This is a genomic window from Streptomyces sp. NPDC048254 (assembly GCF_043201895.1).
GTDB lineage: Bacteria > Actinomycetota > Actinomycetes > Streptomycetales > Streptomycetaceae > Streptomyces.
Window position 1 is genome coordinate 1 of sequence record NZ_JBICZJ010000024.1, and the last position, 57,671, is coordinate 57,671.

Annotated in this window: 44 protein-coding genes and 4 pseudogenes (1 of these 48 running past the window's edge); 26 read left to right on the top strand and 22 right to left on the bottom strand. The window is 71.6% G+C overall.

Going from position 1 to position 57,671, the window contains the following annotated elements; translation table 11 throughout:
- Positions 1-320: 320 nt before the first annotated feature.
- The 5 genes from ACGFZQ_RS44275 to ACGFZQ_RS44295 form a co-directional block, all read right to left on the bottom strand.
- Positions 321-1,076, bottom strand: a complete 756-nt coding sequence (locus ACGFZQ_RS44275; protein WP_393845345.1) for an MIP/aquaporin family protein — start codon at positions 1,074-1,076, stop codon at positions 321-323.
- A gap of 67 nt (positions 1,077-1,143) precedes the next feature.
- The gene (locus ACGFZQ_RS44280; RefSeq protein ID WP_393845230.1) at positions 1,144-2,889 is read right to left on the bottom strand and encodes an ATP-binding cassette domain-containing protein; all 1,746 of its coding nucleotides are present in this window, start codon (positions 2,887-2,889) and stop codon (positions 1,144-1,146) included.
- Positions 2,886-4,655, bottom strand: a complete 1,770-nt coding sequence (locus tag ACGFZQ_RS44285) for an ABC transporter ATP-binding protein/permease (RefSeq protein WP_393845231.1) — start codon at positions 4,653-4,655, stop codon at positions 2,886-2,888. The genes ACGFZQ_RS44280 and ACGFZQ_RS44285 overlap by 4 nt, the downstream gene beginning before the upstream one ends.
- A gap of 2 nt (positions 4,656-4,657) precedes the next feature.
- Positions 4,658-5,935 (bottom strand): cytochrome d ubiquinol oxidase subunit II, encoded by a 1,278-nt coding sequence (locus tag ACGFZQ_RS44290; RefSeq protein ID WP_393845232.1) that lies wholly within the window; start codon positions 5,933-5,935, stop codon positions 4,658-4,660.
- A complete protein-coding gene (locus ACGFZQ_RS44295) occupies positions 5,928-7,292 on the bottom strand; it encodes a cytochrome ubiquinol oxidase subunit I (protein WP_393845233.1) in 1,365 nt (454 codons plus the stop codon). Before ACGFZQ_RS44295 ends, ACGFZQ_RS44290 begins: the two co-directional genes overlap by 8 nt.
- Before the next feature lie 290 nt (positions 7,293-7,582).
- On the opposite strand from ACGFZQ_RS44295, the gene ACGFZQ_RS44300 reads away from it, so the two are divergent.
- Positions 7,583-9,256, top strand: a complete 1,674-nt coding sequence (locus tag ACGFZQ_RS44300; RefSeq protein WP_393845234.1) for an MFS transporter — start codon at positions 7,583-7,585, stop codon at positions 9,254-9,256.
- Positions 9,257-9,259: 3 nt separating this feature from the next.
- Here the strand turns inward: ACGFZQ_RS44300 and ACGFZQ_RS44305 are convergent, their stop codons facing one another.
- A complete protein-coding gene (locus ACGFZQ_RS44305) occupies positions 9,260-9,661 on the bottom strand; it encodes an SsgA family sporulation/cell division regulator (protein ID WP_225102584.1) in 402 nt (133 codons plus the stop codon).
- 70 nt (positions 9,662-9,731) lie between these two features.
- Positions 9,732-9,962 (bottom strand): helix-turn-helix transcriptional regulator, encoded by a 231-nt coding sequence (locus tag ACGFZQ_RS44310; RefSeq protein ID WP_393845235.1) that lies wholly within the window; start codon positions 9,960-9,962, stop codon positions 9,732-9,734.
- A gap of 338 nt (positions 9,963-10,300) precedes the next feature.
- On the opposite strand from ACGFZQ_RS44310, the pseudogene ACGFZQ_RS44315 reads away from it, so the two are divergent.
- Positions 10,301-10,813, top strand: a pseudogene (locus tag ACGFZQ_RS44315) (transcriptional regulator); the annotation flags it as partial.
- A gap of 13 nt (positions 10,814-10,826) precedes the next feature.
- Here ACGFZQ_RS44315 and ACGFZQ_RS44320 read toward each other — a convergent pair.
- The 7 genes from ACGFZQ_RS44320 to ACGFZQ_RS44350 form a co-directional block, all read right to left on the bottom strand.
- Positions 10,827-11,801: a helix-turn-helix domain-containing protein gene (locus ACGFZQ_RS44320; RefSeq protein WP_393845236.1), complete on the bottom strand. Its 975-nt coding sequence runs from the start codon at positions 11,799-11,801 to the stop codon at positions 10,827-10,829.
- A 161-nt stretch (positions 11,802-11,962) separates the two neighbouring features.
- Positions 11,963-12,778 (bottom strand): carbohydrate ABC transporter permease, encoded by an 816-nt coding sequence (locus ACGFZQ_RS44325; protein WP_393845237.1) that lies wholly within the window; start codon positions 12,776-12,778, stop codon positions 11,963-11,965.
- Between the two features lie 11 nt (positions 12,779-12,789).
- Entirely contained in the window at positions 12,790-13,713 is a 924-nt protein-coding gene (locus ACGFZQ_RS44330) for a carbohydrate ABC transporter permease (protein WP_393845238.1), read from the bottom strand.
- Positions 13,685-14,938: an extracellular solute-binding protein gene (locus ACGFZQ_RS44335; RefSeq protein WP_393845239.1), complete on the bottom strand. Its 1,254-nt coding sequence runs from the start codon at positions 14,936-14,938 to the stop codon at positions 13,685-13,687. The genes ACGFZQ_RS44330 and ACGFZQ_RS44335 overlap by 29 nt, the downstream gene beginning before the upstream one ends.
- Positions 14,939-15,105: 167 nt before the next feature.
- Entirely contained in the window at positions 15,106-15,834 is a 729-nt protein-coding gene (locus ACGFZQ_RS44340) for an alpha/beta hydrolase (protein ID WP_393845240.1), read from the bottom strand.
- A 113-nt stretch (positions 15,835-15,947) separates the two neighbouring features.
- Complete coding sequence (locus tag ACGFZQ_RS44345; RefSeq protein ID WP_393845241.1) at positions 15,948-18,710, bottom strand: ATP-binding protein; 2,763 nt, start codon at positions 18,708-18,710, stop codon at positions 15,948-15,950.
- A gap of 178 nt (positions 18,711-18,888) precedes the next feature.
- Complete coding sequence (locus ACGFZQ_RS44350) at positions 18,889-21,732, bottom strand: ATP-binding protein (RefSeq protein WP_393845242.1); 2,844 nt, start codon at positions 21,730-21,732, stop codon at positions 18,889-18,891.
- Positions 21,733-22,050: 318 nt separating this feature from the next.
- On the opposite strand from ACGFZQ_RS44350, the gene ACGFZQ_RS44355 reads away from it, so the two are divergent.
- Together ACGFZQ_RS44355 and ACGFZQ_RS44360 are read left to right on the top strand one after the other, a co-directional pair.
- Entirely contained in the window at positions 22,051-23,856 is a 1,806-nt protein-coding gene (locus tag ACGFZQ_RS44355) for a transposase (RefSeq protein ID WP_393845243.1), read from the top strand.
- A gap of 134 nt (positions 23,857-23,990) precedes the next feature.
- The gene (locus tag ACGFZQ_RS44360; RefSeq protein ID WP_393845244.1) at positions 23,991-24,827 is read left to right on the top strand and encodes an alpha/beta fold hydrolase; all 837 of its coding nucleotides are present in this window, start codon (positions 23,991-23,993) and stop codon (positions 24,825-24,827) included.
- A gap of 209 nt (positions 24,828-25,036) precedes the next feature.
- On the opposite strand, the gene ACGFZQ_RS44365 is transcribed toward ACGFZQ_RS44360, so the two are convergent.
- Positions 25,037-25,498 (bottom strand): hypothetical protein, encoded by a 462-nt coding sequence (locus ACGFZQ_RS44365; RefSeq protein ID WP_393845245.1) that lies wholly within the window; start codon positions 25,496-25,498, stop codon positions 25,037-25,039.
- A gap of 617 nt (positions 25,499-26,115) precedes the next feature.
- Between ACGFZQ_RS44365 and bioB the strand changes: the two genes are divergently transcribed.
- The 3 genes from bioB to bioD are packed head-to-tail and all read left to right on the top strand — an operon-like array spanning position 26,116 to position 29,298.
- Complete coding sequence (gene bioB / locus ACGFZQ_RS44370) at positions 26,116-27,306, top strand: biotin synthase BioB (protein WP_393845246.1); 1,191 nt, start codon at positions 26,116-26,118, stop codon at positions 27,304-27,306.
- Entirely contained in the window at positions 27,299-28,579 is a 1,281-nt protein-coding gene (locus ACGFZQ_RS44375) for an adenosylmethionine--8-amino-7-oxononanoate transaminase (protein WP_393845247.1), read from the top strand. The genes bioB and ACGFZQ_RS44375 overlap by 8 nt, the downstream gene beginning before the upstream one ends.
- Before the next feature lie 2 nt (positions 28,580-28,581).
- A complete protein-coding gene (gene bioD, locus ACGFZQ_RS44380) occupies positions 28,582-29,298 on the top strand; it encodes a dethiobiotin synthase (protein WP_393845248.1) in 717 nt (238 codons plus the stop codon).
- A 73-nt stretch (positions 29,299-29,371) separates the two neighbouring features.
- On the opposite strand, the gene ACGFZQ_RS44385 is transcribed toward bioD, so the two are convergent.
- Positions 29,372-31,552, bottom strand: coding sequence for a LuxR C-terminal-related transcriptional regulator (locus ACGFZQ_RS44385; RefSeq protein ID WP_393845249.1), 2,181 nt, complete (start codon positions 31,550-31,552; stop codon positions 29,372-29,374).
- A 116-nt stretch (positions 31,553-31,668) separates the two neighbouring features.
- On the opposite strand from ACGFZQ_RS44385, the gene ACGFZQ_RS44390 reads away from it, so the two are divergent.
- Together ACGFZQ_RS44390 and ACGFZQ_RS44395 are read left to right on the top strand one after the other, a co-directional pair.
- Positions 31,669-32,355 carry an esterase/lipase family protein gene (locus tag ACGFZQ_RS44390; protein WP_393845250.1) on the top strand — a complete coding sequence of 229 codons (687 nt, stop codon included), beginning with the start codon at positions 31,669-31,671 and terminating at the stop codon, positions 32,353-32,355.
- 104 nt (positions 32,356-32,459) lie between these two features.
- Positions 32,460-33,143 carry a class I SAM-dependent methyltransferase gene (locus tag ACGFZQ_RS44395; RefSeq protein ID WP_393845251.1) on the top strand — a complete coding sequence of 228 codons (684 nt, stop codon included), beginning with the start codon at positions 32,460-32,462 and terminating at the stop codon, positions 33,141-33,143.
- 27 nt (positions 33,144-33,170) lie between these two features.
- On the opposite strand, the gene ACGFZQ_RS44400 is transcribed toward ACGFZQ_RS44395, so the two are convergent.
- Both ACGFZQ_RS44400 and ACGFZQ_RS44405 read right to left on the bottom strand, forming a co-directional pair.
- Positions 33,171-33,545 (bottom strand): fic family toxin-antitoxin system, toxin component, encoded by a 375-nt coding sequence (locus ACGFZQ_RS44400; protein ID WP_351698266.1) that lies wholly within the window; start codon positions 33,543-33,545, stop codon positions 33,171-33,173.
- Positions 33,546-33,549: 4 nt separating this feature from the next.
- Positions 33,550-33,801 (bottom strand): toxin-antitoxin system HicB family antitoxin, encoded by a 252-nt coding sequence (locus ACGFZQ_RS44405; RefSeq protein WP_351733821.1) that lies wholly within the window; start codon positions 33,799-33,801, stop codon positions 33,550-33,552.
- A 140-nt stretch (positions 33,802-33,941) separates the two neighbouring features.
- On the opposite strand from ACGFZQ_RS44405, the gene ACGFZQ_RS44410 reads away from it, so the two are divergent.
- From ACGFZQ_RS44410 to ACGFZQ_RS44445, 8 genes and pseudogenes are all read left to right on the top strand, one after another.
- Positions 33,942-34,784: an ABC transporter ATP-binding protein gene (locus ACGFZQ_RS44410; protein WP_393845252.1), complete on the top strand. Its 843-nt coding sequence runs from the start codon at positions 33,942-33,944 to the stop codon at positions 34,782-34,784.
- A gap of 4 nt (positions 34,785-34,788) precedes the next feature.
- Positions 34,789-37,356: an ABC transporter permease gene (locus ACGFZQ_RS44415; protein WP_393845253.1), complete on the top strand. Its 2,568-nt coding sequence runs from the start codon at positions 34,789-34,791 to the stop codon at positions 37,354-37,356.
- A 42-nt stretch (positions 37,357-37,398) separates the two neighbouring features.
- Positions 37,399-38,253, top strand: a complete 855-nt coding sequence (locus ACGFZQ_RS44420; protein ID WP_393845254.1) for a TIGR03621 family F420-dependent LLM class oxidoreductase — start codon at positions 37,399-37,401, stop codon at positions 38,251-38,253.
- A gap of 79 nt (positions 38,254-38,332) precedes the next feature.
- A complete protein-coding gene (locus tag ACGFZQ_RS44425; protein ID WP_393845255.1) occupies positions 38,333-38,752 on the top strand; it encodes a GNAT family N-acetyltransferase in 420 nt (139 codons plus the stop codon).
- 257 nt (positions 38,753-39,009) lie between these two features.
- Entirely contained in the window at positions 39,010-40,350 is a 1,341-nt protein-coding gene (locus ACGFZQ_RS44430) for a hemolysin family protein (RefSeq protein ID WP_393845256.1), read from the top strand.
- Positions 40,347-41,360, top strand: coding sequence for a hemolysin family protein (locus ACGFZQ_RS44435; RefSeq protein ID WP_351698252.1), 1,014 nt, complete (start codon positions 40,347-40,349; stop codon positions 41,358-41,360). Before ACGFZQ_RS44430 ends, ACGFZQ_RS44435 begins: the two co-directional genes overlap by 4 nt.
- A 60-nt stretch (positions 41,361-41,420) precedes the next feature.
- Positions 41,421-42,203, top strand: a complete 783-nt coding sequence (locus tag ACGFZQ_RS44440; RefSeq protein WP_393845257.1) for an SGNH/GDSL hydrolase family protein — start codon at positions 41,421-41,423, stop codon at positions 42,201-42,203.
- Between the two features lie 21 nt (positions 42,204-42,224).
- Positions 42,225-42,558, top strand: a pseudogene (locus ACGFZQ_RS44445) (DUF4326 domain-containing protein); the annotation flags it as partial.
- Positions 42,559-42,561: 3 nt separating this feature from the next.
- Here ACGFZQ_RS44445 and ACGFZQ_RS44450 read toward each other — a convergent pair.
- Complete coding sequence (locus tag ACGFZQ_RS44450) at positions 42,562-43,008, bottom strand: anthrone oxygenase family protein (RefSeq protein WP_393845258.1); 447 nt, start codon at positions 43,006-43,008, stop codon at positions 42,562-42,564.
- 90 nt (positions 43,009-43,098) lie between these two features.
- On the opposite strand from ACGFZQ_RS44450, the gene ACGFZQ_RS44455 reads away from it, so the two are divergent.
- From ACGFZQ_RS44455 to mug, 3 genes are all read left to right on the top strand, one after another.
- The gene (locus ACGFZQ_RS44455) at positions 43,099-43,677 is read left to right on the top strand and encodes a TetR/AcrR family transcriptional regulator (RefSeq protein WP_382530406.1); all 579 of its coding nucleotides are present in this window, start codon (positions 43,099-43,101) and stop codon (positions 43,675-43,677) included.
- Positions 43,678-43,872: 195 nt separating this feature from the next.
- Positions 43,873-45,318: an adenylosuccinate lyase gene (purB, locus tag ACGFZQ_RS44460; RefSeq protein ID WP_393845259.1), complete on the top strand. Its 1,446-nt coding sequence runs from the start codon at positions 43,873-43,875 to the stop codon at positions 45,316-45,318.
- Positions 45,319-45,383: 65 nt separating this feature from the next.
- Positions 45,384-45,872 carry a G/U mismatch-specific DNA glycosylase gene (gene mug, locus ACGFZQ_RS44465; protein ID WP_393845260.1) on the top strand — a complete coding sequence of 163 codons (489 nt, stop codon included), beginning with the start codon at positions 45,384-45,386 and terminating at the stop codon, positions 45,870-45,872.
- A 62-nt stretch (positions 45,873-45,934) separates the two neighbouring features.
- Here mug and ACGFZQ_RS44470 read toward each other — a convergent pair.
- A pseudogene (locus ACGFZQ_RS44470) lies at positions 45,935-46,379 on the bottom strand (ABC transporter permease); the annotation flags it as partial.
- Between the two features lie 156 nt (positions 46,380-46,535).
- Between ACGFZQ_RS44470 and ACGFZQ_RS44475 the strand changes: the two are divergent.
- A complete protein-coding gene (locus tag ACGFZQ_RS44475; RefSeq protein ID WP_393845261.1) occupies positions 46,536-47,693 on the top strand; it encodes an ROK family transcriptional regulator in 1,158 nt (385 codons plus the stop codon).
- Between the two features lie 74 nt (positions 47,694-47,767).
- On the opposite strand, the gene ACGFZQ_RS44480 is transcribed toward ACGFZQ_RS44475, so the two are convergent.
- Positions 47,768-48,529, bottom strand: a complete 762-nt coding sequence (locus ACGFZQ_RS44480; protein WP_393845262.1) for a GntR family transcriptional regulator — start codon at positions 48,527-48,529, stop codon at positions 47,768-47,770.
- 641 nt (positions 48,530-49,170) lie between these two features.
- Between ACGFZQ_RS44480 and ACGFZQ_RS44485 the strand changes: the two genes are divergently transcribed.
- Complete coding sequence (locus tag ACGFZQ_RS44485; protein ID WP_393845263.1) at positions 49,171-50,001, top strand: alpha/beta fold hydrolase; 831 nt, start codon at positions 49,171-49,173, stop codon at positions 49,999-50,001.
- A gap of 750 nt (positions 50,002-50,751) precedes the next feature.
- Here the strand turns inward: ACGFZQ_RS44485 and ACGFZQ_RS44490 are convergent.
- Positions 50,752-51,213: pseudogene (locus ACGFZQ_RS44490) on the bottom strand (EamA family transporter); the annotation flags it as partial.
- On the opposite strand from ACGFZQ_RS44490, the gene ACGFZQ_RS44495 reads away from it, so the two are divergent.
- The 4 genes from ACGFZQ_RS44495 to ACGFZQ_RS44510 all read left to right on the top strand — a co-directional run.
- On the top strand, positions 51,204-52,634 hold the full coding sequence (locus ACGFZQ_RS44495) for a PLP-dependent aminotransferase family protein (RefSeq protein ID WP_393845264.1): 1,431 nt from the start codon (positions 51,204-51,206) through the stop codon (positions 52,632-52,634). The pseudogene ACGFZQ_RS44490 and the gene ACGFZQ_RS44495 overlap by 10 nt on opposite strands.
- A gap of 106 nt (positions 52,635-52,740) precedes the next feature.
- Positions 52,741-54,321: an alkaline phosphatase D family protein gene (locus ACGFZQ_RS44500; RefSeq protein ID WP_393845265.1), complete on the top strand. Its 1,581-nt coding sequence runs from the start codon at positions 52,741-52,743 to the stop codon at positions 54,319-54,321.
- A 210-nt stretch (positions 54,322-54,531) separates the two neighbouring features.
- Positions 54,532-55,941 (top strand): SWIM zinc finger family protein, encoded by a 1,410-nt coding sequence (locus ACGFZQ_RS44505; RefSeq protein ID WP_393845266.1) that lies wholly within the window; start codon positions 54,532-54,534, stop codon positions 55,939-55,941.
- Positions 55,938-57,671 carry the 5' portion of a DUF6493 family protein gene (locus ACGFZQ_RS44510; protein WP_393845267.1) on the top strand. Its footprint extends 942 nt past the window's final position, so only the first 1,734 of its 2,676 coding nucleotides appear in the window; the start codon lies at positions 55,938-55,940; the stop codon falls past the right edge of the window. The genes ACGFZQ_RS44505 and ACGFZQ_RS44510 overlap by 4 nt, the downstream gene beginning before the upstream one ends.

Below are 57,671 nucleotides of genomic sequence, written 5' to 3' on the forward strand. Positions count from 1 at the left end.
ACAAGCGCGACTACATCTTCAACGGCACCCTGACCGTCACCGCGATCGTCATCTGGCTTCGCGACATCGTCCAAGAGCCATCAGAAGGGCCCTAGGGCTGGAACTTGTCGTCTGCTGCACCAAGGAATGCCGCTCAGTGCACTTTTCGTGCCTTGAAGCTGCTCGGGATGCGGATCATCGAAGCTGGACACAGCGGGTCCGGGAAATCGCCGAATTCGAGGCTGAATTCGAGAAGGCCGTACGGCCGCCCTTGGTCGAGGGACTCGCCACACCAAGGCTGCCGGATGCCGGTATGCGCAGCCCGGAAGGACCGCAGCTTGCTATCGCGCCCCGCGCAGAGCAGAGCCGTCGGCATGGGTGCCGCAGAGCCGGTGGGTGAGCACGGCGTGTCGGCGATGCGCTCTGTTCAGGACGGCGGCCGCGATCGCGACCCCCACCATTGGGGCCTGCAGGTAGACCCACAGGAAGCCGAGCCGCCCGGAGAGCACAGCAGGCCCGAACTGGCGTGCCGGGTTTTCCGATCCTCCGGTTGTGGTGCCCAGCAGGGCGATCGCCGCGCCGATCAGGAAGCCGACCAGCCAGGGAACCAGCAGCGCCAGTTTCGGGGACCGCAGGAAGAGCCCGACGAGGTAGATGATGACCCCCGTGCTGACGGCCTCGGCCAGGAACAGCCCGCTGGCGGACCAGCCGACGCCGGGCTGCAACGCGGCGTCCAGCACCGGCGGGTTACCGACCACCGGCCCCAACAGCGCGCGGGCGGCAAGGACTCCGAGTACGGACCCGACGAGTTGAGCGACGATATACGGAAGGACCGAAACTCCCGGGAAGACTCCGAGGCGCCACATGGCCAGGGAGACCGCTGGGCTGATGTGCCCTCCCGAGATCCGGCCCGGTCGACTGCGAATGAGCCCTACGAGAAGCAGGCCTACAGACAGTCCGGTGATCAGCAGTTTCAGGTGGATCTGCGGGATCGCGTCGGAGATCGGTGAGGGCCCGGCGATCCAGCGCACGATCGTGACCACACCGAAGAGGAGCACCGCCGTCAGGAGGCATTCAAGGGCACTGTGTCCTGCGATGACCGCCGGAGTGGGTGCGGTGGCCGTCTGGTTGGGTGCTGTTCGTCGGCTGGGTGGTGTGGCGGCTTCAGTCATGGGTCTTGGAATTGCCTGTGAGCGTACGGGGCCGGATCGGTGCGGTAGGGCGGGCCTCCGACTGGCCGTGGTCCTCCAGCGCACCGCCTGTATGGGGAGTGGGTGTCAGCCGCAGGATCTGGGTGGTGGCGAAGGGCAGCAGGTCGTCGTGTCGGTCCGGTAGTGCGATCACCAGGGTGCTGTGCGGCAGGGCGCGGCGCACGCCCGTCAGCATCCGCACGGCCGTACGGTCGTCGAGGCCGGCCGTCGGTTCGTCGAGCAGGAGGACCGCGGGCGTCCGCAGGACCGCTCTCGCGATCACCAGGCGGCGTCGCTGCCCCTGCGAGAGCGCACCGCCCAACGGGCCCGTCGGAGTGCCGAGGGGCAGCTGCTCCAAGGCGGCGGCCGCCAGCGCGGCCCGAAGCGTGTCGTCGTCCGCGCCCGGGGCGGCCCGCCGGAGGTTGTCGGCGACGGTCGCGTCGGCAATCCAGTCTTCGGCTTCGACGAGCGTGAGTGAATCGGCGATCGCATGGGCGGGCAGGGACTCGACAGGTACGTCACCGAGCAGCACAGATCGGGGGTTGGCGGAGGCGATGCGTCCTGCCAGGGTCCCTAGCAGGGTGCTTTTCCCGCTGCCGTTGGGCCCGGTGACCATGACGACGCTGCCGGGCTCGATCACCGCGGACCACCGGGTGCGGGCGTCGCCGATACCGACGGGCACGTGGCGTGCCACCAGGGCTCCCGCCGCGCCCGCGAGCGGCGCCCCCGGAGCGGATGTGGTCGGCAGCTCGTCCGGGAGGGCGCGGTTCGCAAGATCCGTCAGCCGCTGGGCGGCGTCGGTGGCCAGACCGTGGTCACGGAGCACCTGAGGGAGCGTCTCCATCAGCTCGTACGTGGCCGCGACCAGCAGCACTTCGCCGATGGCGTCGGCAGCCGGCTGCGTGAAGACGGGACCGGACAGTGCCAGGACCAGGACCGTCGTCTGACCGGCCACGGCCAGCAGCCGTAGCAGCAGCCGGGACCGGCGCATCACCGACGCAGCCGCGGCCTCGGCACGCCGGGCCCGGCCGACCGCATCCGCGACCTGATCACGGACCAGATCGACCGCGTCCAGGCAGCGCAGCTCCGGAAGCGCGGAGCGTGCGCTGAGCAGCGAGGTGCGTGCGGCGGCCCACGCTTGTGCGGCCGTCTGCTGATGGCTGCGGGTCCGCCGCTCGGCGGTCACTGCCGTGGCTGTGGAGAGCGCGAGCAGCAGCAGTTCGGTCGCACCTGACGGCGGACTCGCCACCATGAGCAGAGAGACGACGACGGCGGCGGTCAGGCCGATCCCGGCCAGCGGCGGGACGACCTGGCCGGGGATCCCGCCCACCGCGGCGACGTCGCTGGTGAGCCGAGCCATCAGGGCGCCGTCACGGTGGCCGCGCAGTTCGCGTGCCGGGACTGTGGTCGCGGCGCGGACCAGCCGTGAGCGCAACGAGACGGTCGCGTCGAGCAGGGTGCGATGGCTGACCAGACGCTCCGAATAGCGCAGACCGGTGCGGCCCAGGGCCAGAGCGCGGACCGTCCCCGAGGGGTACATCCACGACCAGGTGGTGTTCGCCTGTGCGGAGACCACCGCACAGGAGGTCAGGAACCAGCCGGACACCCCGAGCAGACCGGCGGCGCACAGTTCGGCGGTCCCCGCGAGCACCGCCGCCAACAGCAGGTCCCGGCGTGTCCGTTGGTCCGCCGCTGTCCACAGCAGCCTGAATGCGGTCACAGTGTCTCCCTGATCGGGGACACGCGCCCCTGGTCCAGCCGCACGATGTCGTCGGCGATGTCGAGCAGTGCCGGACTGTGCGTCGTGAGCAGCACGGTGCGGGTGCGCGCGAGCGTCCGGATCGCCCCGATGACGCGGGCCTCGCCCTCCGGGTCCAGATGGGCGGTGGGTTCGTCCAGGCACAACAGCGGCGTGTCGCGGAGCAGCGCCCGGACCAGCACCAGTTGTTGCATCTGTCCGGAGGACAGTCCCCAGCCGCGTTCGCCGACCCGGGTTGCCAGCCCCTGGGGGAGTGCTGCCAGCAGGTCCTCGAAGCCCAGTGCCACGAACGCCGCGGTCAGCTGTGCGTCGTCGGCGTCGCGCCGGGCCAGCAGCAGGTTGTCGCGCAGCGTGCCCGGGAGGAGGTAGGAGGGCTGTCCGGCCCATGCCGTCATGACCGGGGAAGCTTGCAGGGTCGCGGAACCGATGGTGTGCAGGCACCAGCCGCGGTCCGGTTCGCGCAGGCCCGCCGCCACGGAGAGCAGGGTTGTCTTTCCGGCGCCGCTGGGCCCGCCGAAGGCCACGATCGAACCGGGCCGAACGGTCAGCGTGACGTTGTCCAGGGCCGCGTGGTCGCGGCCCGTGTATCGGACCCCTACGTTCCCCAGGATGACACCGGCCGGGCCCGACAGCCCCGGTCGACGCGCAACGGGCACTCGGGCCGGGCGCCCCTCGGCCGGTGCGGCCGGAACCCGGTCGATGAGGTCCGCGATCAACTCGGCTGCCGCGGAAGCTTCCGCCCGGGCGTGATACCCGCGGGCCAGTTCCCGGGCGGGGGCGAAATACGCCGGGGTCAGGACGAGGACGAACAGCGCCGTGCCCAGGCTCATGGTGGAGGGGACCACCGGCAGGTCGAGGTAGCCGAGGAGGGCGAGTCCGCAGTACGTGGCGACGACGGCCATGGCCACGGTGATGAGAAGCTCGATCCACGCGGTCGAGAGGAACGCCACACGCAGTACGGTCTGGGTGCGCCTGGCCAGCTCCCGGTCGGCTGCCTCGGTGGCGCGTACCGCTTCTTCACCGGCTCCGAGGCCGACGAGCGTGGGCAGTCCGCGCAGCTGGTCCAGCAGGTCGGTGCTCAGCCTCCGGGTGGCGGTGAGCTGGGCGTGCACGGCGGCGCGGGTGCCCAGGCCGATCACCTTCAGGTTGAACGGCAGCAGTGGGGTGGCCAGCACCAGCATCAGTGCGACGGCCCAACTTGCCACCAGGACAGCGGTCAGGATGATGCCGCTTCCCAGCAGCATCGCCCGCCGGGCCGGGATGTACGTCGTCAGCCATGGGCTCAGCCGGCCCACCTCGCTGTCCAGCGCCTCACCGAGCGCGGCGTCGGACACCTCCGCGGGGGGCGTGCCCGTGGACGGGAGTGTGGCCAGGAGCAGGCGGGCGCGAAGGTGGCCCTGAACGGCCGCCGCCCCGTCGTCGGCGACTCGGTCCGCCGCGGCCAGCAGGACCGCGCGCAGCACCAAGCCGGCGGCGACCAGAGCCGCACCCGAGAGCACAGGAGCCAGGGCCACGCCCCCGTGCGGGGAGTGCAGTGCGGCCTCGGCCGTCCAACCCAGCCCCGCCGCCCACATCACATGGCCCACAGCCGCCAGCCCGCGCAGGGTGCCGGCTCGCCGGAACGCGGGTTCGCCGACCGCCGCCCATTGAGTCAGCAGTTCCGCCGCCCGCTGCTGGTCTTCGTCGTCCCGGCCGAGCCGGGCCAGTTGGTCGGGGACGTCGGTCACGGTCACTGTTCGCCCGCCTGGAGGTCGAATTCGCCGGCGGCAGACGAGCGGCGATCGGACCGGATCCACACGGCGAGCGCGGTCACGGCGAACAGTGCGACACCGACCCGGTCGATCCACACCCGCACCCCACCGAAGATGTCCTGTGAGACGGCGGCCACCGCGACGGCCAGGACGGTCAGGAGCACGCGCCGGGCGACAACGACCGCCCACGGACCCTCGCTCGCGGGTGGTGCCAACGGCGCGGACTGCTCGGCGGCATCCGCGGTGTCCGACGGGCCCGCCGCGTCCGGGTACGCCGGTGGCTGGGCGAACTTCCCGCGGAAGACCCACCACGCGTAGATGTTGTAGGTCAGGACGACCGGCATGCACCCGCCCACCCCGATGACCAGGAACAGCTGCGACCCGTGCGGGCTGGCGGCCGCGTGCACGGTCAGGTCGGGCGGTACGACCACGGGGGCGGTGGCGGCGACGAGCGCGAGCAGGCCCGCGGCCTCCGTTCCGGCCACGGCGGCGAACGGACGCCAGTCGGGCCGGCGGCCGAAGCCGTACCAGGCGATCGCCGCGCAGACCACGGCCACCACCACCGCGAGGCCGAACAGGGTCGCGCGGAGCGGCTGGTCGAAGGGCAGGTGCTGCGGGTCGGCGAGCGGGAGCCCGAATCCCAGGACCAGGCCGGCCACCGCTACCGCGAGGATCAGCGGTCGGCCCAGTCGGCCCGCTCGCTCGTGGGCGGTCCCCATGGTCTTGTCCTGCAGCCAGGCGGCGCCCGCCAGCAGATAGACGGCCACAAGCCCCAGGGCGCACAGCATGCTGTAGGGCGTCAGCCAGTCCCAGGTGCCCCCGGAGAACACCCCACCACGGTGGGGCAGTCCGGACAGGACGCCACCGGCCACGAGGCCCTGGCACACAGTGGCCACCAGCGACGAGATGCCGAAGACGAGGCCCCAGCCGCGCCGGTACCCGGAAGCGGCGCTCTGCAGCTCGATGGCCGTGCCCCGCAGCACGATGGCGAGCAGCATGACGATGAGCGGCACATAGACGCCGGGCAGCACGGTGGCATAAACCCCGGGCAGGCCCGCCCACAGCACCACACCCGCCAGGATGAGCCAACTCTCGTTGGCGTCCCAGGCGGTCGCGATCAGCTCGTTGTACTCCTCGCGCCGCTGGTCGCTGCGGTCGAACAGGCTCAGGATGCCGATGCCGAGGTCATAGCCGTCGAGCAGGACATAGGCGCCGAGTGCGAGCAGGACCAACGCGTATGACGCGAAATCAAGCATGGCTGGTCTCCGTGGGGTGGACGGCGGCGCTGGCGTCGGTCACCAGGTGCTCGGGGCCGGTGCGCACCGTGCGGACGATGTAGCGGATCCACAGCCCGAGCAGCAGCGCGTAGACGGCGACGAACCCGATGAGGCTGGCGATCGCCGCGCCGAGGGAGAGGTGGGAGACGGCGTCACTGGTCCGGATCAGGCCGTAGACGACCCAGGGCTGCCGGCCGGTCTCCGCGGTGATCCAGCCGCCGCTGATGGTCACGACACCGGCGGGGGCCATCCAGACCATCAGCCGGTGGAACCGCCGGGCCGTGAACAGCCTGCCGCGCAACCGCAACACCACTCCGGCGAAGGCCATGCCGAACATCGCCAGGGCGGTGAAGTACATCGCACGGAAGCCGTAGAAGGCGGACCACATGTTGGGGCGCTCGTCCTTCGGTGTCTGCAACAGTCCGGGGACATGCGCCTTTCCGGACAGGTCCTTACCGATGACGGCGCCCAGGTGCGGTATCTCGACATGGAATGTGTTCTCGCCCTTGTCCGTGTCGGGCACCACGAGCAGGTTGTAGCCGTTGTTGTCGGTCTTCCAGTTGCCTTCGAAGGCCTCCAGTTTGGCGGGCTGGTGTACACCCATGAACGCGGCGGTCGCGTCGCCCACGTACAGCTGTATGGGCATCAGGACGGCCAGCACTCCTAGGGCGATGGACAGGGTGCGGCGTGCGAAGGGCAGCGCGCGCTGCTTGACCAGGTACCAGGCGGCGATCCCGCCGATGAACCAACTGGCGCTGATCAGCACCGCGAGCAGGATGTGCGGGTACCGGTAGGAGAATGCCGGGTTGAACAGCACGTGCCACCAGTTGCTGGCCCGGAACTGACCGTCGACCTCGGTGAACCCTGCGGGGTCCTGCATCCAGCTGTTGGCGGACAGGATCCACGTCGTGGACAGCAGGGTGCCGACGACGAGCATCCAGCAGGCCAGCGCCATGGTCCGGGGGCGCACGCGGCCGTCGCCGTACAGCATGATGCCGATGAACCCGGCCTCCAGGAAGAAGGCCGTGATGACCTCCATTCCGATCGTGACACCGAGGATCGGACCGACCGCATGGGCGTATCTTCCCCAGTTGAGGCCGAACTCGAAAGTCATCACGGTACCGGCGACCACGCCGAGACCGAAGCCGACCGCGAATATCTTCTTCCAGAAACGGAATATCTGGAGGTACAGCGGATTCCCGGTCCTGAGGTGGGCCGTGTACATCACGGCCAGGAAGACCGAGAGTCCGACGGTCAGTGCGGGAAAACTCATGTGGAAGACGGCGGTGATGGCGAACTGCCATCGAGAGATCTCCACCACTGCGGGCGAGGCCACGGCGTTTCCTCTCGGTCGAACGAGTCCTGGGGGGCACCGTAGGGCCGGTTGACGGGCGTCCTTTGCCTCCCGGCGCATCTCTGGTGTTCTGGCAGCGCAATACGCACCATGCGGTGCGGCACGGTTCAATTCCGGCCCGAAAGCAGTGCGCTCATGGGTCATGGGCGGTGCGTTCTCGGTCAACCGGCTTTTGCCGGCCGCCCCTACGGTGTCCGTCGGCTGTGCCCGTACGGCGCCTGAGACATTGCCGGATGAAAGGTGTCCGCGTCCTCATTCCGGCATGGACTCCCATGAGCGCTGCACCGTCATCGAAAGACCGCCCAGGACCGGATTCGGCCTGGGCTCCGTTCGCCGCGCGTGTCTTTCGCGCACTGTGGATCGCGCAGCTGGTCTCCAACATCGGCAGCTGGATGCAGACGGTCGGCGCCCAGTGGTTGTTGATCGGCCACGGCGCGGCGCTGGTGACACTCGTCCAGACCGCCTCCGGCCTCCCCGTCGTACTGCTGGCGCTGCCCTCGGGTGTGCTGGCCGACCGTTACGACCGCCGTACGGTGCTGCTGGCCGCTCAGTTCGCGATGCTCGCCGTCTCTACCGGGCTGGCGGTGCTGGCCTTCGTGGGCGCCCTCACCCCGGTGTTGCTGCTGGGCCTCACCTTCCTCCTCGGATGCGGAACCGCCCTGATGGGCCCGGCCTGGCAGGCGATCCAGCCGGAGCTGGTGGAACGCCGCCGGCTGGCGCAGGCGGCTGCGCTCGGCGCCGTGAACATGAACCTGGCCCGCGCCCTCGGCCCGGCCCTTGGCGGCGCGGTGGTCGCGGCAGCGGGCGCAGGCTGGGTCTTCGCCTTCAACGCCGCCTCCTACCTCGGCATCGCGGCGGTTCTCCTGCTGTGGCGGCGGCCGTCGGCTCAGGCGCCCGCGGTCCAGGGCGAGAAGCTCCTGACGGCCCTGCACGCCGGCCGCCGCTATGTGTGGTCCGCGCCCGGCGTCCGCCGAGTCCTGCTGCGGACCGTGCTGTTCATCCCCGGCGGCGCCGCCCTGTGGTCACTGCTTCCCCTGGTCGCGAGCCGCCGGCTGGGCCTGGGCTCGGGGGGCTACGGGCTGCTGCTCGGCGCGGTCGGTGTCGGAGCAGTGGGCGGTGCCTTCGTGCAGCCCGCCGTCCGCCGCGCTCTCGGCGCCAACGGCATCCTCGCCGCTGGGGCCCTCGTCTTCGCCGGAGTGCTGGCGGTGCTCGCCACGGTCCGTATCCCCTGGCTCGCAGTGGTCGTGCTGCTGCCCGCCGGCCTGGCCTGGATCGGCGTGCTGTCCACCCTCAACGCGGCCCTCCAGACGCGGCTGCCCGGCTGGGTCAGAGCCCGGGCACTCGCCGTCTACCTCCTGGTCTTCCAGGGCGGGCAGTCGCTCACGGCACCGTTGTGGGGCGCGCTGGCCGGCACGCTGGGGCTGACCGTCTGCCTCTTGGCCGGCAGCGGTGTGCTGCTGGCCGGCGCGGTGAGTGTGCGCCGCTGGCCGCTGCACGGCACGGACGCTATCGACCCGACCCCGTCCGACCACTGGCCCGTACCACCCCTGGTGTTCGAGCCCGGACCGGCCGACGGCCCCGTGCTGGTCTCCGTCGCCTACCGGGTCGCCCCCGGCAGCAGGGCCGCCTTCACCGACTGCATGGGCCATGTGGCCCGCTCACGTCGGCGCACAGGGGCCCTCACCTGGGGTCTTTACCAGGACGGCAACGATGCGGACCGGTTCATCGAGAACTACCTGGTCGCCTCGTGGTCGGAGCATCTCGCCCAGCACCACAGCCGGCTCACGGCCACCGACCGTCGCTACGAGGAGCGGGCCCGCCGCCTGCTCGTCGAGGGCACAGCGCCGGAGGTGACCCATGCCTTCGATGCCGCCGCGGGCCCTGTGCTGCCCGAGACGGAGAAGTCGGCCGATGTGGCGTCCCGGGCGCTCGGGCCGGTTGACTGACTCTCAGTCCAGCCTGCCGGTGAGCTCGGCGAGGACGCGGTCCATGTCGATGTGGAGACCCTCCGTCCCCGGGGGCACGAGCGAGAAGGTCTGCTGCAGGAACGCGGCGACGGCTGACGCCTTGATGTCGACGAGCGCCGCGCCGACGGCGGACCTCAGGACGATGCGCACAGAATCCGGATGGCAACGGTGCCGGGGAAGCACGTGCACGTCCCCGGTGCCGGTGGGCCGGCGCAGGCCCTCCATGAGCAGCGAGCGAGCGAACACCCAGTCCACCGGTCTGGCCGCGGGTGCGCCGATGGAGAGTCGGACGGCGTAGGGGTCGGTCATGTCGTAGTGCAGCTCCGCGGGCAACGGAGTCGGCAGCTCCGCCGGGACACTGACGTGCACTGTCACCCTGCACATGATCGAGGGAAGAGGCTGTGTCATTTATTCCCCAACAACGGCTGCATGAGTGGATTTCCTGGGAAAGACCCTAAAATCCCGCCGCTGACGCAGCTTGTCGAAGAACGCATGAAAGGTGGCCCGAGAAAGAACGGAGCCGTTTCAGCGTCGATGAGCCGGGTGTCGCGCCATTCACAGGGGACACCCCGCACGCGGCCCGGAACACCCGGCTGAAATGCGCGGCACTGGTGACACCCCACCGGTGCGCCATCGCGGCGATCGTGGAGCCTTGCCTGTGGCCAGGGCCGGCGGGGCGGCCCATTGATCGCCCGTGGGGTTCATCGTGGCGAGCCGAAGTGGTGCTCGGCGTCCCTGGGCTCACCGGTCAGCGCTGCGGCGTGCAGCAGCAGGGTCATCCGGGTTGTGGCTGCGGCCTATGGCCGCGCGCACCACCGCTGGGCGGCTGTGGCGAGGCCGGCGATCGAGCGGGGGCCAGGAAGAGGTGCAGGGGCGTGCCGTCCTTTCCGAACAGCGAGGCGCGAAGACCGGATCGCGCCGTCGAAGTCGCCGGCCGCTGCGGCGGCGGTACCGGCTGCCCGCAGCAGGCGTGCCTGTGTGGCGCGGTTCTCCTCCAGGCCGGCCGCAGTCCAGGCCGGGTTCGCCGGGAGGCCGGCCGGCCTCCCGCGCGGGGCACTCAGGGGCCGCCGCAGAGCCTCGGCGCCGACGAAGATCCGGCGGCTGCCCAAGCACATCGCTCGTCGGCTCGACACGCTCCTGGAGGCTCTCGCCTGCACGGATCAGCCCGGTCAGTTCGACACCCCGGACGCTGAGGTCCTGCTTGGCATCGCCGAAGCGGTGCGCCACCGCCGACCGGTCTCGATCAGTACACAGACGCGCGGCCCCTGTCCGGCTCATTCGAGGCGCCCATTGAGCAGATCCGCGCCCGTCTTCCCGCCGGTGTCGCGAGCCTGGATGAGCACGAGCCCCGCGGCAGGCGGGGACCGGGCGACCGAGCGCCGGCGGCGCATCGAGCTGAGGGCGGAGCGGTTCGACTGGTTGCCTGGGGTACTCGCCTCACTCGGCCGGACGTTCGTCATCGAGCGGCCCGGTGAACGTCGTGGCCTCGTTGGCGCGTTCGCCGGTCGCCTCGCGTCCTACGCCCGCCAAGCCTGACGGCGAGGAACCATCACTCAGCCGTGCGCCGTTCGCCGGACAGGCCTTGAAGCTGCCAGTCGCGAGGCGCTATGCCATAAGCGGCACGGAAAACCCGGCTGAAATGGCTGGGGCTCACGAAACCCCAGCGTCGGGCGACGGTCGCCACCCCGAGTCCCAGAGCCGGGGACCGCAGAAGATCCCGGCGGCACCGCTCCAGCCGCTCGGTCCGGATCCATTCCCCGACGGTGGTTCCCTCCGACTGGAACAACTTGTGCAGGTAGCGCACTGAAATGAAGTGGGCGGCGGCGATCACGGTGGGCGACAGGTCCGGGTCGGAGAGGTTTTGCAGGATGTGGTCCTTCACTCGGACCATCATGGCCGCGGCGGTTTCGGGAGCCTGAGGCGCGAAGCGGCCGCTGCGCTCGTTGAGGAAAAGTGCCAGCAGGTCGAGCCCGGTGGCGACGACCTGACGGCCGACGAAGTCGTCGAAGCTCGCTGCTTCGAGCCCCATCCGCGCGAAATAGGCCGAGACCAGTGCGGCACTTCCGCCGCGATCCGAGAACGCTCTCGCAGTCAACGCCTGCAGGTCCTCGTCCCGCACGCGAAGCTCCTTCCGGGGGAACTGAAAGGAGGTGAAGCAGGCCTCGCCCTGCACTTTCTTTCTGAAAAATCGAGACGAATCAGAAATGGAGAAATCTCCGGGCTTGATCAGGCACTCCCTCCCGTCCTGCTCCTTGACGGCGCTGCCTGTGCGCTGAAGCGTGAGGATGAGGAATTCCTTCCCGTCCCGGGCTATCAGGCGCTTGCTGCGCGTCACCTCTTGCGGCCAGGCCTGGACGTCCGACACCTGAGTGGCACCCCATTGGCGGGTGACGATTCTTCCCGGCGACGGATCCTGCTCCAGGATATTGACATCGAGCGGTACGAACGCCTGAGACACCGCTTCATGCCAGCGCTCTATCCGGGCGCCTGCGGATAGCGCCGCGGTGGAAAGGACGACGGACATCTGGCCCCCTTGACATCCTGATCGACAGGTGGTTCGGATCCGGTCACCGGACAGCCCGACAGCGAAGATCCGGTGTGCCTTCCAGAACACCGTGCCAGCCGGCCTGGGCCGGCACATCGCGTGAATCCGCTAGATCCAGGGGTGCCGGACCGAGATGCCCGTCACTTGACGGCTCCGCTGGTGGCGCCGGCGGCGACGTAGCGCTGAGCGACGACGAGCAGTACGGCGGCTGGGACGGACGCCATGACTGTGGTGGCCATGACGGCGTTCCACTGGTTCGTGTGGGCACCGATGTACTGGTAGATGCCCAGGGTGATCGGCCGCACGGTCTGTGTCGTGGTCAGTGTGAGGGCGAAGAGGAAGTCGCTCCAGGTGAAGAGGAAGGTGAAGACGGCGGCAGTGATCAACCCGTTCGTGCTCACCGGGAGCACCACGGAGCGCAAGACACGCAGTCTGCCGGCCCCGTCCACGCGCGCTGCCTCGATGATCTCCCTGGGAATGCTCTGCATGGACGTACGCAGGATGATGATCGCGAAGGGGACCCCGGCCGTGGAGTCGGCGAGGATCAGGCCGAGGTAGGAGTTCAGGAGCCCCAGGTCGTTGTAGGCGCTGTAGAGCGCGTTGGCCACGACGATGCCCGGCACCATCTGTGTGATCAGGATGCCGAAGAGCACGAGGTTGGCTCCGCGGAGGCGGAACTGAGCCAGCGCGTAGGCCGCCGGCGCGGCGAGCCCCAGACTGAGGGCGACGCTGCCGAGGGCTACGACGAGGCTGGTGACGAGGTTGCGCCCCTGATCGCGCAGCGCGGTGACGTATCCACTGAGGTCCGGATGGAACGGGAACCAGTCTCCCCGCAGGGTGTTCCCCGCCGGCTGGAGCGAGGCGTTCACCATCCAGTAGACGGGAAACAGCATCAGCGCGAGCAGGGCGATCCCGACCACGGTGGACGGCCGGCCACGGCCCGGTGCGCGCTTCACGGGGTCACCTCTCAGATGTTCCGAGCGCGCCGGTTGGCGCGCAGGTAGACGACGGCGAAGACGAGAGAGATGACAATGAGCACGTTGCTCATCGCGGCACCGCGTCCGAACTCGAACTGCTGAAAAGACAGCTCGTAGGACTGGGTGGCGAGGGTCTCCGTGGCGCCCGCCGGTCCCCCGCCCGTCACCACGAGGATGATGTCCAGCACCTTGACCGTGTAGACCACGCCCAGCACCAGCACGACGCTCACCACGGGCCGCAGCAGCGGCCAGGTGACATGGCGGAACGACGCCAGCGGGCCGGCGCCGTCCAGCTTCGCCGCCTCGTACAGGTGCGTGGGGATGTCCTGCAGGCCGCCGTACAGGATCGCGGTGTTGAAGGGGATTCCGACCCAGATGTTGATGAGGACCACCGACACCAGCGCCTGTGAGGTGCCGGTGAGCCAGGGGACGCCGGACGACGAGAGATGGAGGCCGCGCAGTGCTGCGTTGACGACTCCCGTGTCGGGGTCGAGCATCCACCTCCACGTCGTTCCGGAGACGACCAGCGGCAGCAGCCACGGCAACAACAGGAGCGAGCGCAGAACTCCGCCGAGCGGGAAGCGGCGCTGGAAGAACAGGGCGAAGGCCAGGCCGAGTGCGAACTGCCCGACGATCGAGCCGGCGGTGAACAGGACCGTGGTCAGCAGGGTCTTGGAGAACGGGTCCGACGCAAGGATCTTCGAGTAGTTCTGCAGTCCCACGAACGGCGCGGCACCCGTGTAGAACGTCGTGGTCGTGTACTGCTGGAAGCTCATCACGATGTTCTTGGCGATCGGGTAGCCGAAGAACAGCAGCAGGTACGCCGCGGCGGGCACGATGTACATCCACTGGGCCAGCCGCTCCCAGAAGCGCGCCCGGGCCGGGTCAGTCACCGGTCGCGATCTGCTGGGCATGCCTGAGGGCTTCCTCCGGTGTCTGCTCGCCCGTCAGCGCGGACTGGATCGCGGTGTATATCCCGGTCGCCGCCTTGGGCCACTTGACGCCGAGCTGGCTGGTACGGGACCGGGCCGCTTCCACGCTCTTGACGAAGGCAGCCATCGACGGGACCTGCTCTGCGTACTCGGAGGCCACGGTGGAGCGGGAGGGCACGGTGAAGTGCTGCTTGGCCAGGGCGAGCATGCTGGAGGAGTCGTTCAGGCAGGCGAGGACCTGGGCGGCCTTCTCCTGCCGGGCCTTGGAAAGGCTCTGCGGGACCGTCCACACCTCACCGCCGAGCGGCGTGACCGGGGTCTGCCCAGTTTTGGGAACGGGGATGGGGGCCACTCCCCAGTGCAGGTTCTTGTCCTTGTCCAGGGCCGGGATCCGCCACGGGCCGTTGATCATCATGGCTGTCTTTCCGGCGGCGAACTGATCGTGGACGTCGGCCTGCGTCCAGTTCAGCACCGACTTGGACATGGATCCGCTCTTCACCAAGTCGACCCACAGCTGGAGCGCCTGCGCGGCCTGCGGAGTGTCCAGTTGCTTCTCGTCCCCGCCGTTGGACCACAGGAAGGGCAGGAACTGCCAGCTGCCCTCGAAAGTGGCGTTCGCGTCGACCGCCATGCCGTAGCGCCCGGGACGGGTCAGCTTGGCCGCTGCAGTCTTCAGTTCGTCCCAGGTCCTCGGTACGGCGACACCGGCCTTGGCGAGCATGTCCTTGTTGTAGAAGAGGGCGACCGTGCTGACGTAGGGCGCCAGACCGTACACCTTTCCCTTGTAGGTGCCCGCCGACAGGATGCCGTTGGCGAAGCCGCTGGAGTCGACGCCGTACTGGTTCAGCGGGGTCAGCGCGCCGGTCTGTGCGATCTGCTGCAGGTCGGGGTTGTCGAGCATCAACAGGTCGGGAAGGGTCCGCGACGACGCCTGCTGCAGGACCTTGGGGATGAGCGACGCCCCCGGAACGCTCGTCTGCTCGACCTTTACGCCGGCGGCCTTGCCGCAGGCGGTGAGTATTTCGCCCCATTGGCTGTGTTCGGGTTCGTCGGTGTAGTAGTCGAGCGCCGTGATGGACGTGACCTTGCTGGTGGCGGATCCGGAGCCGGTTCCGCCACCACAGCCGGTGGTGGTCAGTACCAGGGCGATGGCTCCGCTCAGGAGGGCGGCTGTCCGCCGCGCCGGCGGTCTGGCCGGTGAGATCATGCTGGTGCCTTTACCGAGGGACGTCTGTGGCCGGGATCGGTGGCGCAGGCGTGGGCGGATTCGGACTCCGGGGGGGGTGCGGTTGAGATGGCCCATACCGGCATCTTCCGTTCGAATGCATGCTATAGGGCTCTGCGTGAAGACGTGTGACCACCTCCCTCCCCTGCTCAGAAGGGCTGTCCAAGCTCTCCGCCGTCGCCGCGACCGGTGCCCTGTTCGGCGGCTTCCCGGATCATCGCCACCACGGCGTCGGGCTGCGACAGCACAAGGGCGTGCGAGCCGTCCAGCAGGTATTCGGTGGCCGCCATACGTTGTGCCATGAAGCGCTGAGCGGTGGGATTGAGCATCCGGTCGGCGGTCGCGATGGCGTACCAGGACGGCTTGGAGGCCCAGGCCGGCGGGCCCGATCTGCTGGTCAGCGCGCTGTGGGCGATCGGGCGTTGCGCCACGGACATCACATTCATCACGTGGGGCGGAAGGTCGGCGGCGTACACCTGCGGGAACCGTTCCTCACTGATGTAGAGCTCGCTGTCCGGGCCGCCGGGAAGCTGCGCCGGAAGGCCGGCGGTAAAGGTCGCGTCGGCCACCGGCATGGGGGGAAACCGGCTCGTGATGTCCAGGATGCACTCGCCGGCGTCGAGGCCGAACGCTGCGACGTAGCACAACGCCACGACGTTGTCGGCGTCGGCGGCGGCGTGCGTGATGACCGCGCCGCCGTAGCCGTGACCGACCAGCACGACAGGGACATCGATGTCGCGCACGACGTTTTTGATGTAGGCAGCGTCATGGCTCAGGCCGCGCAGTGGGTTCGCCGGGGCACGCACGGTCGAACCGGCAGCGTGAAGGAGGCTGATGACCCTCGCCCAGGATGAGGCATCGGTGAACGCCCCGTGCACGAGCACGATGGTCGGCGGTGGGGGGATAGATGGCATGGCGGTGCCCTCCGATTGAGTTCGCTGTCCCAGCCAAGTGGGTTCAGGCACGGAGAGGCATCGCGTGAACGTACCAATCATCCGCAGGTCCGCTCAGTGTCGGGCAAGGCCATGACCAGGTTGGCGAGCTGGACCCGGGAGTTCACCGCCAGCTTGCGGAAGGCGGAGGTCAGGTGTGTGTTGACCGTGTGCGGGGAGACGACGAGCAGGTCGGCGGCCGACCGGTTGGTGTGGCCCTCGGCGATCAGGCGCGCGATCTTCTTCTCCGAGGCCGTGAGGGCGCCCCATCCCTGGACGGGGCGTTGCTTGGTCACTGCCCTGCCGCTGCCGGCCCCTGCACCGTCCAGGTCACGCCGCAGGCGGGCCGCTGCGGCGTGAGCGCCTGACTCGGCGAACATGCCATGGGCCTGCGTCAGGGCGGCCACTGCCTGAGGTCTCCGGCCCGCTGTGAGGAGCGCCTGTCCGAGATCGGCGTAGGCGGCGGCCCGGACCAGCGGGCGCGGGCTTGGCTTGAGCAGTGCAACGGAGTGTTCGAGCAGGGCAAGATCGTTTTTCGCGAGTCCGAGGGCCTGGGCCGCGATGCCCGTGGCGGTCGGCACGGCGGGGTTGCGTTCGGCGTGGGTCTGGGCCTGTGCGGCCAGGTCCTCGGCGAGCTCGTGATCCGCGCCGCGTAGGGCCATGCGTATCGCGGAGTCGACCCAGTCGCGCAACAGCCGCCAGCGCATGAAGGAACCTTCCTTCTGCACCTGCCGGATCTTGTCGACGGCAAGCCCGATGTCCCCGTCGGCCTCGGCGTGGACGGCTTCCAGGAAGCGCACCGCGGCCGTGTTGCCCGGGTTCGGTTTGACCGCCAGTCTTTCCTGCGCGGCGGCCAGGTGCTCCCGCGCCGCTTCCCGGTCGCCGCGCAGCAAGGCGATCCGGGAGCGGATCACACGAGCGTTCACCTGCTGGACGGGTACCTGTACGTCGTCTTCCAGGCGCTCCATGGTCACGAAGTCGGCGTCGGCGTCGTCGAGCCGGCCGAGCCCCAGATCGTGCTGGCCCTGTGCCCACAGCATCATGGCCTGACGCATCGAGCGGGCACTGTCCGCTGCTTGCAGGAGCAGCCGTGCGCTGGACGCGAAGTCGTCCATGTGCAGGTGCGCGACGATCTCTTCGGGAAGGAAAGCGGAGTCGATGGTGCTGAGCGCGGCAAAGCGCTCCAGCGCGACGGCGTTCTCACCCGCGTTCTGCGCGATCTCGCCGAGCCCGGACAGGGCCAGGACGTGCGCCTCCCGGTCACCGGTCGCGGTGGCGGCACGCAGCGCCCTCTCGCCTGCCTCACGCGCCGCGACAAGATCATGTCCCCGGGACAGGGCCAGCGCCCGTAGGGCGGCCAGCCGGGCCTCGGCCTCCGGAGCGGCGCCTCCGACGGCGAGGGCCGATTCGCACCGGCGGCGCAGCTCCTCGGCGAGATCCAAGTTCCACAGCGCCCCGCCGAGGGCGGCCTGCAGTCGGCTGAACACCTCCAGCGACGGTCGGCAGGCCAGCAGCCGGTCTCCGGCCGACAGCGCCTCTCGACTCCTGCCGGCCCGAGTCAGGCAGAGGATCGCCTCCTCACCCACCTCGAACCTCAGCGACCGTGCGGACGGCACCAGTTCCAGGGCACGCGTCATCAGGTCGGCCGCGAGTCCCGGCGTCACCGGCAGCACATCCTCGGCGGCTCGCCGCAGCAGCGCCACGGCCTCCTCGTCTCCGGGCAGGGCGCCCCTGAGGATGTGCGGCACCGCGTCGATCGGCCGGCGGCCCGCGGAGACAAGGTGGCCGGCAGCCTCCCGGTGCAGGGCCTTCCGGGCTGACGGCGGGACGTCGACGTAGACGGCCTGGCGCAGCAGATCATGGCGGAAGACCAGCTGGTCGCCCTCGTCGCCCAGAAGTCCGGCGCGCATCGCCTCCTCCAGCGCCGAGATCAACGTGGCGGGCGGCTGGCCGCACAGCGCGGCGGCGTCGTAGAAGCCGAACCGACGCCCCAGCACGGCTCCCATCTGAAGGAAACGCAGGGTGCTGGGCTGCAGGGATCTGAGCCTGCCACGCACACCCACCACGAGCGTCGAGGGCACGAGATCACCCGCGGCCTCGGCGGTACCCAGTCCCGCGAGCATCTCGACCGCGAGAAACGGGTTGCCTCCGGCCCCGTCGAGCAGGTCCCGTACCCGCTCGTCAACGGCTGCCCCCAGGGTGTCGTCGGCCAGTTGGCGGATGGCCGCGCCGGACAGCGGCCTCAAGGGCACAGCGACCGCCGGAAGCCCGTCGGCCGCGGCCGCAAGGATCTCTTCCGTCGGCCCGGCGGGGTCCAGTCGCCCGGCCAGCATCCACAGAACCGGCGAGGTCCGCAGACGTGCCGGAAGCTGCTTCAGCGCAAACCGGCTGAGCGGGTCGGCCCAGTGCACGTCGTCCAGGCCGATCAACACCGGCGCACTGCCGGCTCTGGCTTCGATCGCCTCCGCGAGCCGCTCCACCAGCCAGATCCGCTGATCCTGATTCCGCGCGAGATCGGCGAAGGCGTCGCCGGACAGCAGCGGCTGGTCGCCGTGCAGGACGCAGGCCGCCAACGATGAGAGGGGCACAATGCGATGCAGTTCATCGGCCTTGCCGAGGCCGATGGAGAATCCCGCTGCCCTGGCCATGGTGACGGCCTCGGTGAGCAGCGTGGTCTTGCCGATGCCGGGTTCCCCCTGGATCAGGGCCAACCCGCCGCTTCCGGTGCGGGCCACCGAGGCGATCAGTGTGTGAAGTTCTTCGAGTTCGGCCTCTCGGCCGCGCAGACCGCTACGGGTCAGCAACCCGCCTGACCCCACCACGTACGCCCCTTCCGACCCGCACTCGCCTGCCGGAGCCGGGCTCAGCCCATGCCGACGAGTGACCGCACCCGTCCGCAGCAGATCCCTTCCCCGAGGTGGCGATTCTGCCAATGGACCGTGGACGCGCGCATCACACGAGTCCGGCCGATGGTGGGGGAGGACGTGGGATACGAACCAGTCACTCTATGTGTTCGCGGGCGACTGCCAGGCGGGCGAGTTCGACCCGGGAGGTGATGCCGAGCTTGGTGAACGCGTGCCGCAGGTGCGAACTCACGGTGTGCGGTGAGATCGCGAGACGCTCCGCGGCCTGCCGGTTCGTCAGGCCTTGAGCCACCAGCCGGATCACCGCGACCTCCGAGGCGGTCAGCTCCGGCCACACCGTGACGGACCCCTTGGACGTCGTACGGCGCCGGGGCGACCCCAAGGCCCGCAGGCGACGGCGGACGCGTGCGGCGTCCCGCTCGGCCCCGGCCTGGGTGTAGAGGTCGAGTGCCTGGTCGAGGTGGGGCACGGCGTAGACGACGCGCCGTGCGGCCAGCTTGCGCCCGGTGTCCTCGAGCGCTGAGGCCCGTGGAATCAGCCGGGGGATGCCCTCGTACAACTCGACGGAACGCAGGAGGAGAACGAGGTCGTTGTCGAGCAGTCCCCGGGCGTGCCCGGCTGCCGCTGCCAGGATCGGGAACTGCGGGTTGAGGGCCGCCCGGCGCTCCGCCACGGCGACCGCGGCCGCGGCACGTTCCACTGCGCCGGCCCGCAAGGCCATGCGGACGAAGACGGGTGCGTCGGCCGGATCGTCCGGGCTGGCCAGGGAGGGGCCGTCCAGGCCGAACGTCCCGAAGGATTCGTCGAGCAGGGTCATGGCCCGGCCAGGATCGTCTTCGGCGTCCGCCACCAGCGCCAGGAGCCAGGAGCCGACGTTGCGCACGAGGATGGCCGGGTCGTTCAGCATCCGCTTCACGTCGGCCGCGTACGCACTCGCCGCCTTCAGGTCGTTCGTGTGCAGGGCGACACGTACCAGCGTGTACAGGAGGGTGGCGTCGGCGAAGTTGCCCATGCCGAGTTCGTCGGCCATCGCGGACGCGGCCTCGGCCTCGGCCCGCGCATCCGCCAGCCGGCCCGCGTCCAGCAGCACCCGGGATCTGTTCATGATCCACGAGCCCATGGCCGCGGCCTGGCCCTGCCGCTGGGTCTCGCGCACACCGGCCTCGGACTCGGCGAGCGCCTCGACCGAACGGCCGGCCGCGTTCAGCAGGAACGCCGTCCACAGAGCCTCCGGCACCCACAGCGAATGGGCGAACCCGACTTCGGCCGCCAGGGCCGAAGCCCGGTCCGCGTACTCGAACGCGGCACTCCAGTCCATCCGGTAGAACCGCACGACCGAGTCGACGGCGACTGCGGTGGCCTCAGCGGCCTTGTCCTGGGCCTGCGCCGCGGCCTCCAGAGCATCGGACACGGCATGGGCGGTCACCTCGAAGTCGCCCACCATCGCCAACTCCATGGCCCGCAGCGCAAGCAACTGGGCCCGCAGCGAGGCCGGGATACCGGGAAGAGCAGCTCCGGCCTCGGCCTGCCGAGCCGCCTCCGTGAAGTCGTACTGGCCGGACACCCGCGCCAGGCCGAGCCGCACCCGCGCTTCGGCCTCCGGTTCCATGCTGCCGGGCAGAGCCGCGGCGGCAAGCCCCTGAGCCTCTTCCGGCTGTCCGGCCTGCCAGAGCAGCAGCATCATCTCGGCGATGATCGCCGGCCGCTCGGGGGCTTGCTCGGCGGTGAGTTCCAGCGCCTGGCGGCTGAGTTCCACCGCTGACGACGGCGCGGACGTCGAGAGTTCCGCCGCGGCGGCTCTCAGCAGCTGCACGGCCCTGCGGTCACCCGGCCCCGCACTGTCCAGGAGCAGGGCGGCCGCCTCGGTGACCGGTGCGCCGCGCGCCAGCAGGACGTCGGCGGCATGGCACCGCAGAGCCCGGCGTACGGACACGGGCAGACTGCCCTCGACGGCCTCGCGGATCAGGTCGTGGCGGAACAGCAACCGGTCGTCCCGTTCGACGAGCAGATGAGAGTCGAGGGCCTCCTCCAACGGTGCGATCAGCGTCGCCGTCGGCTTGTCGAGCAGCTCTGCCAGGAGGTCGACGGTGACCGTGCGGCCGATGGCGGACGCGGTCTGCACGATCTCCCGGGTCGGTTCGGAGAGCTGGTCGAGACGCTGTCGTACGGAGCTCTGGAAACGGTCGGGAAGGTGTCCGCCCGTCAGACGCGCCACGTCGTGCTCAACGATCACCGAGTGTTCGTCGCGCATGCCGCGGAGCAGTTCCACCAGGAGCAGGGGCACGCCCTCCGCCCGGCGGGCGACGCCCAGTGTCGCCGGATCCGGAGGGGCTCCCAGTACGTCCTCGGTGATCTGGGCGACCGCGGTGTCGGCCAGCGGTCCGAGCCGGAGCCGATGGGCACCGGCCCGGTCCAGCCGGTCCAACGTCGTGCGCACGCCGGGTGTCCTCGTGCCGCTGCGGACGGCAACCAGCCACAGGATCGCGTGGGAGGACAGGCGGGCCGAGAGCGTGCGCAGGGCGAGAAGTGTCACGTCGTCCAGCCACTGGATGTCGTCCAGGACGATGACCAGCGGTGTGTTGAGCGCCGCCTGTTCCAGCCGGTCCTGCAGCTCCTGCAACAGCCAGAACCGCTGCTCGGGCGCCGCCGCGAGGTCACGCAGCCTGTTCATGTCGAACAACGGCTCGGGGCCCGTCAGTAGACCGTCCAGCAGCGGGCCCAGCGGAACGAACTGGCCGTCGGGATCCGCGCCTCCGCGGAACACCCTCAGCCCACGGCGCACCGCGACGGCCTGCGCCTCCGACAGGAGACGGCTCTTGCCGCTGCCGGGCGCGCCTTCGATGCACACGATGCCGCCGCGCCCCTGAGTCAGCGCGTCGAACCGCGCGCCGATGAAGTCCAGCTCCTCTTCCCGGCCCCGTACAGGCGGCTGTACGCCACCGGGTCCGTCAGTGGGGAACGGCTGCTGAAAACGGTCCAAGCGGGGTCCCCGTACGAGTGCGTGGCTGGGAGGAGACGGAACGTGTGGAACCAGGCGAGTGCTGCCCAAGCGTGCCATGCCTCCTCGCCCGGGAAAGAGCACCGTCCGCCAGACGAGATGCCTCTCACCTGCATCTTGAGCCAGCCCCAGGGGGCCACCCTGGGGCTGGCCGGCATTACAGGCTCCTCTGTTTGCTTTGGGATCCGTAGTGATGTGTGGTCCGTTGACGTCGTGCCGTGTGTCCGGTCCCGGCGTCAGCCTCGTATATGGGTGCGTGGATCGAATGCGTGACCTTTTCGCAAAGGTGTCGTTGATCGGATGACAGCACCACGCATGGGAAAGGGGGAACTGGTGAGCCGGAAGCTGCCGCTCGGCGAGGGCGAGACGGCCCGCACCGCTTGTGCCCCTGGCCTACTGCGTACCGGGGTGGAGGAGAAGACCGGGGATGTCCTCACCGCGGCGGTGCTGGCCCGGCGGGTGGGCTGGGCCGCCGATCTGGTCTCCGGCATGGCCGCCGGGCTGCTGGCCGCGCACTGGGACGCCGCCGATGTGTCCCTGCTGGCCTCCGGGGTGGATGCCGGGGGCCGGGCGTTGCCGTCGAATGCGTGGATGGCGCTGCGCCGCCTGGGCTGGAGTGCCGCTCCGGCGGCGGGTGTGCGCGTCAACGACCGGATCGTGCGCATGGCCCAGGAACAGGCCGGGCGCACGCTGCGGTCGGCGAAGTGGCGGGCCGACCTGACCGCCGGGGTCCTCGCGACGTGGCCCGCCGAACCGGGCAGGCGCACCCCGGGCGAGTGGGACGCGGTCCGTGAGGCCGTGCCCGGCGGCCGGGATCTGCCGTCCAGCGTCATCACCTCCCGCACCCGTCAGATCGCCGCCTTCACCGAGAAGCACGGCCGGTTGCCTGTCGACGTGTTCGAGCTGGAGGCCGCACCCCGCATAGCGCGGATGCTGCTGCTGTCGGCGTGCGACGGGCAGCAGGCGACGATCGTGCGCGGGGATGATCCGGGCCGGGCGCTGCTGCGGCTGCAGCTGCCCTGCCGTCCCGACCCGCGCTCCTACCGGGACTGGGCGTGGGTGGCCTGTCCCGTCACACTGCCGCCGACGGTCCCGCCCGGCGCGGTGCTGCACCTGCCCACCCTGCGCCTGCACTCCGGCCGGGTGCGGGCCGATCTCGCGTACACCCACGCCGTGCCGAAGGACCGGCGCGCCGGGCACACCATCGCCCTCGGCGTGGACTGGGGGCTGAACACCCTGCTCAGCGCGGGCGCCGTGCGTCTGCACGACGACGGGCGCATCACCGCACTCGGGACGGGCGGGATGTTCCGGGCGGCCGGTGTGCTGGCCAAGCAGCACCGGCTGCGCCGCGAGAGCGAGCACCTGCACGCCAGGACCGGCCACTACCAGCGCCTCATCGGGGACAGCGACAGCCATTCCCTGGCCGGAAAACACGCCGTGCTGACCGAGGAAGCCCGGCACATCTCGGCCCGCCGCTCGAACCTCAACGACGCCCTGGCCGCCTCCGCCGCCCGCTGGGCGGTCGACCAGGCCCTCGCCGCCGGCGCGAGCGTCATCTACGTCGAGGACCTCCGCTCGCTGGAGGCCCGCGGCATGGGCCGCACCCACAACACCCGCCTCTCCCAAACCGTGCGCGGACAGATCGTGGAACGGATGCGACACCTGGCCGCCGAAACGGGCATCGCCGTCGTCACCGTCCCGGCCCGGGGCACATCCCGGCACTGCCCGCGCTGCCTCGTCCCGCTGCGCCACCGCAAGGCCCCCGACCGGCCCACCGCACCGGGCTGGAAATGGGCCCTCTGCCCGAACCCGGAGTGCGGCTGGCAGGGCGACCGGGAGCGAGCGCCGGGTCGGACCGGCGCTCACGGCGTGAGCCGGCGATGGACCGCAGGCGTGGAAGCACATCAGGCCCGGCTGACGGAGGCGTCTTGTCTGTCGGTGCATCACCAGTGGTCCGTCCGCGCCCGCGGGACGTGCCGGCGAGGGACGCCTTCGAAGAGCCTTGCGCCGCAGCGTGCCGGGACACGTTTCCGTCCTGGCGCTTCCAGGCAACGAGCGGTGCGCTCGCGGGCAACAGGGGGAGGAACGTTCGCCCTACTGTGCTGACATCCCGTGCCGCGCATGCCACGAATGCCCGGACGTCGGCAGCCGATGAGCCGATGCCGTCCGTGCAGCACCCTCCCTCATCGAGATGGAGTGTGGTCCTGCGCGCGCGCCACTCCGGACGAAGGAACGAGACCTTGCCGTACATCACTGTGGGTCAGGAAAACTCCACCACCATCGACCTCTACTACGAGGACCACGGCACCGGGCAGCCGGTCGTCCTCATCCACGGCTTCCCGCTCGACGGCCACTCCTGGGAGAGGCAGAGCGCCGTGCTGCTGGACGCGGGCTACCGAGTGATCACCTACGACCGCCGCGGGTTCGGACAGTCCAGCCAGCCGACGTCCGGGTACGACTACGACACCTTCGCGGCCGACCTGAACACCGTGCTGGAGACCCTCGACGTGCAGGACGCCGTACTGGTCGGCTTCTCGATGGGCACCGGAGAGGTCGCCCGCTACGTGTCCACCTACGGCTCCGCCCGGGTTTCCAAGGTCGCCTTCCTGGCCTCGCTGGAGCCCTGCCTGCTCAAGAGCGACGACAACCCGGACGGGGTCGCCCCGAAGGAGTTCTTCGACGGCATCGTCGCGGCCGTGAACGCGGACCGCTACGCGTACTACACGGACTTCTACAAGGACTTCTACAACCTGGACGAGAACCTCGGCACCAGGATCAGCGAGGAGGCCGTGCGCAACAGTTGGAACGTCGCCGCGGGTGGCGGCTTCTTCGCCGCCGCGGCGGCGCCGTCGACCTGGTACACCGACTTCCGGACCGACATCCCGGCCATCGACGTGCCGGCCCTGATCCTGCACGGCACGGGCGACCGGATCCTGCCCGTCGAGGGGACGGCGCGGCCCTTCCACAAGGCGCTGCCGTCCGCCGACTACGTGGAGATCGAGGGCGCCCCGCACGGCCTGCTGTGGACACACGCGGATGAGGTCAACACCGCGCTCCTCGCCTTCCTGGGGAAGTGACCTCGCCGCAGGCCCGCCCGACGGGCCTGCGGATCGAGGCTGCCGTCGGGATCGCTGGGTACGGGGATCCCGACGGCGCTCGCGCGTGATCGGGGACCGCTGAGGTTAGCCGTGTCGACTGTCCAGGAGGAGCCCCGGTGGGACTGGCGATAGTGACCAGGCGAGCCACCAGTGCCGAGGGCCATGGGCGGCGAGTGTCCAGTTGCGGGTCAGTAGAGCGTGTGGGAGCCGTCGGGCAGCCAGCCTTCGAGGTAACCGGCAAGAAGAGCGATGATCCCCTGAGGGGTTACCCGTCTGCGGTGTCGGTGCAAGTCGTCCAAGGTCCATCGGGTATGCCGGCTACCCCTTTCGCATGCCGTGCGCGCTTCCGCGTTGCTGATGCGGGAGATCAGGACGTGGGTCTGTGTCACCCGCTCGTATTCCCACGCCTGGTCCCTGCCGGAGGTGTGGACTCCACGCACGGCGGCGAGTCGCGGGCTGCCGACGCCGAACGCTTGCGCGAGATGGGTGCGGGCCTGGCGGGCGGGCTCGTCGTCCGTTCCGAGGTGGACGGACGGGACGGTCCGGTCGCCGCAGCACGCACCGCACAGCAGCAGCTGCCGATCGTCGCTCACGAGCAGCAGGAGCACGCGCCGGTCCTGCTGCGCGCCAGGGATGTGGCGGATGTTCACTCCTCCACCTTCCCTTCTTGCTACTTGAATAGCAAGTGCATGGCAGATGTGGCGCGCTGAAACGGTCACAGGAGCGAACCCAGGCGGCGTGGCGAGGTGCCTCCTGCATTGCGCTGCGGGAGGGGCGGGGAGACTCGGCTCGCGAGCGCAGGGCCGCTCCCGGCCTGAGCTTACGAACTGAGTCAGTGACGTTCGAAGGGGCGGCGCACTGCCTGATCTCGACGTTTGGAGAATCGGGATCCTCGTTTTGAGGGTCTGAGATAGGCCGATCCTGACCTGGGGATTCTCTGTTTTAGACACATCCCCGGTCGCAGGGCGGGGGATGCCGAGAGCTTCCAGAACAGCCCGCACCAAGTCACGCACGGCGCTTGAGGGACCAGCCTCTTCGGGGTGTTGTAGGAACCCTCCATACTGATCCACTGGCCCTTGCGTCTCACTCATGACTCTCACCGAATCGGTGGCGGGATGCGGACTGTGGGCCTCTGACCTGGTCTTCCGTGCTCTCTGTGGACCCTGCGTACTGGGGTGGTCATGTTACATACCCCACACGTCGAACTGACAGGGTTGTGCAAACTCTCCTTGGCCCGGAGCAGCCTCGTAGTACAGGATCGGCTCTCATGGACCTGCTGAACACGCTGGTGGACAAGGGGCTTCGGCGCGAGCTGCCGACCCGCGAGGAAGCGCTCGCCGTGCTGGCGACCTCCGACGACGACGTGCTCGATGTGGTGGCCGCGGCCGGCAAGGTGCGCCGGAAGTGGTTCGGCCGGCGCGTGAAACTCAACTACCTGGTCAACCTCAAGTCGGGCCTGTGTCCGGAGGACTGCTCCTACTGCTCGCAGCGCCTGGGGTCCTCGACCGGGATCCTCAAGTACAGCTGGCTGAAACCCGACGAGGCCTCCAAGGCGGCCGCCGCCGGTCTGGCCGGGGGCGCCAAGCGGGTCTGCCTGGTGGCGAGCGGACGCGGCCCGACCGACCGGGACGTCGACCGGGTCGCCGGCACCATCAAGGCGATCAAGGAGCAGAACGAGGGCGTCGAGGTGTGCGCCTGCCTCGGTCTGCTCTCCGACGGCCAGGCCGAGCGGCTGCGCGAGGCGGGCGCGGACGCCTACAACCACAACCTCAACACGTCCGAGGGGACGTACGGGGACATCACGACCACGCACACCTACGCCGATCGGGTGGACACCGTCAACAAGGCGCACGCCGCCGGTCTGTCGGCCTGCTCCGGTCTGATCGCCGGCATGGGCGAGAACGACGAGGACCTGGTCGACGTGGTCTTCTCACTGCGCGAGCTGGACCCGGACTCGGTGCCGGTCAACTTCCTGATCCCGGTCGAGGGCACCCCGCTGGCCAAGGAGTGGAACCTCACCCCGCAGCGCTGTCTGCGGATCCTGGCCATGGTGCGGTTCGTCTGCCCGGACGTCGAGGTCCGTATCGCGGGCGGCCGCGAGGTCCATCTGCGCACCATGCAGCCGCTCGCGCTGCACCTGGCCAACTCGATCTTCCTCGGCGACTACCTCACCACCGAGGGCCAGGCCGGCCAGTCCGACCTGGAGATGATCGCGGACGCCGGGTTCGTGGTGGAGGGCGCCGACGAGGTGACGCTGCCGCGGCACCGCTCGGAGGTCGCGGCCGGGGGCTGCGGGTCGCACGCGGAGGCCGGATGCGGGTCGCATGCCGAGGCCGGGTGCGGGTCGGGCGTCTGCGGCTCCCACGAGGACGCCGCCGCCCAGGCCAACGAGCCGCGCACCGATCTGGTCGCCGTCCGCCGCCGGGGCGCCGGAACGGACCTCGCGCCCAATGCCTGACCTGAGCGTCCCGGAGCTGCTGGAGCTGGACCGGCGGCACGTCTGGCATCCGTACGGACCGATGCCCGGCCGGGCCGAACCGCTCGTCGTGGAATCGGCGAGCGGGGTCCGGCTGCGGCTCGCGGACGGCTCGGGCGAGCTGGTCGACGGCATGTCGTCCTGGTGGTCGGCGATCCACGGCTACAACCACCCGGTACTCAACGAAGCCGCGCGCGACCAGCTCGGCCGGATGAGCCATGTGATGTTCGGCGGGCTCACCCACGAGCCCGCGGTACGCCTGGCGAAGCTCCTTGTCGACATGTCGCCGGACGGGCTCGAGCATGTCTTCCTCGCCGACTCCGGCTCGGTGTCGGTCGAGGTCGCGGTCAAGATGTGCCTGCAGTACTGGCGTTCCCTCGGCCGCCCCGCGAAACAGCGTCTGCTGACCTGGCGGGGCGGCTACCACGGTGACACCTGGCAGCCGATGTCGGTGTGCGACCCCGAGGGCGGGATGCACGAGCTGTGGTCCGGCGTGCTGCCCCGCCAGGTCTTCGCCGACGCGCCGCCGGCCGAGTACGACGAGTCGTACGCCGACGGCCTGCGGTCGCTGATCGAGCGCCACGCGCACGAACTGGCCGCGGTGATCGTCGAGCCGGTGGTGCAGGGCGCCGGCGGGATGCGGTTCCACTCCCCCGACTATCTGCGGGTGCTGCGCGAGGCCTGCGACACGCACGACGTGCTGCTGGTGTTCGACGAGATCGCGACCGGCTTCGGCCGCACCGGCGCACTGTTCGCGGCGGACCACGCGGCCGTCACCCCGGACGTGATGTGCGTGGGCAAGGCGCTGACCGGCGGCTATCTGACGATGGCGGCGACCCTGTGCACGCCCCGGGTGGCCGAGGGCATCTCGCGGGGCGAGGTGCCGGTGCTGGCCCACGGCCCGACGTTCATGGGCAATCCGCTGGCCGCCTCCGTGGCCTGCGCCTCGCTCGGACTGCTGCTGGGCCAGGACTGGCAGGCGGAGGTCAAGCGGATCGAGACGGGCCTGCGGGACGGCCTGGCGCCGGCCCGGGAGATCCCCGGCGTACGGGACGTCCGCGTCCTCGGCGCCATCGGGGTCGTCCAGCTCGACCACGACGTGGACATGAAGGCCGCCACGGCCGCCGCCGTGCGGGAGGGCGTGTGGCTGCGGCCGTTCCGCGATCTGGTCTACACGATGCCGCCGTACGTCACAGGCGACGCGGACGTGGCACGGATCACGCGCGCGGTGTGCGCCGCCGCGCGGGAAGGATGAACATGCCGATCCTGATGATCACGGGGACGGGTACCGAGGTCGGCAAGACGGTCACCACGGCCGCCGTCGCCGCCGCGGCGCTCGCGGCGGGCCGCTCGGTGGCGGTCCTGAAGGCCGCGCAGACCGGGGTACGACCGGACGAGCGCGGGGACGCCGACGAGGTCGCCCGGCTCGCGGGCCCGGTGACGACGGCCGAACTCGCCCGCTTCCCGGAGCCGTTGGCGCCCGGCACGGCGGCCCGGCGGGCCGGAATGGCCCCCGTGCGTCCGCAGGAGGTGGCGGAGGCCGCCGCCAAGCTGGCCGCCGAGCACGAACTGGTGCTGGTCGAGGGGGCGGGCGGATTGCTCGTGCGGTTCGACGCGGCGGGCGGCACGCTGGCGGACGCGGCCCGGCTGCTGAACGCGCCGGTGCTGGTGGTGGCGTCAGCCGGGCTCGGCACCCTCAACACCACCGAGCTGACGGCCCGTGAACTGCGGGCTCGTGAACTGGAGTTGCTGGGTGTGGTGATCGGCAGCTGGCCCGAGTCCCCGGATCTGGCGTCGCGTTGCAACGTCGCCGATCTTCCGGAGGTGGCCGGGGCGCCGCTGCTCGGTGCGCTGCCCGCCGGGGCCGGAGCGCTGACGCCCGCCGACTTCCGTGCGGCGGCGCCGGGTTGGCTGTCCGCGCGGCTGGACGGGAGCTGGGACGCGGAGGCGTTCCGGGAGCGGGAAGCTCCTTAGTGCCGGGGCAGGCCACGTCGGTCGGGTGCGGCTGCGCGACCAGCCACGATGGCGCCGCACCCGACCGACGGTCCTAGGGCGACTCGCCGAGCAGCCGTACCAGTTCGATCCGGGATCGGATCCCCAACCGGCTGAAGACCCCCCGCAGATGGTGGTCGATGGTGCGTGGACTGAGGTTGAGGCGGTCGGCTATCTCGCGGTTGGTGGCGCCCTCGGCGGCCATCCGGGCGACCATGAGCTGCTGGGCGGTGAGGACGGCGGCCGGGTCGGGCGCACCGGTGGTGGCAGGTGTCAACGCCGTGCCCAGGGCCCGGAGTTCGGCACGGGCCTGGGCGGCGCAGTGCGGGGCCCCGAAGGACTCGAAGGCCGCCAGCGCGCTGTGCAGCCGGTCCCGGGCCTCGGGGCGCTGCCGCAGCCGGCGCAGGGCTCCGGCGAACAGCAGCTCGGTACGGGCGCGTTCGAAGTCCCGGGTGCCCCGGGCGTGCAGGTCGAGGGCGGCCCGGTAGTGCTGGACGGCCTCGGCGCCGGGGGCGAGCAGGGCCCGGCAGCGGGCGCTGAGCGCGAGATCGTCGGTGCTGCGGACGGCGGTGGCCCAACGGTGGTAGTCGGCATGCGCGGCGCGCGCGACCCGGGTGTCTCCGGTGCGGACGGCGGCTTCGACGTAGTGCGGGGTGGCCAGGTGCCGGATGGCCCGGTGGCCGTGTCCGGGGCCGAACCCGGCGAGGGCGCGCAGCCGGGCGGCGGCAGCGGGGAAGCGGCCGTTGGTCAGGTCGAGGAAGGCGAGCGCCCACTGGGCGAGGGCGGCGGGCAGGCCGAGCCCGTGCGCCAGGGCGTGGGAGCGGACGGCGGCGGTGCGCTCGCGGCAGGCCTCCTCGTCGCCCCGGACGGCGGCGAACATGGCGAGTGCGGCCTGGAGATGGCAGGCCCCGTTGTCCTGCCCGGTGGCGTGGGCCTGGTCCAGGGCCTCCTGGACGGCGGCCTCGGCGGTCCGGGTGCGGCCGGTCCAGAAGTCGGCGTAGGCGCGGAACTCCATGGCCTGTGCGGCCGTCGCCGGGATGCCGTGGGCGCGGGCCGAGGCGGTGGCCCGGAGGGTGGCGGTGGCGGCGCGGGTGTGGTCGCCGAGCATCAGCGCGGCCATGCCGGAGTGGATCAGCAGACCGGGGTCGCCGCCGGGTCCGCAGCGGCCGGCGGTGCCCTTGAGGAGGATCCGGGCGTCGTCGTAGCGGCCCTCGACGGCGGCGGTGAGTCCGGCGAGGATGCCGGGCGGGGAGAGGCCCAGCCACCGGGCGAGGTCATGGGCCTCGCGGCAGCGTCTCAGGTCGCCGGTGTAGACGGCGGCCTCGGTGGCGAGGGCGAGGAGTCCGGCGGAGTCGACGGAACGTTCCTGCCGGACGGCGGCGGTGAGCAGGGCGTCGAAGGCCTCCGAGGCGTTGCCGGCTCGGAGGGCGAGGACGCCGTCGAGGGCGGAGTCGGCCGTACGGGCGGCGAGCCGTCTCGCCCGGTCGGGCTCTCCGGAGCGCCAGGCGTCGGCGGCGGCCAGGGCGAGCAGCCGGGCCTCCGCCACCGGGTCCGGGCAGAGGTCGGCGGCGCGTTCGGCGAGGGCGCGGGCGAGCGCGGGTCTGCCCTCGGTACGGGCCCGGTCGGCGGCGGTCCGCAGTTCCGCCGCGAGCCGGGCGCTGGGGCCGAGCGCGGCGGCGCCCCGGTGCCAGGAGCGGCGGGTCGCCTCGCCCTTGCCGCCCAGCACCCGGGCGAGCAGCTGGTGGGCCTCGCGCCGGTCGGCCGCTGAGGCCGTCCCGTACGCGGCGATCCGGGTCCAGGCGTCCCGGAAGAACACCCCGCCGGCACTGGCGTGGGCGACCCCGGCGGTCTCGGCGGCCTCCAGCGGGCGGGTGTCGAGCCGGCCGGCCGTGACCGCGCGCAGGAAGGCGTGGGTGGCGACCGGGTACTGGTCGGCCGCGGCGAGGAGCAGCAGCCGGCGGGTGTCGTCGGGCAGGGCGCGGATCTCCCGGCGCAGGGCATGGAGCAGCCGCGGGGCGAGTTCGGCCGGTTCGGCCGGCAGCGGGTCGAGTCCCGCCGTCTGCCGTTCGGTGAGGCGCGGCACGAGTTCGGCCACGGCGCGCTGATCTTCGTATACGACGCGTCGCACCCGGGCGCGTACACCCTCGGGGAGCGCCGAAGCCGGGCATGGCCCCGCGTCGGACGTCTGCGGTGGCGAAGTGCGGTCAAGAGGTGGGGGATTCACCGGTATCACCACACGAAAGACGTTACTGGCGAGTTAGTTGACTCGTAAAGACTGGCGACTTCACCGATGCGGCGCGCGTAGACCCGTCCCGACACTCCTGAACAACCCCACCCGTTTCAGGAGGCATCATGCAACGCGCCACGCGTCGCATCGCAACCGCTCTGACGGCGATAGCCGGATCGCTCCTTCTGTCACTCCCCCTGGCCACGACTCCCGCGCAGGCGGCGACCCACAACCCGGTCGTCTTCGTGCACGGCCTCAGCAGCGACTCCAGCAGCTGGGACACCTGGATCGCGGACTTCAAGGCCGACGGGTACACCTCGTCGGAGCTGTTCGCGTGGTCGTACGACTGGACGAAGTCGAACGTCACCACGGCTTCGCAGCTGTCGAGCTACATCCAGACCGTGCTCTCACAGACCGGCGCCTCGAAGGTGGACCTGGTCGTCCACTCCATGGGCGCGCTCAACAGCCGCTACTACCTGAAGAACCTCGGCGGGACCTCGTACGTGGACGACTTCGTGTCGGTCGCCGGCGTGAACCACGGGACGAGCGTCGCCTCGCTGTGCGGGTGGCTGTACACGTCCTGCAAGGAAATGACGACCGGCAGCTCCTTCCTGACCGCCCTGAACTCCGGTGACGAGACGCCCGGCAGCGTCTCGTACGCCGCGTACTGGTCGAACTGCGACGCGGCGATCGACCCGGACTCCTCGGCGCTGCTGAGCGGGGCGACCAACGTCGGCGTCGGCTGCATCTCGCACACCGACATGAACGACGACTCCGGCGTCTACCAGCAGGTGCGGGACTTCATCGCCTAGGGCCGGTCCGGGCGGCGGTTCTCCGCCCGATCGCGTGGCGAGGGGGTGGGGCGGGCCCGTACGGGGGACAATCACCGTAGACCTGCTTCCGTCTGGAGGTCGCCATGCGGCTGATGTCCGCCCGTGCCGGGACACCGGCACGGGATCCCGTCCACCACCCGCTGTTCGCCCGTTTCTACGCCCGCTGCAGTGTGGCCGCCGAGACCAGGCTCGGTATGGCGGCGACCCGGGAACGGCTGCTCTCCGGGCTGTCCGGCCGGGTGATCGAGATCGGCGCGGGCAACGGGCTCAATTTCGCGCGGTACCCCGGTTCGGTGGCGGAGGTCGTCGCGATCGAACCGGAGCGTTCCCTGCGGCAGTTGGCGGCGGAGGCCGCGGTCCGCGCCGAGGTCCCGGTGGACGTGGTGCCGGGCGCGGCGGAAGCGCTGCCGGTGAAGAGCGAGGCCTACGACGCGGCGGTGCTCTCGCTGGTGCTGTGCAGTGTGCGCGATGCGCGGCGGGCGCTGGCTGAAGTACTGCGGGTGCTGCGGCCGGGCGGTGAGCTGCGGTTCTTCGAGCACGGGCGGGGCGGCGGACCGGCGATGCTGTTCACCCAGCGGGCGCTGGACCGGACGGTGTGGCCGCTGCTGAGCGGCGGCTGCCATCTGTCCCGGGAGCCGGTCGCCGAGTTGCGTGCGGCCGGGTTCGAACTCGGGCCGTACCGGCGGGTGTTCATGCCGGAGAAAGGTCCGCGGCTGCCGTCCTCCTACTGTGTGCTGGGCGTCGCACGCAAGCCCTTGGAGTCCTGAGCGGAATCCTGCTGACCGGGATCCCGCTCACAGGCTCCAGCGGCGCAGCTCCTCCGCGATGTCGGACACGCTCGCCTCGCCGGTCTTCACCAACCGGGCCAGATCGCGGACCTGTTCGGGCGAGGTGGCGACCTTGAGGCCGCTGGCGACCAGATAGGCGTAGGCGACCGAGGACGCGAAGAGGGCGTTCGAACGCTCAAGGGCCGGGACATGGATGAGGAGTTGGAGCAGGGCGGCGGCGCGGGCCTGCGGGGTGTCGTAGACGGGCACGTCGAATATCTCGGCCTGGTGCCTGGCGACGGCCGCGATCAGCGCACCCCAGTCGGTGACCTGGGGGTCTCCAGGGGTCTTCTGCTCGGCGAGCATGAGGAGCCAGGCGAGGTCGATGGTCAGGTCGCTCAAGGGATCAGTGACGGCCTTCGGTCTTGTCGGACGTGTCGGGACCCTGCGCTTCGCCGAACTCCTCCGCGAAGACGGACTCGTACTGCTTCATGAAGTCGGCGGCGGCCTCGACGAACGTCCGGCCCGCTTCACCTGTGTCCTGCATGACCAGTTCCTCTATGTAGCGGTTGACGCTCATGCCGCGCGCGAGGGCGCGCTCACGGGCCACCCTGGCGGTGCCCTCGTCCACGCGCACGTTCAGCTGGGTCTTCGCCATACCTAGACGCTAGCGCGATTGCGCTAGCAGCGGCAAGCGCGCATCGGAACCGAAAAGTGATACCGCCTGTGGGGCGGGTCACACTACGCTCGACCCGGACAAAGAGGTCGGGTGACCGTCGGGTGATCGGGGAGGCAGTCTTGTCCACAGCAGCTGCGGAGGCGCCCGCCGCCGACGGGGTCGCGGCCCGCGCCCGCGGGGTCACCAAGGCGTACGGCGCGGGTGAGACGGCCGTGCTCGCACTGGACTCGGTGGACGTGGACATCGCACGCGGCCGCTTTACCGCGGTCATGGGCCCGTCGGGCTCCGGCAAGTCCACGTTGATGCACTGTCTGGCGGGGCTGGACACCGTGTCGGCCGGTCAGGTCTGGCTCGGCGGCACGGAGATAACGGGGCTGCGGGATCGCGAGCTGACGCGGCTGCGCCGGGACCGGATCGGGTTCATGTTCCAGTCGTTCAACCTGATCCCGACGCTCAACGCGGCCGAGAACATCACTCTGCCCATGGACATCGCGGGCAGGAAGCCCGACGGGAAGTGGCTGGACCAGGTCATCGACACGCTGGGGCTGCGGGACCGGCTCAGGCACCGGCCCGCGCAGCTGTCCGGCGGGCAGCAGCAGCGGGTGGCCTGCGCGCGGGCGCTTGCCTCCCGGCCGGAGCTGATCTTCGCCGACGAGCCGACCGGCAACCTGGACTCGCGGGCCGGCCTGGAGGTGCTGGGCTTTCTGCGGGACGCGGTCGACCAGCTCGGGCAGACGGTCGTCATGGTGACCCACGACCCGGGCGCCGCCGCCCACTCCGACCTGGTGCTCTTCCTCGCGGACGGCCGGATGGTGGACCGGATGGAAGGGCCGACGGCGAACGCCGTACTGGAACGCATGCGCCTGTTCCCCGGGGGCCGTGACACGAGCGGTTCCGACGCGCGGCCCGAGCCCCCCGGATCCGACGCGGGACGCGGGTCCGCGGCGCCCGAGGAGGACTGACCCGGTGCTCAAGGCAACCCTGCGGAGCTTTCTGGCCCACAAGGGACGGCTGCTGCTGTCCGCGCTGGCCATCGTCCTGTCCGTGGCGTTCGTCGCGGGCAGCCTGATCTTCTCCGACACCGTCACCCGCACCTTCGACCGGCTCTTCGCCTCCACCTCCGCCGATGTGACCGTGGAGCCGAAGGAGGACCTCAAGTCGTCGGTGCCGACCGGCGCCGTCCAGACCGTACCGGCCGCGCTGAAGGAACAGGTCGCCAAGGTCGACGGGGTCGCGGACACCCACGCGGACGTCTCCGTGCAGAACATCGTGGTGGTCGACAGCCACAACAAGTCGGTCGGCCCGACCACCGGCGCCCCGACCATCGCCACCGACTGGTACCTCACCCACCGCAGCCCCGTGAAGCTCACCTCGGGGCACGCCCCGCAGGGCGCGGGCCAGGCGCTGCTCGACGCGGACACCGCCGACAAGAAGCACGTGGCGATCGGCGACACCCTGACGGTGCAGGCCCAGCCCGGCACCTTCGAGGTGGAGATCGTCGGCATCGCCACCTTCACCACCACCAACCCCGGTGCGGCCCTGGTCTTCCTCGACCCGTCGGTCGCCGCGAAGGAACTGCTGGGCTCCGCCGACCGGGCCACCAGCATCTCGGTGGACGCGGCGCAGGGTGTCCCGGACGCCGAGCTGAAGCGCCGGGTCGGCGAGGCGATCGGGACCGGGACGTACGACCTGAAGACCGCCGACGAGCAGGCGAAGTCCTCCGCCGCGGACCTGGGCGGCTTCCTCGACGTCATCAAGTACGTGATGCTCGGGTTCGCCGGCATCGCCACGCTCGTGGGCGTCTTCCTGATCGTGAACACCTTCTCCATGCTGATCGCCCAGCGCACCCGGGAGCTGGGCCTGTTGCGCGCGCTGGGCGCCGACCGGCGTCAGGTACGGCGGTCCGTGCTCACCGAGGCGGTGCTGCTCGGGCTGGTCGGTTCGACGCTGGGTCTGGGCGCCGGTATCGGGCTGGCGCTCGGGCTGATCAAGCTGATGAGCGCGTTCGGGATGAACCTCAAGACCACCGAGATGGTCATCGGCTGGGGCACCCCGGTCGCCGCCTACGTCGTGGGGGTCGGCGTCACGTTCGTCGCCGCCTATCTGCCGGCCCGGCGCGCGGCCACGGTGTCGCCGATGGCGGCGCTCGCGGACGCCGAGATCGCCGGGGTGGGCAAGCCGCTGAAGACGCGGGCGATCGTGGGTGCGGTCGTCGGGGCGCTCGGTGCGGCGGCCCTCGCGGGCTGTGCGGCGGCCACGAAGACCGCCTCGGCCGCCTCGCTGCTGGGCCTCGGGGTGGTGCTGACGCTGCTCGCGACGGTCATCGCCGGTCCGCTGCTGGTACGCCCGGTGATCCGGGTCCTCGGCGCGGCCTTCCCCGCGCTCTTCGGCTCGGTGGGCCGGATGAGCCAGCGCAACGCCCTGCGCAACCCGCGCCGCACCGGCGCCACCGCCGCCGCGCTCATGGTGGGGCTCGCCCTGGTCGGCGGGATGTCGGTGGCCAGCGCCTCCATGTCCAGGTCCTTCGACCAGCAGATCGACAAGACGCTGGGCGCCGACTTCATCGTCCAGAACGGCAACTTCCTCCCGTTCACCCAGGAGGTCACCGACAAGGTGCGCGGCACCGAGGGCGTCGGTCTCGTCGTACGGCAGCGGTTCGCGCCGGTGGCGGTACGGCTGCCGGACGGCAAGCGGGTCACCACGACCGCCGCCGGGTACGACCAGCAGGTCGACGAGGTCGCCCATGTCGCCTACAAGGGCGGCGACACCGCGGCCGCGCTGGCCGACGGCGGTATCGGGATGGACGCCACCTTCGCCGCGGACCACAAGGTGCGCCTCGGCAGCGTGGTCCCGGTCGAGTTCCAGGGCGGGAAGAGCGCCGAGATGAAGGTGGGCGCCCTCACCGACCAGGACAGCGGCAGCGGCTTCGGCACCCAGGGCGGGCTGTTCTTCGGCATCGCCACCGTGGAGAAGTACGTCCCCGGCGGCCAGGACTCGTCGTTGTACGTGAACCACGCCCCGGGCACGAGTGTGGACCGGCTCCGCGCGAACCTGGAGAAGACCCTCGCACCGTTCCCGCAGGTGCAGGTCCGCGACCAGGCCGACTACAAGAAGCTGGTCCACGACCAGATCGCCGTGCTGCTCTACCTCGTCTACGCGCTGCTCGGCCTTGCGATCGTGATCGCCGTGCTCGGCGTGGTCAACACGCTCGCCCTGTCGGTCGTGGAGCGCACCCGGGAGATCGGGCTGCTGCGCGCGATCGGGCTGGGCCGGCGGCAGCTGCGCCGGATGATCCGGCTGGAGTCGGTGGTGATCGCGGTGTTCGGCGCGGTACTCGGGCTCGCGCTCGGCCTGGTGTGGGGCGTGTGCACCCAGCAGGTGCTGGCCCTCCAGGGCATGAAGGTGCTGGCGATCCCGTGGGGCACGATCGTCGCGGTGGTGATCGGCTCGGCGGTCGTGGGCATCGTGGCGGCGCTGCTGCCGGCGTTGCGTGCATCGCGCATGAATGTGCTGGCGGCCATCGCGCACGAGTGATGGAATCGTGGCGCTCACGTCCCGGACCGCTGAGGAGAGTTCATGTCGCGTCCGTTCCGCTTCGGGGTCAACCTGCTCACGCCCGCATCGGCCGCCGAGTGGCGCGCGAAGTGCCGGCGCGCCGAGGAACTCGGGTACGACGTCCTCCTCGTCCCCGACCATCTGGGGATGCCGGCGCCCTTCCCGGCGCTGGTCGCGGCGGCCGGGGCGACCGAACGGCCCCGCCTCGGCACCTTCGTGCTCAACGCGGGTTTCTGGAACCCGGTGCTGCTGGCCCGCGAGGTGGCGACGACCGCCGCACTGACCGGCGGCCGCCTCGAACTCGGCCTCGGCACCGGCTATGTGCAGACGGAGCACGAGCGCGCCGGACTGCCGTTCGGCTCACCGCGCGAGCGGGTGGACCATCTGCGGCGCACGGTCGAGGAGTTGCTCAAGTCGGACGAGTGCCGGGTGCCCCTGCTGATCGGCGGCAACGGCGACCGGATGCTGCGGCTGACCGCCGAACACGCGGACATCGCGGCCTTCGCCGGGGCCCGTCTTGCACCGGGAAACACGGAGGGCCGCCTGGAGCCGGTCCCCGCGGAGGAACTCGACGAACGGGTCGCCCGCTACGGGGAGTTGGCGGCGGCCCGCGCGGAACCCGCTGAACGGAACCTGCTCATCCAGATCGTGGCGGTCACCGACGACCCGCAGTCCGCACTCGGCCCGCTCCTGGAGCGCCGGCCCGAGCTGACCCCGGCCCAGGCCCTCGCCCTGCCCACGGTCCTCGTCGGCACCGTAGGGGAGGTCGTCGGGCGGGTGCGGGGGCTGCGCGAGCGGTACGGGTTCTCCTATCTGACCGTCCTGGAGCCGTACATGGAGGCCTTCGCGCCGGTGCTGGCGGAGCTGTCAGGGTGACCGCGGACCTCCGCCGGCGGGCTCGCGGATCATGGAAATCCGTTCGCCAGACCGACAAACCTGCTGTTTGGCTCACCCCATGAGCGAACTTCACATCCGCCACGCCACCCTCTCGGACATCGACACCGTGCTGCGCTTCTGGCGCGACGCCGCGGAGGGAACGAGCATCAGCGACGACCACGACGGAGTGACCCGGCTCCTCACCCGGGACCCCGAAGCCCTGCTCCTCGCCGAGCGCGACGGCCTCCTCACCGGAACCGTCATAGCCGGCTTCGACGGATGGCGCTGCTCCGCCTACCGACTCGCCGTACACCCCGACCACCGCCGGCAGGGCATCGCCACCGCCCTGCTGGAAGCCGCGGAACAGCGCTTCGCCACGCTGGGCGGACGACGCGTCGACGCCATGGTCCTGGAAGCCAACGAACAGGCACACCACGCCTGGGCCGCGGCCGGCTACCAGCGTGAGGACCACTGGCGGCGCTGGGTCAAGCGGCTGTAGGCACGGGCTGTAGGCACGGGCAGCGCTCCGGGGTGGTGGTGAGCAGCCGCCCGCAGGAGCAGTGGCGGCGGCGGATGAAGGCACTGGCGTAGTCCGCCGCGCGACACACTTTGCCGGTCCTTTACCATTGAGGGGCCGTTTCGTTCCCGATGAAAGGTGTGTGAGCGTCCGCCCATGGGCGAGCCTCCCAGTCCTCTGTCCCGGCAATACCGCGCGGTCCCGGCCGCCCTGTCCGATCATGGGACGGAGGTGACCCGATGACCGAAGTGCTCCTCCTGCTGGTGGCGATCCTGCTCTCGCTCGCCTGCGGTGCCTTCGTCGCGGCCGAGTTCTCGCTGACCACGGTGGGTCGCGGTGAACTGGAGCGGGCCGCGGCGCGCGGCGAGCGCGGGGCGGCGGGCGCCCTCAAGGCCGTACGGCAGCTGACGTTCCAGCTCTCGGGGGCGCAGCTCGGCATCACGGTCACCAATCTGGTGGTCGGCATGCTCGCCGAGCCGTCGATCGCCAAGCTGCTGGCCGGTCCGCTGGAGACGGTGGGCATCGCGCGGTCGGCGGCGAGCTCGCTCGCGCTGGTGATCGGCACCGCGCTGTCCACGGTGTTCCTGATGGTCGTCGGCGAGCTGGTGCCCAAGAACTGGGCGATCTCCTCGCCGCTGGCCGTGGCCAGGCGGGTGGGCAACGCCCAGCGCTGGTTCAGCGCGGCCTTCCGGCCGTTCATCACGCACCTGAACAACACCGCGAACCGGTTGGTACGACGGTTCGGTGTGGAGCCCGCCGAGGAGCTGGCCTCCGCGCGCGGGCCCCAGGAGCTGGCCGCGCTGGCCCGGTACTCCGCCAAGGCGGGTGCGCTGGAGCCGGACACCGCCGAGCTGTTCGTGCGCACCCTGAACCTCGCCGACCTCACCGCGGAGAACGTGATGACCCCACGCGTCCAGGTCGTCGCCCTGGAGGTACGGGCGACCTGCGAGGACGTGGCGAACGCGACCCGGGCGACCGGGCTGTCCCGCTTCCCGGTCTACCGCGACAGCCTGGACTCGGTCGTCGGCACCGCCCACATCAAGGACATCGTGGCCCTGCCCGTGGCCGAGCGGGCACGCGTCCGGGTGGCCCAGGTGATGCGCGAGCCGCTGCTGGTCCCCGAGTCCCTCACCGTCGACCGCCTCCTGGACCGCCTCGGCGGCCGGCGCACCATGGCCGTCGTCATCGACGAGTACGGCGGTACGGCCGGGGTCGCCACTCTGGAGGACATCGTCGAGGAGGTCGTCGGCGAGGTCCGCGACGAGCACGACCCGCACGAGACGCCCGACCTCGCCCCGGCCGGCGCCGACGAGCAGGGCCGCGTGCTCTACTCGGCGGACGGCGCGGCCCGTATGGACCAGCTCGCGCGCGTCGGCCTGAGGGCGCCCGAGGGGCCGTACGAGACGCTGGCCGGGCTGGTCGCGGCCGAATTGGGGCGGATACCCCGGACCGGGGACGGCGTCGAGGTCGCCGGGTGGCGGCTCGACGTGGTGGACGCGTCGGGACGGCGGGCGGCCCGGGTGCTGCTGCACGCGCCGCTCGCCGACGAGCAGGAGCAGAAGCGGGAGGGGCGCCGGTGACCGTCGTACAGCTGCTGATCGGTTTCGCGACGCTGGTCGTCAACGCCTTCTTCGTGGGCGCCGAGTTCGCGCTGATCTCCGTGCGCCGCTCCCAGATCGAGCCGCACGCCGAGGCGGGCGACCGGCGCGCCAAGAGCGTGCTGTGGGGTCTGGAGCACGTGTCCGCGCTCCTGGCCGCCGCCCAGCTCGGCATCACCCTGTGCACGCTGGTACTGGGTGTGGTCGCCGAGCCGGCCATCGCCCATCTGCTGGAGCCGGTGTTCCACGCGGTCGGCGTGCCCAAGGGCGCCGGCCATGCCGTGTCCTTCGTGATCGCGCTGGCCCTGGCGACCTATCTGCACATGCTGCTCGGCGAGATGGTGCCGAAGAACGTGGCGCTCGCCGAACCCGTGCGCAGCGCGCTGCTGCTCGGACCGCCCCTGGTGACGCTCTCCCGGGCGCTGCGTCCGGTGATCTTCACGGTGAACGCCTTCGCGAACGGGCTGCTCAAACTGTTGCGGGTGGAGACCAGGGACGAGGTCGCGGCGACCTTCACGGACACCGAACTCGCCGAGATCGTGAAGGACGCCAGTGAGGCAGGCCTGATCGACGACCGGGCCCAGGAACGGCTGCACGACGCCCTGGAGCTGGGCCGCCGGCCGGTGCGGGACGTGGTGGTACCGCTGGAACGCGTCGTCTACGCGCGCGTGGGCGTCACCCCGGAGGAGCTGGAGCGGCTGTCGGCGGAGTCGGGGTTCTCCCGGTTCCCGGTGGTCGACGAGGGGCGGCGGATCGTCGGCTATCTGCATGTCAAGGACGCGCTGGACGCCTCGCCCCGGGACGAGGCGTTCCGGCTGCGGGACATGCGGCCCATCGCGCGGGTGCGGGAGAACACCCCGCTGGACGACGTGCTGACCGCGATGCGCGGCAGCCGCACCCATCTGGCGGGCGTGCTCGGCGACGACGGACTGCTGGCAGGGCTGGTGACGATGGAGGACGTGCTGCGGGAGCTGTTCGGGCAGCACGCGTAGATCCGTACCGGGGAGTGACCGACCGACGGGTATGAGCCCCGGGATACCATTTCCGTCGCCATGCAGAAGAACCCTGTGCTTCCCGCACACTCCAGTCTGGTCGCGATCGGCGACTCGTTCACCGAGGGCATGTCCGACCTGAAGGCCGACGGCTCCTACCGGGGCTGGGCCGACGTCCTCGCCGGACGGATGGCCGCCCGCACGCCCGGCTTCCAGTACGCGAACCTGGCGGTGCGCGGGAAGCTGATCGGGCAGATCGTCGAGGAGCAGGTGGACGTGGCGGTCGCGATGCGGCCCGACGTGATCACGCTGGTCGGCGGCCTCAACGACACCCTGCGCCCCAAGTGCGACATGGTCCGGGTCCGGGACCTGCTGACCGAGGCGGTGGAGCGGCTGGCGCCGGCCTGTGAGCAGCTGGTGCTGATGCGCAGCCCCGGCCGCCAAGGTCCGGTCCTCGAACGGTTCCGGCCGCGCATGGAGGAGCTGTTCGCCTGCGTCGAGGACCTCGCCGGGCGGCACGGCGCCCTGGTGGTCGACCTGTACGGCGCCCCCTCGCTGGCCGACCCCCGGATGTGGGACGTGGACCGGCTGCACCTGACGGCCGAGGGGCACCGCCGGGTCGCCGAGGCGGTCTGGCAGACCCTCGGCTACGAGGCCGAGGACAGCGAGTGGCACACGCCGATGCCGGCCACACCGCCGCCGGGCTGGGTCGCGCGCCGGGTCGAGGACGCCCGCTTCACCAGGCAGTACCTGCTGCCGTGGATAGGCCGCCGCCTGACCGGCCGCTCCTCGGGCGACGGCCGCGCCCCGAAGCGGCCGGAGCTGCTGCCGTACGAGGCGTAGCGGAGGCATAGCGTGGGTCCCGTGTCCACGCGGGTGATCAATGTCAGGGGCCGGATCCACGAGTTCGGCCCCCGGCTGGAACACGCTCCCGAGGACGTCGTCTACGTCGGCCGCCGCTGGACCATGGGCGGCTGGGACCTGCCCCGGCACCCGCTCCGCAACCCCTTCGCCTACGACACCCCGAGGAAGAAGCGGGACGGCACCCGCGCCGAGGTGATGGCGATGTACCGGGCGTGCGTATCTGCTGGAGCGCCCCGAACTGCTGGAGCTGGTGGCCGGGCTGCGAGGGAAGACCCTGGCGTGCTGGTGCGCGCCCGAACTGTGCCACGCGGACGTCCTGGCGGACCTGGCCGAGGTCTCAGACGAGGGCGGCGGCCAGCAGAGCGAAGGCGGCGATGATGACGGCGACGCGGACGTAGTGGTAGCGGTCCCAGCGGCTCATCTGCTCCTTCCAGTCCTCGGGCCGGTTCTCGGGGGTCCACGTCTTGCCCCGGTTGTTGATCGGGACGAGCAGCAGGAGCGACATGATCACGCTGAGGACCAGCAACGCGCCGGCGGTGACGACGAGGCCGGCGCCGGGGTGGTGCCATCCGGCGACGGCCCAGACCGCGACGAGGACGAGCGAGCCGATGTACCAGAACGGCATCAGGGCGCCGAGCATCCGGCCCCCGTGGGCGCGGCCGAGTTGGCCACTGTCCTCGGGGAGGGCGTTGAGGATCCGGTTGATGACGAAGGCGACCGAGAACTCCACCCCCACCATCAGGCCGACGACCACGGTGGTGAAGACCTCGAGTGCGTTGAGCATGATGACCCTCCCGCTATCTAGCGCCGCTAGCTGATGAGGCAACGCTAGACCTTCTACTGCTCGATTGTCTAGCAGTGCTAGGATCGATGCATGTCGGTACAGGAACGCAAGGAGCGCGAACGGGCGGGCCGCGAGCGCCTCATCGTGGCGACGGCCCGCGAACTCGCCGAGCAGCAGGGCTGGGACGCGGTCACCACCCGCCGGCTCGCCGAGCGCATCGAATACAGCCAGCCCGTCCTCTACAGCCACTTTCGCGGCAAGCGCGAGATCATCGGCGCCGTCGCCCTCGAAGGCGCCGCCGAGATGGCCGCGGCACTGCGGGCCGCGACCTCCGCCGCGGACGGCCCGCGCACCCGGGTCACCGCCCTCGCCCGCGCCTACCTCGACTTCGCCGAGCGCAACCCGGCGGTCTACGACGCCATGTTCCAGCTCGACGGCGGCCTGGCGTTCGCGAAGGAGGACACCCCTGAGCCGCTGAAGGACGCCTTCGCCGCCCTGCTGGAGAGCCTCGCCGAGGTCGCCGGGGACGGCGTCCACCCGGGACTGTTCACCGAGGTGTTCTGGGCGGCCCTGCACGGACTGGCAACCCTGACCCGGGCGGGACGGCTGCCGCCGGGGGACGCCGAGCGGAGGGTGGAGCTGCTGGTGGACCGACTCGCCGTGGTCTGACACGCCGTCCCGGAAGCTGCGGTGCCCATTGATCACGACCCGATACGGGCCCCAGGGCCCGTGCCGCCGGGTAGGGGCCGGGCCGCCGGCGGGCCGGGCCGGAGGACACGACCTGGCCGTGACACGGCTCTCGTAGCTTCGCACGAGCGGACCTGTGGCGTTGGCCTGCAGGAACCGCCAGTAGAATCCGTACACGTGACTTCTGCCGCCCCCGCCAAGCCCCGCATCCCGAACGTCCTCGCCGGACGCTACGCCTCCGCCGAGCTCGCCACGCTCTGGTCGCCCGAGCAGAAGGTGAAGCTGGAGCGGCAGCTCTGGCTCGCCGTGCTACGGGCCCAGAAGGACCTCGGGATCGAGGTGCCGGACGCGGCGATCGCCGACTACGAGCGGGTCCTCGACACCGTCGACCTGGCCTCCATCGCCGAGCGCGAGAAGGTCACCCGGCACGACGTGAAGGCGCGGATCGAGGAGTTCAACGACCTCGCCGGGCACGAGCACGTGCACAAGGGCATGACCTCCCGCGACCTGACGGAGAACGTCGAGCAGCTGCAGATCCGGCTCTCGCTGGAGCTGGTGCGCGACCGCGCGGTGGCCGTCCTGGCGCGGCTGGGCAAGCTGGCCGGTGAGTACGCGGAGCTGGTCATGGCCGGCCGCTCGCACAACGTGGCCGCGCAGGCGACCACCCTCGGCAAGCGCTTCGCGACCGCCGCCGACGAGCTGCTGGTGGCGTACGGCCGGGTCGAGGAGCTGCTCGGCCGCTACCCGCTGCGGGGCATCAAGGGCCCGGTCGGTACGGCCCAGGACATGCTGGACCTGCTGGGCGGGGACGCGGCGAAGCTGGCCGAGCTGGAGAACCGGATCGCACGGCACCTGGGCTTCTCGCAGGCGTTCACGTCGGTCGGCCAGGTGTACCCGCGGTCGCTGGACTACGAGGTCGTGACCGCGCTGGTGCAGCTGGCGGCCGCGCCGTCGTCGCTGGCCAAGACGATCCGGCTGATGGCCGGGCACGAGCTGGTCACCGAGGGCTTCAAGCCGGGCCAGGTCGGTTCCTCGGCGATGCCGCACAAGATGAACACGCGGTCCTGCGAGCGCGTCAACGGCCTGATGGTGATCCTGCGCGGCTACGCCTCGATGACCGGCGAGCTGGCGGGCGACCAGTGGAACGAGGGCGACGTGTCCTGCTCGGTGGTGCGCCGGGTGGCCCTGCCGGACGCGTTCTTCGCGCTGGACGGTCTGCTGGAGACCTTCCTGACGGTCCTCGACGAGTTCGGCGCGTTCCCCGCCGTCATCGCCCGCGAGCTGGACCGCTACCTGCCGTTCCTCGCCACCACCAAGGTGCTGATGGGCGCGGTGCGGGCGGGCGTCGGGCGTGAGGTCGCGCACGAGGCGATCAAGGAGAACGCCGTCGCCACCGCGCTGGCGATGCGTGAGCAGGGCGCCGAGCGCAACGACCTGCTCGACAAGCTGGCCGCCGACGAGCGGCTGCCGCTCGACCGCGAGCGGCTGACGGCCCTGATGGCCGACAAGCTGTCCTTCACGGGCGCGGCCGCCGCACAGGTCGGTGCCGTCGTCGGCCGGATCGAGGAGATCGCCAAGCAGCACCCGGAGGCCGTCGGCTACACCCCTGGAGCGATCCTCTGACCAGCCGCTCCCCTCGCTTCACCGCGGCGGAGCTGGAGGCCGCCCGCGACCGTCTCGTCCCGGACGTGATCGCGGACGGCCTGCACGTGCTGTTCTGCGGCATCAACCCCGGCCTGATGACGGCCGCCACGGGCCACCACTTCGCCCGTCCCGGCAACCGTTTCTGGCCGGTGCTGCACCTGTCCGGGTTCACCCCGAGGCTGCTGAAGCCCGCGGAACAGGGCGAGTTGCTGTCGTACGGGCTCGGCATCACGAACGTCGTGGCGCGGGCGACCGCGCGCGCCGACGAACTGACGGCGGCGGAGTACACCGAGGGCGGGCGGCTGCTGACGGCGAAGGTGGCCCGGGTGCGGCCGCGATGGCTGGCGGTGGTGGGCGTCACGGCCTACCGGGCCGCGTTCGGCGATCGCACGGCCCGGGTGGGCCCGCAGGAGCGGCTGATCGGGGACACCCGGGTGTGGGTGCTGCCGAACCCCAGCGGACTGAACGCGCACTGGACGGCGGCGACGATGGCGGAGGAGTTCGGGCGGCTGCGGGAGGCGGCCGAGGGCTAGCCGCTCACCGCTGGAAAGCCGGTTGCGGGCCGTCAGGCGTCCCGTCGGCGCACGCTCCGGGCTCAGGCGAGCAGTGCGCCCGCCGTCCACAGCACGGTCACGGCCAGTCCGGTCCAGGGGCCCAGGGCCCCGTCCGGGGCGCTGTGCAGGACGGCCTGACCGGCCCGGCCGGGCAGCAGGTCGGCGCCGGCGGCGGCCAGGTCGCCGATCACGAAGGACACGATCAGCAGGAACGGGATCAGGATGCCGAGCGTCGCGGTCCCGCTGCGCAGGACGGCCGCCAGTCCCGCCGCGAGCAGGGCCATCAGCGTCAGGTAGACGCCGCAGCCCAGGGCCCCCGCGCAGTCCTTCGGACCAGGTCGGCCCGTCAGCCCCGAGCAGGGATTTGCCCAGTACGAGGGTGACGAGGCCGGTGACCGGACCGACGGCGAGCACCGGCAGCGCGATCGCGGCGGCCTTTGCCGCGAACCAGCGCCGGCGGTCGGGCACGGCGGGCAGGGGCAGCCGGCGCAGCAACTCGCGGGTCCAGACGATGCCTTCGGGGTTCGTCGTGCCCCGCTGATCGCGGATCCTCGACAGGTAGGGGGCGCCAGGCACTCGCCGGGGTCGTCGCTACCGAAGTACGATCCGGCCAACACGCAGGGCTAGCTGGGAGGACGGACGTTGGCGGGACTGACCGGCGGTGATCCGTCGCTGCTGCGGAGGATCAATTCCGCGGTGGTGTTGCACGCGCTGCGTGCCACGGACTGCGCGACCCTGACCGAGATCACCCGGGTAACCGGACTGTCCCGGCCGACCGTCGAGGGGGTCGTCGAGGGGCTCATCGAGGCCGGTCTGGTCGTCGAGAAGGCGGCCGAGGAGGGTGCCACCCGGCGGCAGGGGCGGCCCGCGCGGCGGTTCCGGTTCCGGGCCGAGGCCGGGCATCTGCTCGGTCTGGAGATCGGCGCGCACCGCGTCGCCGCGCTGCTGGCCGATCTGGACGGCCAGGTGCTGGGGACGCAGGCCAAGGACGTGGACGAGACGGCCGACGCGGACGAGCGGCTGGAGCGGCTGCGCACCGCGGTCGCCGAACTGCTGCGCCGGGCCGGGGTGCCGCGCAGTTCGCTGCGGGCCGTCGGGGTCGGCACGCCGGGCATCGTCGAGGCGGACGGCCGGGTGCGGCTGGGCACCGCGCTGCCCCAGTGGACGGGACTGCGGCTCGGCGAGCGGCTGAGCCGGTCCTTCAAGTGCCCGGTGCTGGTGGAGAACGACGCCAACGCGGCGGCCGTGGCCGAGCACTGGAAGGGCGCGGCCACCGAGTCCGACGACGTGGTGATGGTGATGGCCGGGCTGAGTCCGGGCGCCGGTTCGCTGATCGGCGGACGGCTGCACCGGGGCTACGGCGGGGCGGCCGGGGAGATCGGCGCGCTGCATCTGCTGGGCCGGGAGGTGACCCCGGAGACGCTGCTGTCCACCACCGACGAACCGCTGCACCCGCTGGACGAGCAGGCGGTCGCCGAGGTGTTCGCGCTGGCCCGGAAGGGGGACACGCGGGCGCGGGCCGCGGTCGACCGGTTCATCCAGCGGCTGGTCCACGACGTGGCCGCGCTCGCGCTGGCCCTCGATCCGGAGCTGGTGGTGATAGGCGGCTGGGCGGCGGGGCTCGACGGTGTCCTGGAGCCGCTGCGCCGCGAACTCGCCCGCTACTGTCTGCGCCCGCCGAGGGTGGCGCTCTCCCTCCTCGGCGAGGCGGCGGTGGCGACCGGCGCGCTCCGGCTCGCCCTCGACCATGTGGAGGAGCAGCTGTTCGCGGTGGACGGGACGGTCACCGCGCGCCGCTGAACGGCCGTGCAGCCGCCGTGAAACGCGACGCGCCCCGGAGGAGTTCCGGGGCGCGTCCTGTTGCGGTTCGGTGGCTACGAGGCCTGCCGCTCGGGTCCGTGGTGGATCTCCACGCCGCCGGAGTCGCCGAAGGTCAGCCGGCAGGTGTCCGCGCGGTAGGTGGCGACGGAGAGCGCGGCGGTGCGGCCGGCGGCGAGGAAGCGGGTGGTGACGACGAGGACCGGGGCACCGGGGAGGCGGTCGAGCTCCTTGGCGTCGTCCGCGCGGGCCGAGCCGAGCTCCACGGAGCGGTCCTGACCCTCCAGCGCCAGGCGCTGCAGCTCCCGCAGCACGGCACGCGCGCGTGCCGATCCGGACGGCGCGTCGATCGCCGTCAGGTCCGGGACCGAGGACGCCGGGATGTAGAGCAGCTCGGCGGCGACGGGCTGGCCGTGGGAGACGCGGGAGCGGCGCACGATGTGCACCGGCTCCTCCGCGCCGGTCTCCAGGGCGGCCGCGACGGCGGCGGGCGGCACCGCGAGGGCGCAGTCGACCGGCTGCCAGCCGTCCTCGGCGGCGCCCGGCCAGGCGTGCTGGTCGGTACCGACGGCCACGCCCATGCGCGGGGGCGCCACCGTCGTACCGACACCGCGGCGGCGCTGGAGGCGACCCTCCAGTTCGAGCTGTTCGAGGGCCTGACGGAGGGTGGCGCGGGCCACGCCGAAGCGGGCGGCGAGGTCGCGCTCGTTGGGCAGGATCTCGCCGACCGAGAACTCCGAGTCGAGTGCCTCACTGAGCACGGTCTTGAGATGCCAGTACTTCGGTTCCGGCACCGATTCCAGCTGCGTGGTCCCCACCCTGTCCTCCGCAATCGCCGTGGTCCGGCGGCGTTTTAGCGCCCTTGTTTATTAAAGGTTGTTGTACTTATCTGCGACCATAAGGCGGCGCACACCCTTGGTCAAGACCAATCCTCGATCCCATGGGCAGCGCATAGTAAGCGGTGCCATACAGCGTTCACGGGGCGTTCGCACAGGGGCGTTTTCGTGACATTGCGGCAAAGCTCCCGTCGCACGACGGGAGCCGTGGGGCGGCCTGGGCCAGCGGGCCGCGAGGGGCCACTGCTTGCTCGTTCCACGGACGATGCGGACGGTCCGGATGGTCCGGACGGGACCGTCGGCGGCGTCGATCCCGGCCTCCTGCCCCGACACGTTTCCCCGTCTCCGGTCGGAATCGCCCCGTTCGCCGCGCGCTCGGCCCAGAATGATCCACGGACCGCTGCCGACCGGCGGCCCCGCGGGCCGTGGACATGCGGCTGCCGCCGCAGTCGACGCCCATGCGGCGCCTCGGGCATCCCGATGTCAATCCGGAGCCGTGCGGGGTGCGTTGGGTGACGCCGTCCGCCGCCGAGGCGCGACACACCGACCGGGGACTACCCGCCAGTAGCAATTGCTGACAAGCTGTCTACGACGTCAGTCGATGTCCCAGACGAGGAGCCTCCATGTCCGCCACCGTCTCGCTCGAAGTCCCGGCCGCGCAGGGCCGGCAGGACGTGACCGTCTCCTACGCGCGCGTGGGCCGCGGTGAGCCGCTGGTCCTGATCCACGGCATAGGGCATCACCGGCAGGCCTGGGACCCGGTGGTGGACATCCTCGCGACCGAGCGGGACGTGATCGCCGTGGACCTGCCCGGCTTCGGCGCCTCCCCCGGGCTTCCCGCGGGCCTCGCCTACGACCTGCCCACGACCAACGCCGTGCTCGCCGCCCTGTTCGAGGCGCTGGAGCTGGACCGGCCGCATGTGGCAGGCAACTCGCTCGGCGGACTGCTGGCCCTGGAGCTGGGCCGCGAGAAGCTCGTACGGTCCGTCACCGCCCTCTCCCCCGCCGGATTCTGGTCGCAGGCCGAGCGGCGCTACGCCTTCGGCGTGCTCCTCGCCATGCGGCGGATCGCGGAGCGGCTGCCGCTCCCGCTGGTCGAGCGGCTGTCCCGGACGGCCGCCGGGCGGACGGCCCTGACCAGCACCATCTACGCGCGCCCGGCGCGCCGTTCACCCGAGGCCGTGGTCGCCGAGACGCTCGCGCTCGCGCGGGCCACCGGGTTCGCCGATACCCTGCGGGCGGGCGCCGCCGTCCAGTTCACCGACGACGTGCCCGGCATCCCGGTCACCGTGGGCTGGGGCACCCGGGACATGCTGCTGGTGCGCCGTCAGGGGGTCCGGGCCAAGCAGATCATCCCCAAGGCCCGCCTGGTCCGGCTGCCCGGCTGCGGCCACTGCCCGATGAACGACGACCCGGCGCTGGTCGCACGGATCATCCTGGACGGCAGCCGCTGACCGTCGCCCGGCGCGGGGTGGCGTGTCGGCGGTCACCGGCCGACACCCCGCCCCGGACCGGTCTCCGGCAGCCACCGCCCGACGGCCGGCACGGCGCAGCGCACGGACACCCACCACCCGACGGCCGGCACGGCGCAGCGCACGGACACCCACCACCCGACGGCCGGCACGGCGCAGCGCACGGACACCCATCACACCGCGGACCGCACGCCACAGCACACCACCACCCACCACCCGACGGCCGGCACGACCCAGCACACCGACACCCACCACACCGCGGCCGATGCGCGGCAGGGCGCCGGAGCCCAGGGCGACCCCCGTGCCCACCAAGGCGCCGCCTACGGCCTGGGCAGGGCCGTAGGCGCCCGTTCCGACGAGGGGGGCGGTGGCGACGGCGGCGAGCGGGACGAGGCCCGTGAGGAGCGTCGCGCGCTCGGTGCCGATCCGCTGCACGCCCATGTACCAGCACACGAAACCGACGACGGTGACGACCGCCGCCTGCCACAGCAGTGCGGCCGTCTCCGTGGCGTCGGGCCGGCGCAGCCACGCCCCGCCGTCGAGCGCGGCCCCGGCCACCGCCGCCTCGGCCGCGGCGACGGCGCACACCGTGGCGGTCAGCAACCGTGGCCCGAGCGCCCGCAGTACCGGCCCCGCGAGCACCGCGAACCCGACCTCGCCGGCCAGCGCGCACACCGAGAAGACGACCCCGCTCGCGTCGGTACGCCCCCAGCCCTGGACGGCGAAGGCACCGACGGCGACCAGCAACGCCCCGTGCAGAACCCGGCGTTGGGGCCCGCGCCCGTCGAGGAGCGGGACCAGGACCGCGACCACCGCCGGAGCGCACCCCACGAAGACACCCGGAACCGCCGGTTCCGCGGTGCGCTCGGCGGCGAGGATCGCCAGATTGAAACCGACCATCCCGACGGCGGCGACCAGCACCAGCCGCAGCCACCCGCGTGCGCCGAGCCCCCGCAGCCGCCCCCGGACGCCCGGGCCGACGAACGGCACGAGCAGGAGACAGGCCAGCCCGTAGCGCAGGAACTGGCCGCCCGCGTAGGGGTAGTGGCCCAGCACGCTGTTGGCCGTGAAGGAGGCCCCGACGAGCACATAGGCGAACGCCGCCAGAAGGGCGCCGCGTGTGGTGGTCGCGTTCATGAGGACGACGCTAGGAACACCGGCGGCCCGGATTAAGGTCCACTTCCATGACGTCATCGGGGACCAATCCGGACGGCCTGCCGGGTTCCGCCGCCTGGGAGCTGTTGCTGCCGGCCGCGTCGGCACCGGCACGCGCGCGTGGCCGTTTCCTCCAGGCGGCCCTGCGCGAGGCGGTCCGCGCGGGGCGGCTCGCGCCCGGCACCCGGCTGCCGTCGAGCCGGGAGCTGGCCAAGGACCTCGGCGTGTCGCGCGGGCTGGTCACCGAGGCGTACGAACAGCTGACGGCGGAGGCCTACCTGCGCAGCGGACGGGGTGCGGGGACCTGGGTGGGCGGTGCGGTACGGGCGGCGTCGGCACCCACGCGTGATCTGGCGCCGCGCCCGCCGGGGATGCGGGTGGACTTCGTACCGGGGTCACCGGATCTGGCGCTGTTCCCGCGCGCCGCCTGGGCCGCCGCACAGCGCGAGGTGCTGGCCGAACTCCCGCACCGCGACCTCGGCTACCCGGACCCGCGCGGGCTGCCCCGGCTCCGCTCGGCCCTCGCCGAACTGCTCGCCCGGCGCCGGGGCGTGGTCGCCGACCCGGAACGGATCACGGTCGTCTCCGGGGTGGCGCAGGCGGCCGCGCTGCTCGGATCCGTGCTGCACGCGCGCGGGGTGCACGAGATCGGCGTGGAGGACCCCGGCAGCCCCCAGCACGACGGCCTGTACGCGGCGGCCGGGATCCGCACCGTACCGCTGCCCCTGGACGCCGAGGGCCTGGCCCTGGGCCCGCTCCGCGACTCGGGGGTACGCGCGGTGGTGACGACGCCCGCCCACCAGTACCCGACCGGGATCGCCTACTCCGCGGAACGCCGGACGCGGCTGCTGGACTGGGCCCGTTCGGTGGACGGCCTGCTGCTGGAGGACGACTACGACGGCGACTTCCGCTACGACCGCGCCCCGGTCGGCGCGCTCCAGGGTCTCGACCCGGAACGCGTCGCCTACATGGGATCGGTCAGCAAGTCCCTCGCCCCGGGGCTGCGGCTCGGCTGGCTGCTGGTGCCGGAGTTCCTGGCGCACGACGTCGTGGACCGCAAGCGGACCACGGACCTGGGGCATCCCTCCCTCGACCAGGCGGTGTTCGCCCGGTTCCTGGAGCGCGGCGACTACGACCGTCAGCTGCGCCGCTGTCAGCGCGCCTACCGGGAGCGCCGGGACGCCCTGGTGGCCTCGCTCGCCGAGCACTTCCCGCACGCGCGCGTGTCGGGGATCGCCGCGGGGCTGCACGCGATCGCCGAACTCCCGGAGTCCTGCGGGCCGGAAAGCCGCTTCGTGGCGCGGGTGGCGGCCGCCGGGGTCGCGGTGCGCCCGCTCGGCGCGTGCACGCACACGCCGGCCGACGACTCCGTCGTACGGCTGGTACTGGGGTACGCGCAGCTGCCGCCGGCGCGGATCCGGGAGGGGGTGCGGGTGATGGCGGAGGCGCTCGACGGGTGACCTTCCGGGGCCGGGCAGTTGTTCACTTGCGGTTTCCGTGAGCGCTGCGGCGCACCAGTAGTTGTGGCTGTGCACAACTGGCCGGATCCCGCCCTGGAGGCCCTTCATGTCCCTTTCGTCCCCCGACCGCCGCAGCGTGCTGCGCGGCTCCCTCGCCGCGTCGGCGGCCCTGACCCTGCCCACGGCGCTCGGTGCGGCCCCGGCGTTCGCGCTCTCCGGGCGGCCCCGGGCCGGCTGGGGTGTGCAGGCGGGCGACGTGACCGCCGACTCCGGCCTGGTGTGGGTCCGTTCGGACCGGCCGGCCCGGATGATCGTGGAGACCTCGGCCACCGAGTCGTTCCGCAACCCGCGCAGGTGGCGGGGACCGCTGCTCGGCGCGGACAGCGATTTCACCGGCACCACGCGGCTGCACGGGCTGCCGTCCGGCGAGCAGATCCACTACCGCGTGCTGCTCGCCGACCCCGACGACCCGCGCCGCACCGGCGAGCCGATCACCGGCACCTTCCGCACCGCGTCCGCGCGCCGCCGCCAGGGCGTGAAGTTCCTGTGGTCCGGCGACCTGGCCGGGCAGGGCTGGGGCATCAACGAGTCCATCGGCGGCTACCGCATCTTCGACGCGATGGCGAAGCTGGACCCGGACTTCTTCCTGTGCAGCGGTGACAACATCTACGCCGACGGTGTGATCACGGCGACGCAGGCGCTGCCCGACGGCAGCCTGTACCGCAATGTCACCTCCGAGGCGAAGTCGCACGTCGCGGTCACCCTGGACGACTTCCGCGGCAACTTCCGCTACAACCTGCTGGACGAGGCGCTGCGCCGGTTCAACGCCCAGGTGCCGAACGTCATCCAGTGGGACGACCACGAGGTCCGCAACAACTGGTACCCGGGCGAGGTCATCGGCACCGGCACCCCCTACCCGGCCGGCACCAGGCTGGACGACATGGCGGTGCGCTCCCGGCGGGCGTTCTCGGAGTACTTCCCGATCTCCACGATCAGCGGCCGCCCGGACGGCCGGATCTACCGCGTCCACCACCACGGCCCGCTCCTCGACGTGTTCGTGCTGGACATGCGGACCTACCGCAACGCGAACTCGCCCGACGACCAGACGACCGACCCGCAGGGCATCCTCGGCGCCGAGCAGCTGGAGTGGCTCAAGCGCGAGCTGTCCCGGTCGCGTGCGGTGTGGAAGGTGATCGCTGCGGACATGCCGATCGGCCTGGTCGTGCCCGACCCGGTCGAGGGCAAGGCGCACTTCGAGGCCGTCGCCCAGGGCGACCCGGGCGCGCCGCTCGGCCGCGAGCTGCAGATCGCGGAGCTGCTGCGGTACATCAAGCACCGGAAGATCACCGGCACGGTGTGGCTGACGGCGGACGTCCACCACACCTCGGCCCAGCACTACGACCCGTCGCGGGCCGCGTTCAACGACTTCGCGCCGTTCTGGGAGTTCGTCTCGGGACCGCTCAACGCCGGTGCCTTCCCGGCCAGCGCGCTGGACGGCACCTTCGGGCCCGACCGGGTGTTCGTCAAGGCGCCGACCGCCTCGAACGTGTCTCCCGCCGAGGGCTACCAGTTCTTCGGCGAGGTCGACATCGACGGCCACAGCGGTGAGCTGACGGTCCGGCTGCGCGAGTACGACGGCACCGTGCTGTTCACCCGGACCCTGCAGCCGGGCCGGGTCGGCCAGTAACTCCCGTACGCTTTTCGCAGGGCCGCGCACCGGCGTCATCCCCCGGTGCGGGGCCCTGCCGCACTCCCCGGCACGCGTCCCGCCACATCCTCGACACGGGCCGAGCCGCATTCCCCTGCGCGGGTCCCGCCGCATCCCCGAACTTGCCCGCCCACAGGGCGTTTTCGCAGGTCAGAGCCGATTGTCAGTGGTCGCCTCTACGGTTTTTCCATGACGCGATCTTCACAGGCCGTGGCCTATCGCCAACCCTCCGTGCTGCGCTCCGCCGCCGACGGACGCCATCTCGGACTGGAGACCTCCCGGGGTGCCACGCCCACCGGGGTCGAGGACCATCCGCGGTTCTTCGCGGGCTTCCTGACCTCGCCTCAGGTGGCCGCCGCCGGACTGCTCGCGGTGGCCGACGTGGCGGCCGCGCGGTACTACCAGCCGCAGCTGCGCGCCTCGCTGGACCCGGTGGTGACGGGCAACGGCGACCGGCTGCGCTTCGAGTCCTTCTCCGGCTGCGGCGGGGTGTACGCCCGGCTGGACGTGCTCGGCCCGGGTCTGGACGGCGCCGAGGTGGGCCGCGGCACCACGAACGTCGACGTCAACAACCCGCTGCGGGAGGCCCTTTCCCGGCTGGGCACCGACGATCCGCTGCATCTGCGCGTCGGCCCCGAGGAGCTGGCGGTGACCACGCTCGACGGCCCCGTGGTGGAGAAGAAGGTCCCGCTGCCGGACCGCTGGCTGCGCGGCTTCGCGGAGGCGCAGGTCATAGCGGCCGGGTTCGACCTGCGGGCCGAGCTGCCGGCCGAGGAGGCGGTGCGGTTCCTGCGCTCGCTTCCCCGCGCCGGCACGGCCCGCCGGGGCCCGGCCGGGCCCCGCTGGGTGGTGCGGGCGGGCCGGGGGCTGCGGCCGACGACCCGCCCGGTGCCGGGCGCGGTGTGCCTGCCGGGACCGGAGCGGCTGGCCGCGCTCCAGCGGGTGCTGCGCCATGCGACGGCGTTGCGGGTCTACGGCCCGCAGGGCGCCCTCACGGTCTCCGGTTCGGCCGCCGCCTGGGAGGTCGTGCTGCCGGGCATGCGGCTGACGCTGACCCTGTCGCCCGACGCGGCCCGCGGGTTCTCCGGCGAGGGCGGGGTGCTGGACGCGCTCGCCACCGACGCGGCCGCCGAGGACGCGGAGCTGATCGCGGTGCTGCTGGCCTGGGAGCCCCGGGTCGACGTGGCCGACCTGGCCGCCTCCGCCGGGCTCACCCCGGAGCAGGTCCGCGCGGCCCTGATCCGACTCGGCACCTCGGGACGGGTCGGCTACGACACGGCGGAGGCCGCCTACTTCCACCGGGAGCTGCCGTACGACGCGGGCCGCGTCGAGCGGCACAACCCCCGGCTGCGCTCGGCCCGGGCGCTGGTGGCCGCGGGCGCGGTGACCGTCGAGGACGCTGTCGGCACGGTGACGGCCGAGGACGGTCATGTGCACCGGGTGCGGGATGCGGCGGGGGTGCTGAGCTGCAGTTGTCTGTGGTGGGCGAAGTACCGGGGCGGGCGCGGGCCGTGCAAGCACGCGCTGGCGGTGCGGATGGTGCGGCGCGGTGCAGCGGTGGAGCAGGACATGGCGGAGATCGACGGGGGTACGCGATGAGTGCGGTGCTGGAAGCGGTGCGGATGGGGCGCGCGGGCGAGACGGAGCTCCTGCTGAGGAAGACGCCGGATGCCGAACGGCGGGCGCTGCTGCCGGAGTTGAAGAGGCTGCGCAAGGAGGTGCGGGCCCTGCCGTGGGAGCAGCGGAACCGGCTCGACCGCATGTATCCGGCGCTTCAGGTGGCCGGGGCGATGTGTCACTCGGGGGCCGCGGCGGCCGCGACCTGGATCGCCGGAGCCGACATGCGCTGGCGGCAGGCGCCGACGGAGACGCTGCTGCGGGCGCTGGCCGGCCGGGACACCGGCTGGCAGGCCGATGTGGCGCGCCGCCTCGCCGCCCGGCCGGTCTCCGCGGACGTGCCCTTCCCGCTGATGGCCGGGCTGGTGCGCCGCTCGGGATGCGAGGTGCCGGTGACGGACGCCTATGTGGTCGGCTGGGTCCGGCACATCGGCCATGGCTGGGGGCGCGTCCCCCTGATCGACCGGCTGCGGGCCGAGCCGGACCTCGCGCCGCTGGTGAACGGCCTGTTCGAGCTCTCCGATCCGGGCGAGGTCCGCTGGCTGTTCGGTGACGGTCCCGGTTCCTGGCAGAGCGCGATCGCGGAGCTCACCCGCAGGGGTGAACTGGACCGCGGGGCCGTGGCCGACGCCTGTGTCGCCCGTCTGCTGCGCGGCGGCGGCCCGACCGACCACCGGATCTTCCTGCCGGTGCTGGTCCAGCTCGCCCTCACCCGGGAGGAGGAGCGCGAGCGCGTCACCGACTGGACGGCTCTGGCCCGGGACGCCGTCTCCCCCGTCGCCGCCCACGCCCAGGCGGTCCTCGCCGCCCTGGCGCTCGACGGCGGGCTCACCGCGCGGCAGCTGGCCGAGGCCTCCGAAGGGCTGCTGTTCCGCACCGAGAAGAAGCTGGTGCGCGCCCAGCTGGTGCTGCTGGGCAAGGCGCTCGCCCGTGAGCCGGCCTCGGCGGCACAACTGCTGCCGACCGTGGCCCAGGCGTTCGGGCACGAGGACACCCAGGTGCAGGAGCGGGCACTGAAGCTGGTGGAGCGGCACGCGAAGAGGCTCGACGACCCGGCGGCCCGGTCCGACATCGCCGGCGCGGCCGGGCAGTTGAGTCCCGTCCTGCGTACCCGGGCGGCCGATGCCCTGGGGATCGCGGCTGTAGCGGCGCCTGAGGGACCCGAGGGCTACGAGGAGGTGCTGCCGCCGGCGCCGGAACCGTTCCGGCCGGCTCCGGCGCCGGATTCGGCGGTGGAACTCGCCGAGGAGGTCGGAGCCCTGCTGGCGGCCGACGGGGACGTGGCCGCGTTCGAGCGGGCGCTGGACGGGCTGGCCCGGCACGCCCACCGCGACCAGGACGCGCTGCGGGCGGCGCTCGAACCGGTGGCCGCCACCCGCTGGTGGAGCCAGCCCGATGCCCGCCGCTGGTGGCACACCGACGAGTACTTCGGCAACACCCGCTACGGACTCCTCGGCGCCCGGGACGGCCTGGAGCTGCTGCTGGCCACGCTGTTCGGGGTGGTCGGCACGGACACCCTGTTCGCCGCCCAGCAGCGCGGCCCGGCCGATCACGAGTGCGCGCACACCGGGTTCTCCCGGGTGTTCGACGTCCGGCTGCGCGAACTGGCGTACCGGATAAGGACGGATCCGCAGCCGCTGCTGCTGGCCACGCCGTCGTGGAGCACCGGGCTGCTGGAACCGGGCGAGCTGGTCGACCGGCTCGCGGTCTAC

Bases quoted from the DNA above. Each gene is read 5' to 3' on its own strand.
- bioD (WP_393845248.1), top strand. From the start codon at position 28,582: ATGCCGATCCTGATGATCACGGGGACGGGTACCGAGGTCGGCAAGACG.
- ACGFZQ_RS44495 (WP_393845264.1), top strand. From the start codon at position 51,204: ATGACGTCATCGGGGACCAATCCGGACGGCCTGCCGGGTTCCGCCGCC.
- ACGFZQ_RS44395 (WP_393845251.1), top strand. From the start codon at position 32,460: ATGCGGCTGATGTCCGCCCGTGCCGGGACACCGGCACGGGATCCCGTC.
- ACGFZQ_RS44335 (WP_393845239.1), bottom strand. From the start codon at position 14,938: ATGATCTCACCGGCCAGACCGCCGGCGCGGCGGACAGCCGCCCTCCTG.
- ACGFZQ_RS44430 (WP_393845256.1), top strand. From the start codon at position 39,010: ATGACCGAAGTGCTCCTCCTGCTGGTGGCGATCCTGCTCTCGCTCGCC.
- ACGFZQ_RS44320 (WP_393845236.1), bottom strand. From the start codon at position 11,801: ATGTCCGTCGTCCTTTCCACCGCGGCGCTATCCGCAGGCGCCCGGATA.
- ACGFZQ_RS44455 (WP_382530406.1), top strand. From the start codon at position 43,099: ATGTCGGTACAGGAACGCAAGGAGCGCGAACGGGCGGGCCGCGAGCGC.
- ACGFZQ_RS44485 (WP_393845263.1), top strand. From the start codon at position 49,171: ATGTCCGCCACCGTCTCGCTCGAAGTCCCGGCCGCGCAGGGCCGGCAG.
- ACGFZQ_RS44450 (WP_393845258.1), bottom strand. From the start codon at position 43,008: ATGCTCAACGCACTCGAGGTCTTCACCACCGTGGTCGTCGGCCTGATG.
- ACGFZQ_RS44330 (WP_393845238.1), bottom strand. From the start codon at position 13,713: ATGCCCAGCAGATCGCGACCGGTGACTGACCCGGCCCGGGCGCGCTTC.
- ACGFZQ_RS44375 (WP_393845247.1), top strand. From the start codon at position 27,299: ATGCCTGACCTGAGCGTCCCGGAGCTGCTGGAGCTGGACCGGCGGCAC.
- ACGFZQ_RS44425 (WP_393845255.1), top strand. From the start codon at position 38,333: ATGAGCGAACTTCACATCCGCCACGCCACCCTCTCGGACATCGACACC.
- ACGFZQ_RS44440 (WP_393845257.1), top strand. From the start codon at position 41,421: ATGCAGAAGAACCCTGTGCTTCCCGCACACTCCAGTCTGGTCGCGATC.
- ACGFZQ_RS44500 (WP_393845265.1), top strand. From the start codon at position 52,741: ATGTCCCTTTCGTCCCCCGACCGCCGCAGCGTGCTGCGCGGCTCCCTC.
- ACGFZQ_RS44300 (WP_393845234.1), top strand. From the start codon at position 7,583: ATGAGCGCTGCACCGTCATCGAAAGACCGCCCAGGACCGGATTCGGCC.
- ACGFZQ_RS44355 (WP_393845243.1), top strand. From the start codon at position 22,051: ATGACAGCACCACGCATGGGAAAGGGGGAACTGGTGAGCCGGAAGCTG.
- ACGFZQ_RS44310 (WP_393845235.1), bottom strand. From the start codon at position 9,962: ATGGGCCGCCCCGCCGGCCCTGGCCACAGGCAAGGCTCCACGATCGCC.
- ACGFZQ_RS44505 (WP_393845266.1), top strand. From the start codon at position 54,532: ATGACGCGATCTTCACAGGCCGTGGCCTATCGCCAACCCTCCGTGCTG.
- ACGFZQ_RS44290 (WP_393845232.1), bottom strand. From the start codon at position 5,935: ATGCTTGATTTCGCGTCATACGCGTTGGTCCTGCTCGCACTCGGCGCC.
- ACGFZQ_RS44405 (WP_351733821.1), bottom strand. From the start codon at position 33,801: ATGGCGAAGACCCAGCTGAACGTGCGCGTGGACGAGGGCACCGCCAGG.
- bioB (WP_393845246.1), top strand. From the start codon at position 26,116: ATGGACCTGCTGAACACGCTGGTGGACAAGGGGCTTCGGCGCGAGCTG.
- ACGFZQ_RS44305 (WP_225102584.1), bottom strand. From the start codon at position 9,661: ATGTGCAGGGTGACAGTGCACGTCAGTGTCCCGGCGGAGCTGCCGACT.
- ACGFZQ_RS44390 (WP_393845250.1), top strand. From the start codon at position 31,669: ATGCAACGCGCCACGCGTCGCATCGCAACCGCTCTGACGGCGATAGCC.
- ACGFZQ_RS44420 (WP_393845254.1), top strand. From the start codon at position 37,399: ATGTCGCGTCCGTTCCGCTTCGGGGTCAACCTGCTCACGCCCGCATCG.